Source organism: Vibrio sp. Vb1026 (genome assembly GCF_033338745.1).
GTDB classification, from domain to species: Bacteria; Pseudomonadota; Gammaproteobacteria; order Enterobacterales; family Vibrionaceae; genus Vibrio; species Vibrio alginolyticus.
The window spans coordinates 820,013-877,683 of record NZ_JAWOTH010000001.1 but is presented as its reverse complement, the minus strand read 5'-3'; the positions used below and the strand labels follow the sequence as shown (position 1 = coordinate 877,683).

The following is a 57,671-nucleotide window of genomic DNA, read 5'->3' as shown; positions in this document are numbered from 1 at the left end:
TTCGTCTTCCAAACATTGCCCACTCTTTAAACTGAAGTGTTGTTTGTATAGCGGTGATGCAACACACATCTCACCATCGATATCACCGACAATCCCTCGACTCATCACATAAGCCTTACCAATTGGGTCCCAATCCTGAACAGCGTAAACACCGTTATCAGGAATGTAGAATAACGCGACATGCTCGCCTTCAATCAACACTGTGGCACCGATGAACGGCATTAGATCATCAAGCTGACACAATTTCACTTTGGTTAAAGCTGCCATTTACACCTCCTGTTTCGCCGGAATACGCTGACCGCGTACACGCTGGTACGGTAAGACTTTACTGCCCGCCGTGCTGTTCAAGAAAGGACGGAAGCGTTGCAGTTTTTGAGGATTATCCAGCGTACTCTTCCACTCACATTGATAGGTATCTACGACTCGCGCCATTTGTTCGTCCAAAGAATCACATAGATTCAGAGAGTCATCCAAAATCACTTGTTTAAGGTAATCTAAGCCCCCTTCCATGTTCTCCATCCACACCGACGTACGCTGCAAGCGATCAGCTGTGCTGACGTAGAACATCAAAACTCGGTCAATCATGGTGATCAACTCTGATTTGGATAAGTCGGATGCAAACAAATCAGCGTGTCTTGGTCTCATGCCGCCATTACCGCAAACGTATAGATTCCAGCCGTTTTCAGTGGCGATCACCCCAATGTCTTTACTTTGCGCTTCTGCACACTCGCGAGTACAGCCCGATACGGCAAACTTAAGCTTATGGGGCGCTCGCAATCCTTTGTAACGGTTCTCTAACTCAATGGCTAATCCAACCGAATCATCAACACCATAGCGACACCAAGTAGAACCGACGCAAGATTTCACGGTGCGCACCGATTTGCCGTAGGCGTGCCCTGTTTCAAAACCAGCATCAATTAAGGTTTGCCAGATTTCAGGAAGTTGCTCTAACTGCGCACCAAATAAATCCACTCGCTGACCGCCAGTGATCTTGGTGTACAGATCATATTGCTGAGCAACTTCGCCGAGCACAATGAGTTTGTCTGGTGTAATTTCGCCGCCCGGAACACGAGGCACTATCGAGTAGGAGCCATCTTTTTGCAGGTTAGCCATAAAGGCATCGTTAGAATCTTGTAGAGACTGATGCTGCGGCTCCATGATGTGTTCATTCCACAAAGAAGCAAACACAGATGCCGCTGTCGGCTTACAAATATCACAACCATGCCCTTTGCCATGCAGTGTGATTAAAGTGTCGAAGTCTTTGATCTGTTCCACTTGGCAAATATGGAACATCTCTTGCCGACTGAGCTCAAAGTGTTCACAAAGGTGGTTGTTAACCTCTACCCCCATAGCTGCCAATTGAGTATCCAATACCGACTTGACCATATTGCTACAGCCACCACAGCCAGTACCGGCTTTGGTGTTGGCTTTAAGGTCCGTCAGGTTGGTAGTGCCAGCTTGAATCTCGGCAACTAAGTCGCCTTTTGTGACGTTGTGACAAGAACAGATGATGGCGCTGTCTGGCATCTCTCCATCAAGCATTCCAGTATCAAACAGCAGGTTCGCCGCGTGGTCTGGCAGGACCGTTTTGTTCAAATAACAGTGTAAGAGCGCATCGTAATCGCTGTTGTCACCAACGAGAATCGCACCAAGCAATTGAGTGCCACTCGCATCAACCACCAGCTTTTTGTAGATGCCTGCGACCGCATCTTGCAAGACCATTTCCTGTGCGCCTTCGGTTTGCATTTGTGCATCACCGATAGACGCCACATCCACCCCAAGTAGTTTGAGTTTGGTGCTCATGTCTGCACCTTTAAAACCTTCGCTCGGCATTCCAGTCAAGACATCGGCTGTAGTTCTCGCCATGGTGTAACCGGGTGCGACCAAACCAAAGATCTTCTGCTCCCAAAGGGCACATTCGCCAATCGCGTATATGTTCTCATCGCTGGTTTGGCATCGGTTATTAATCACAATGCCGCCTCGCTCGCCGACTTCTAGTTCAGCTAGCCTTGCCAACTCATCTTGAGGGCGAATGCCTGCGGAAAAGACAATCACATCCACTTCGAGAGGATCTTTGTCTTTAAACACCATACGATGCTTGGCCGTTTCACCATCGCAGATTCGTTCCGTACCTGTTGAGGTGTGAACGGTTAACCCTAGCGCTTCAATCTTCTCTTTTAGTACTAAGCCGGCACCATCATCTAACTGTACAGGCATCAGACGAGGAGCAAATTCAATAACGTGAGTTTCTAGCCCCAATAGTTTTAGTGCATTAGCCGCTTCTAAACCCAACAAGCCACCGCCAATCACGGCGCCCGTTCTTGCGCCTTCACATGCTTTTTTGATTTGTGAAAGGTCTTCAAGCGTGCGGTAGACAAACACATTGTCGCGGTCTTTACCTTCAATTGGCGGCACAAATGGGTACGAACCGGTCGCGAGCACGAGTTGGTCGTAACCCAGCACATCTTCACCATCAAGCAGAATGTGCTTTTGCTCTCTGTCGATGCCTGTTACTTGACTGCCAAGTACCAGTTGGACGCCATGCATGTCGTACCATTCTTGGTTACTCAGCATTAAATCATCATGAGACTTACCCGCGAACAAAGAGGACAACTGTACACGGTCATACGCGATAAAACGCTCTGCACCAATCACGGTAATTCGGTGCTCCAAATGCGCATTTTTCTGCACTAATTGCTCGACGAGGTGTTGCCCGACCATACCGTTGCCTACCACAACGATGTGGCTCAATGCGTTCTTTACTGGGATCGTTAAAGGACTGTTCATCGCTGCCTCCTTATGCCGTTTGCGCTGCGGTTTTGGGTTTGTCTTCTTTCGAAGCTGGAATCTCGGTTTTAGATTGCTTCTCGTAAAGGAACTTCAACACCGCTTGTCGACACTTCTGATACTGCGCATCATCTGCCAGTGCAACACGCTCACGAGGGCGAGGTAGATTCACTTCTAACACTTCACCAATAGTTGCAGCCGGTCCGTTGGTCATCATCACGATTTTGTCGGATAGCAGCACCGCTTCATCCACGTCATGGGTGATCATGATGACGGTGTTGTTTAGCTCGGCTTGAATCTTCATCAGTGCATCCTGTAAGTGCGCGCGTGTTAACGCATCCAGCGCGCCAAATGGTTCATCCATCAATAAAACCTTTGGTTGAAGTGCCAGTGCTCTCGCAATGCCGACTCGCTGCTTCATACCACCAGAGATTTCATCCGGCTTTTTGTGCGCGGCATGCTGCATTTGAATCAACTCCAAGTAGTGATTCACTTGTTCCTGAATCCACGCTTTACCCTCTTTGCCGGCAATTTGTTTTACTGCAAGCTCAACGTTTTGATACACGGTTAACCAAGGCAATAATGAATGGTTTTGGAATACCACTGCGCGGTCGGGTCCCGGCCCTGCCACCTCTCGTCCATCGACTATTACGCCGCCGTCTGTTGGCATGTGTAGCCCTGCGACTAAGTTTAATACCGTTGATTTACCGCAGCCAGAGTGACCAATTAGGGATACAAACTCACCTTTATTGATTTGTAAATCGACGTTCTTAAGCGCGATGAACTCGCCATCTGGCGTTGGGAATCGCATCCCTAAACGCGTTAGATCTAATAATGCTTTTTCCATGATCGTTTCCCTTATCTCAACGCTTGTTGTTTATTCCAAGACAGCCACTTTTGAAGTTGCAGCATGCCTCTATCGAGCATCAAACCGATAAAACCAATGGTGATGACTGCCACCATGATGCGCCCCAATGATGCCGAGCTGCCGTTCTGGAATTCATCCCAAACGAACTTGCCTAACCCCGGGTTCTGAGCGAGCATTTCTGCCGCAATCAACACCATCCAAGCGATACCTAAAGAGAGACGTAAACCTGTGAAGATCATTGGAATGGCAGAAGGTAAAACGATAGTGCGAATGTGCTGCCACCACGAAAGTTGGAGCACTTTGCTCACGTTGATTAAGTCTTTATCAACGCTCGTTACACCCACAGCGGTATTAATCAGCGTCGGCCATAAGCTACATAGCGCTACTGTGATCAGAGAGTTAATGAACGACTTAGCAAACATCGGGTCATCACTCACATAAGTGGCACTTACAACCATGGTAACGATGGGTAGCCAAGCTAAAGGTGATACGGGCTTGAGCAGTTGAATGATTGGGTTGAACGCTTGATACAGCCCTTGATTAAGACCAAGCACGATGCCAAGCGGAATCGCGATAATCGTCGCCAGCAGAAAGCCCGCGGTCACAGTCACTAAGCTAGTCACGATTTGGTCGAAGAACGTCGGTTTACCTGTGTAAGGACGAATCTTCACTTCCGCGTCTGGATTCTTCGCTAACTTCGCAGCATTGCGCTTTTCCTGACGCTCGATAAACGCTTGTTCCTTTTCTCGCTCTTGCCAATGGTCATCGACAAGGTTGCTGAACTGCTGAAAAGTTTGCACAGGTCCCGGTAGCGTACCTAATGAAGTTTGCACTTCTCTCGCCGCTAAGTGCCACATTGCCAAAAAGATCAGCAAGCCAATGACGGGCAAAAGCACCAGCCGACTTCGGTTCACTACCTGCTTAGCAGGAAACAGGGAAATGACATTACTAGACATACTCACTCCTAAGAAATTTACATCCTTGTTGCCACAAGCGAATCCCCCTCGCCTGTGGCGTTTATCGTTATGGTTAAACCTTGTCTTTTCCTTTAAGCCCGATAGAGAACTTCTCTAGATATTTATTTGGCTCGCGACCGTCATAAACGATGTTGTCGATAAAGTGTGTTTGTGGCGCACGAAAACCATCTTCAGCACTGAAATCTGGGAAGTCTTTTTTGCTCAACACACCATCTTCAATTAGCGCTTGAGCCGCTTGTTGGTAAATGTCCGGACGGTAAACCTCTTTTGCGACATCCATGTACCAATCATCGGATTTCTCGCTTGAGATCTGTCCCCAGCGACGCATTTGAGTCAGGTACCAAATCGCATCGCTGTAATACGGATAAGTGGCGTTATGACGGAAGAACACGTTGAAGTCTGGCACATCTCGTTTGTCGCCTTTCTCGTATTCAAACGTGCCCGTCATTGAATTGGCGATAACTTCGGCATCCGCTCCAACATACTCACTTTTTGATAACATCTTCACTGCTTCTTGGCGGTTGGCATTGTCGTTTTCATCCAACCAATGTGCCGCTCGAATCAAGGCTTTCACTACACGAATGTGCGTGTTTGGATACTTCTCAGCCCAAGCTTTGGAAACACCAAATACTTTCTCTGGGTTGTTCTTCCAGATCTCGTAATCGGTCACGACTGGCGTACCAATACCTTTGAATACGGCTTGTTGGTTCCATGGTTCGCCTACGCAGTACCCTTTGATCGTGCCCGCTTCCATTGTGGCTGGCATTTGTGGTGGCGGTGTAACACTCAAAAGAACGTCAGCATCCAATTGGCCACTGTTATCGCCTGAGTCTGGTGCGTAAAAGCCTGGATGAATCCCACCTGCCGCTAACCAGTATCGCAACTCATAGTTGTGCGTCGATACAGGGAACACCATCCCCATGTTGAACGGTTTGCCTTTATCCAGATAGCTGTCGACCACAGGCTTCAGTGCATCCGCTTTGATTGGGTGAACTGGCTTGCCATCTGGTTGCTTTGGAATGTATTGCTTCATCTGCTCCCAAGTATCATTGGAAACCGTGATTGCGTTGCCGTTCAAATCCATACTGAACGCAGTAATCACTTCTGCTTTTGTGCCAACACCTATCGTTGCGCCCAATGGCTGACCAGCAAGCATGTGCGCGCCAGCAAGCTCACCGTCGATGACTCGGTCTAATAGCACCTTCCAGTTTGCTTGTGCTTCTAAAGTGACGTACAAGCCTTCGTCTTCAAAAAAGCCTTTCTCATAAGCAACCGCCAGCGGTGCCATATCGGTTAACTTAATAAAACCAAACTTCAGGTCTTCAATTTCTGGCTCACCCAACTCTGCCTTTACGCTGACCGTGGTGAATACCGATAACGAAATTGCTGACACTTTCAGCATCGAACTCCATTTCATTGGTTTGCTCCCATAAAAAAAGCGCCACTACTCCGAAGAGCAGTAGCGCCGTTGCTAAGTCTACAATTACCGCCGTTGATAATTGAGATAAGCGATTCAACAATAAACCCAATTCTACTAATCCAATTACTGTGCCAACTTATTTTTTACAGTAAATACAATAACTTAGATTATTCCACCGTTTCTTATTCCCTGTTATTGCTTGCTGATAGTGCAACACGCACCACGTTAGAAAATACACCCTAACCCCAAAGTGGTAGAGCAACTAATCCAACACTTCCAAAGTAGTTATCAAATTCTTGGCAACTTGTGCGAGCGTTTGGCTCGATTGCATGGCCGAATTTCTAAGCGCTTTATAAGCCTGATCTTCATCAACGCTGTGCATCTTCATCAGCAGACCTTTGGCTTTTTCCACCAGCTTGCGCTCTTCAATCTTATTGGTCAGCGATTCAATTTCCAATTGCATACTTTCGAATTTCGCTCTCACTAATGTCGCATGTTCAATCCAAGGTTGAAGTGCAAACTCACTATCATGCGGCATGAGTACATAGTCCATTTTTTCTGATAACCGATTGATATCATTAGATGATAACTGCTTTAAGACGATAAGAAGTGGTGTTGATTTTCTGCGGCAGAAATCGACGATCAAACGCAGTTCTGCCGTTGGCTGCTGCCATCCAACCACAACGCTTGCCGACGGTTCTCGTTGCATTAACGTTTCTAGTTGTGCCAATTGGCAACCGATGATGTTGTCGTAATCTTTGCTCAATAAGCCGGACAATCGAGCCTGCTCTTGGAGGCTATCACAGCATACTATGATGGGTGTTTTTGACGTTGATTGAGTCATGCACATTCCTTGTTTATATCTCACTCACTAAGAGAGACATAACAAGGAATGTGCCAACTAAAGCTGAAGCGTTTTAACTAGAGGCAAGATGTTCTTTGAAGAAGCCGAGTGTGCGCTCCCAAGCGAGTGCTGCTTCTTCCGGTGCGTAGCGTGCTGTTGAGTCGTTATGGAAGCCGTGGTTGACGTTCTCATACATTAACGCTTGATACTGTGCGTCGGTTGCGATCAATTGCTGCTCATAAGCAGGCCATGTGTCGTTAACACGCTTATCGAGCCCTGCAAAGTGAATCATCAACGGCCCTTTGACTTGCTTTTGGAGCTCTTGCGCAGCTGGTGTTCCATAAAAAGGCACACCTGCATCGAGCTCTTCAGGCATTACCGCTGCAAGCATATTGACAATGTATCCACCGAAGCAGAATCCAACCGCGCCCAATTTACCGTTGCCACCCTCGTATTGTTTGAGGAAGTTAGCGGCTGCAATAAAGTCTTGTTCGATCTTGGCTCTGTCCATCTCTTTCTGCATAGCGCGACCCTCATCATCATTCCCCGGGTAGCCACCAAGTGGGTATAGCGCATCTGGAGCAAAAGCAATAAAACCGTCTTTGGCGAGTCGCCTAGCCACGTCTTTGATATAAGGGTTCAATCCGCGATTTTCATGAATAACTAACACGGTCGGCGATTTCAGGGTCTTCTTCTGTGGCATAACCAAATAACCGCGCCCTTCTCCATGCCCGTTTGGAGATGGAAAGGTTTCGTAAGTTGCTTTGATGTCAGGATCGTTAAACGAAACTTGTTCTGCGAGTGCGTAATTCGGGGTTAGCGCATCGACCAGTGCCGTCATGCTAAAACCCAGCACTGCGAGCCCACCGAGTCGATTGAGGAACTCGCGGCGTGAGATCTTTCCGTGTGCGTATTCATCGTACCAATCGAAGGCTTCTTGCGGGATAGGATGAGAAGCCTTTTTAGTGGGAGTGGTATGCTTTAGAACCATTATCCATGTCCTCTGTGTCTTACCATATGGGAATTTCTAATTCTCAAACGCGAAGTAAAGAATGAGCGCAATTGAGGTCAAAACTGCAGTTTCACCTCTCTGATACGGAGCAAGGTGGTGAAACACATCACTGGTGAGCTAGGATCTTTAACCTTCTTCAAACAATAGATAATGGATTCAGATTCAACAACTTTGCGTTGTTAGTTTTGAGTGGATTTGTCTAAAACCAATACTTTGGTTTAGCCAGTCAACTCAAAATTACTCGTAATGACAGTACGTCTGCCAATAACTAAAGGCACGTTCAAAGGCTTTTTCTCGATCATGCATTTGTGCAAACAAGACCACTGTCATCGTAGCAAGAACCGTATTTGCCATTTGGTTCATGTCATCTTCTGACGTCCCAAATGGGCAGTTCACAGGTATTGGCACCTCAGACAGCATTTGCTCCGTCCAGTAATGCGACGTCACACCGCTTGTTTGGCTTAACCATACTGTTTGGCTTACTTTTGGGTTGTATTCTGACTCACCAGATTGTCCTTTGAATGACACAACGGCATGAGCGGTTTTGCCAATCTCGAATTCGACTTCAGCATGAAGTTGTTGAAACCCGGGATGAAAGCTACCACGAATACCAACCGTCGCCTGCCCCGGATTCAATGCTCGAACCACGGTATTAATCGGCGTTCTAAGCCCATAACGATTCTTCCAACCGATCATGGTTTCTGCTTGGGGTGCAAACGAACTTAGCGGTAGATACACGATGTTTTGTGTTTCTAAGACACGTTTTGCGTCTTCGGCTGATTCCGCTTTCTTGATGGCAAACTTGTCGAGGTAATCTTCGGCATGCAAACGACCAGACTGACGGTCATGATAGCCGTGCATCAGCACTTTATGGCCATTATCGGCGAGGATCTTCGCTGCCAACAGGTGCCAAGGTTGACCTGCCGCTTCACGTTTACCTGCATAACAAGGCCAGTCGATGTCTGCACCAATAGCAGGCATGCGGGATTGGAATGCTTTCACAAAGCCAGCGATTTCTTGTTGAGTCTCGTTCTGTACACGGATCAGCATCAATAACATTGCCATCTGATCGTCGTCGCACTCACCGTTTAGGTATTCATCCATAACTCGAAACGCTTGGTCAAAGTTCAGTGGTTTTCTACCACGTTCGCCACGACCGACTGTTCTAATACATTCCAAAATGCTGCTCATATTCCCTCGTATTCCGTCACTGACTGTACGGTTTCTATTAGTTGTTCGCGCAGTTTGACAACTTCTCCCATCACAATCAATGCTGGGCTCACGCCTTTAAGTGTAATCGATAAATCATTGAGCTGATTGAGTTGTGTAACATGCACTTGTTGTTGAGGGCTGCAACCATGAGTGATGATCGCGACGGGAAAATCTTCTCTCAAACCGGAGTTGATTAAACCCGTTTGTATTTGCGATGATTTTTCTAACCCCATATAGAAGACTAACGTTTGTCCGCTTTGCATCAGATTGCTCCAAGCCTCAAATGCGCCTGTTACCACTTGCCCTGTCACAAAGGTAACGCTGCGAGCAACGCCACGATGAGTCAACGGAATCAAGCTGTTTGCTGAACATCCAATCGCAGCAGTAATACCGGGGATGACTTCGTAAGCGATAGAGTGTTTGACGAGCGCTAACGCCTCTTCGCCTCCACGGCCAAATACGAATGGATCTCCCCCTTTTAAGCGCACAACTCGCTTTCCTTGCTGAGCGAGCGATACCATCAAGTCACAAATTTCTTCCTGACCAATACTAGGTTGTCCGCATCGTTTGCCCACGTAAATCCAATCGGCTTGTGGCGAAGCCAACTCCAAAATATCTTTGTTAACCAAACGGTCGTACAGCAGAACCTCTGCCGACATAATCGCTTTCACAGCCTTTACCGTTAACAAGTCAGGATCGTGCGGCCCTGATCCAACAATCGAGACAAAACCTTTGTGGTTCGCGTCCAGGTCTACTGAATGGTCTTCTAAAAGCTTGTTTAGTTTGCTTGCTTGATCATGCTTAGAAAAGCGAGACGAGCGTTCTTGTTTCTGACTCACTTGTCCTTTCTTAAACCAAGACTTTTGATAAGGCGCTTCCATGTGCTTATCCTCTTTATGACTTACTTTATTTGAATAGCCAAACTTTGCTGGTTCGCTTGCTGTTTGCCCTTTTGATGCTGATGGCTGTTGACCATTTGTTTGATTTGAGAGACGCACGAGCCACAGTTAGTGCCGCATTTGAGTTTGTTTTGAAGTTGAGTCAGTGAAGTGCAGTCTTGTTTCTCCATCGCGTCATGTATTTGTTTATCGGTGACACGGAAACAACTACAAACCAGTTTGGCGCTGCTTTGCGATTGAGTGATGGTAAGCAGTTGCGATAGCGCCATCGGTTTGCCAATCAAGCCGGTAAAGTTGGTGTAGTCGGTTTGAATCGGGTCACTAGACACCACTAAAACAGAACGAATGATACGCACGTCTCCAACAAGGTCGTAATCCACTGCTAGCCAACCTTGGGCAATATCTATCGTAATTCTGCGGCTCTTTTCCGTTCGACAAAAACTCTGCTTCTTTGGTCGTTTGTCGTGTGCAAAGCGCCAGATGCCTAAATTACTTTCTGCTTGAAATGCGCTGTAGAGAAACTTGCCGGAATCAAACTGTGTACCAATGAACATACCGTAAGTTTTTACCGCCGCCTCTTGCACTTCAACATAAGATGACTTAAACGCAGGCTGCCCAGAAATAGGGTCTTTTGCGCTGTTTACTATTGCGTTGACACCGCTTTCACCGCCATATCGACCCGCCCAGTGCATTGACATAAATAGCTCTTGAAAACCCAAACCTTCATCAATGGCAACTTTGGCATAAATACTGGTGTTTGAAGTAGGCTGAAACAGCTTGGTGAGTTGTCCTGCTTTTAAGCGATTTTGAGTAGCAGAGAGTGTGTTCATGTACACGGTTGGTTCTAACTCTGAGGCGGCAAGGTGTGCGATATGACCTGTGCGCGTCATGGTATGCCATTGGTCGCGTTGTCTGCCCGTATTGAGCCACCAGCCTTTTGTTCTCTCTAAACGCGTTGGAGATTCACTGGTCACGACAAAACGCGCTTTACCATCTGGGTGCGAATAGATGCCATCAGCAAAAGGGCGCTCTCCTCCCCATTGTGTCGGTACCCACTCTTCGTATTCTTGCTCGGTTAAGTTGGCGTGTTGAGAAAGATCTAGCTTCAATGGCGAATCTGCATTCATGCCTGTCATCGCCGCATATTCCCTGAATACCGACCGCTCAGAAGTAAATGCAAAACCATTTTGTGTCTTTTCCAATGCACACAGAGCTTGTCCGACTTGGCTTATCGCCCACCAATCTGATTTTGCTTCACCCGGAGGCGTTTGAAACTGACGCTGCCTTGAAAGTCGACGCTCAGAGTTGGTCACCATGCCTTGTTTCTCCCCCCAGCCAGCAGCGGGCAGCAACAGGTCTGCGTAATGCGCTACATCCGAATCCGCTGTGATATCGGAAACAATCACAAACGGACAAATCTCTAGTGCACGTTTCACCAATTGGTTATCTGGTAAAGAGACAACGGGATTGGTTGCCATGATCCAGAGAACTTTAATCTCACCACGTTCTACCGCCTCAAACAGTTCAACGGCTTTTAAACCGGGCTGAGTGGCAATTTCTGGTGAATCCCAAAACGCTTGCACTTGCTTGATAGACTCTGCGTCAAAAGCACGATGAACCGCTAACTGGTTTGCTAAACCACCGACTTCTCGTCCGCCCATCGCATTCGGTTGACCTGTAATAGAAAACGGCCCGCAACCTGACTTGGCAATTTTGCCTGACGCCAAATGTGCATTAATAATGGCATTGCCTTTATCGACACCATTTTCGGCTTGGTTAACCCCTTGGCAAAACAACGTGATCGCGGTTGGGCTTTGCGCAAACCATTGGAAGAATGTCGTGAGTTTTTCTTCTGAAATGCCAATGGAAGACGTTAGATTAGTGACATCGTAACGCAAATCAGAGACTTCTTCTGCAAGCGCATCAAACCCGTCGGTATGGGAGTTTATGTATTCAAAATCAATGCATTGCTGCTCAATAAGAAACTTAAGCAGCCCATTAAAAAGTGATACATCCCCATCGTTTTTAATCGGTAGATGCAAATCAGCTTGCTGCGCGGTGACCGTTTCACGCGGGTCAATGACCACCAGCTTGAGATTAGGATTGTTTTCTCTCGCTTGTTGAATGCGTCGAAATAAAACAGGGTGCGTCCAAGCGGTATTAGCACCGCAAATTATCAATAGCTCAGTCTTATCAATATCGTCGTAATTGACGGGAACGACATCTTCACCAAATGCTCGTACATGAGCCGCAACCGCCGAAGACATGCACAAACGAGAGTTCGTATCGATGTTTGCGCTGCCAACATAGCCTTTCATGAGTTTGTTGGCGACGTAATAGTCTTCCGTCAACAACTGGCCTGACACGTACATCGCGACGGAATCCGGTCCAAACTCTGCTTTCGCTTGATGAATCTTTTCTGCAATCAGATCCGTGGCTTGTTGCCATTGTACTTCTTGCCCTTGAGGTCGCTGCTTGGTGACAAGCTTTGGATACAGCAAACGCGAAGGCATATTCAAACTCTCTGCCAACGCGACACCCTTTACGCACAGTGACCCCGCATTTGCAGGATGACACGCATCCCCAACGATTCCTTTCGCATTGACCTCGACACCACATCCAACACCACAATAGGGACAAGTGGTTTTTTTGCATCCTTGCGACATAACACCTCCAGTGCGATTCAGCCCAACTTACTAGCAAAAAAAAGCCTCTCCCGAATCGAGAGAGGCAGCAATGCCTTTAACGCTGTTAGTACATTTTCAAAAAGTAATACCCTATACCGCTCTCGCCTGCTATTAAGAGCGGCGCATCGAGTTATCGATGAACGTTTATGTAAAGCAAGTGAGGTGCCAATATTAAAAACCTTTACTATACAACGGGTTATATTAAAACCAATTATAGCAACATAATGCTACGCACTGATTGTGTGCAAATTTCGGTCATTATCGTGCAGTATTACTTTACTAATTCCATAACTAACCTGGATTCTTCGTCACCAAAATAATGCGCTTCTTCTTCTAACGTTTTAAAGCCAAGGGAGAGGTATAAAGACAATGCAGGTTGGTTCTTAGGATCGACAGTCAATTTCACGCTTGAGCCTAACGTCAACGACGCAATAACGTTTTCTAGGAGGGAACGCGCAATACCTTTACCTCTATGTTGAATATCGACGGCCAATGACATGATCCAATATTGATGTGCATTTGTGCTAGTCGTTAGCAATATATACCCTGCGACCTGCTCTCCCTCTTTTGCTACCAGTAAACTCTCTCCCCAACAATCAAAAGCTTGCCGAAAGAAAAATTGAGGATAGGCGTGTTCTCCAAATAAAGTATTTTCGAGCTTATATATGGCAAATAAGTCCTCTTTTTGCGCAGACAAAATGTCCATTCAATGACTCCTTCTTTAACATGAATGGCAGCAGTATACCTAAATCTCATCTAAATGACGGGACACAAACATCTCAATTAAGTGCTTAAGAAATGTAATATTCTTCCTGAAAATTAGGCCTAACTCACTTAGAACATACATCCGTGATTAAGTTTTAACCGCAAAATCAAAAACCACACAATATTAAAATTTCAACACATACAACCATTAAATACATTAAAATTAAGAACTTTATTCTGGTTTATTGAAAAATTCATAGTTGGATAATTTACAACCACCCCAAATCCACAGCATTATTCACCAAGCTTCGCATGTGATAATAAACACTAAAACCTTTACCATTTTCAGCATTATTATTTTTATAAAAGCGAGTTTTAAAGTGAAAGAATCTCGAAATGCCTTAAATCCTAGTGAAATAAACACAACCACAGCTTGGTCAAAACATGATACACATTGGGTTCTTAGCCTATTTGGAACAGCCGTTGGCGCAGGCATCCTGTTTCTGCCAATTAACCTTGGGATTGGTGGTTTTTGGCCTTTAGTCGCGATGGCAGTACTTGCTTTTCCAATGACCTATCTTGCGCACCGTGGCTTAGCTCGTTTTGTACTATCTTCTAAGATCAAAAACGCAGACTTCACTGATGTAGTGGAAGAGCACTTCGGCGCAAAAGCAGGCCGTTCTATTTCACTGCTGTATTTTCTTTCGATCTTCCCGATCCTGTTGATATATGGTGTTGGAATAACAAACACAGTAGATAGCTTCATGGTAAATCAGGCTGATATGGCTTCTTTACCTAGACCTTTGCTTTCTGGCGTACTAGTGTTTGCACTAATTGCTATTATGATGGCGGGTGAAAAAGTAATGCTACGGGCCTTTGCCATTATGGTGTTCCCACTTGTTGCCATTCTTGCCTTTCTATCATTTTACTTAATACCGAACTGGACCATGCCTGTCATGGATGTGCCAGAAGCGTCAGCTTTTGCTAGCACTATGTGGTTAGCAGTTCCTGTAGTGATTTTCTCGTTTAGTCACGCAGCTGCAATTTCAAGCTTTGCAAATGTACAACGTCGCCATTACGGTAAGCAGGCAGATGCCAAATCCGAAGTTATTCTTCGCCGCACTAGCATCATGCTGATTGCCTTTGTTCTTATTTTTGTATTTTCCTGTGTGCTAACACTGTCACCTGAACAATTGGCTCAAGCAAAAGAACAAAACGTATCCGTATTGTCTTACCTAGCGAACGCAACCGATAATCCATTTATTGCAACACTTGGTCCTTTAGTAGCGTTTGTTGCTATCACTTCATCTTTCCTTGGGCATTTTTTAGGTGCGCGTGAAAGCTTAAATGGTTTAATTACCAAGCATTTTAACCTATCTGAGAAGCGTGTTGATCGTATCAGCGTGGCAGCACTGTTCTTCTCAATCTGGGCGGCGGCGATCATGAACCCAAGTATTCTTGGTATGATGGAAGCATTGTCAGGGCCTGTTATTGCAATGATCTTATTTATTATGCCAATGTTAGCGGTGTATAAAATCGAGGCGATGAAACAATATCGAGGAAATGTCTCTACTTACTTTGTTCTAGCAGCAGGCATTGTGGCGGTAAGTGCATTGATTTTTAGCTTCTTCAGCTAATAACTAAAGACTAGCTTGGATTTTCAGGGGAATACCTTACACAAGGTTAAGGTGATTCCCTGAATTTTCTTACTCTTTAAAAGGTAATCATCGTTACCCTTGACTCTTAAATAAGAGCGAAAACACCCGCAATCATAAGTACTGAAGCGATGCAGGTACGGCCGATAATGCCGAAGTGCGAAGGTTGAATCATTTCATTATGCATAGTTAATCTCCTATTTATTATAAAAGCCATTTTTTATTGGCTTAATAACACTATGTCTAATATCCAGTTTTTTAACAACCCATACAAACATTAAATATTTATGACAGAAACGTAATTTTTTACACTTCGCCCTGATTTTGAGCGATGAATCCGCGGCTTAAATCATTAGATTGAGTCCGCCGAATATGCTCGCCTACCCGTCATCGTTACCTTGTCTATACCATCGCCTAATCATTGCATAAGTTTTCAATAGATTTTGTTTTATAAATCATAATATTATAGAGATCCTTCTCGTATCTCACTCCTAAAACACTTTGCCACTGGGAATCCATCCGCACTTAACCAACAAGAAATGGTAGACTTAACTGGTATTCGGTTAAGAGATCACATTTTATTAATACGCTCATGCACTTCTCAATTAAAACACTGGCTTGCGCACTTTGTACTGCACTTGGACTTTTCTTGCATCCCACCAACGTACTGGCGAGTACCGAAAAGCAAACTTATCTGGAAGAACACATTTCAGCAGAAAGCAAGCCCATGTTAAAACTCTACTTTCGCTCGATGGGTAAGCCGCGATCAATTCAAAAAGATGAGTTAAATGCGCCACAGAATGCATCAGCGGAGTCTCTTGCTCTGTATTACTTTGCACGAAAGTACCTTAAGCGTTACGAAGGCGTTCCATTACCGAAAGATATGCCCGATTTAATCGAATTCGGTAAAAAGCACCATTTGGAATGGGTCGTCGCTGAAGCACAGCTCAATAAGGCTGTAACAATGATTGAGCAAGACGATAACTGGAACGCAGAATTGTTACTCCATGACGTTGTTTCTACAGCCCGTGATCTTGGTTATCTAGCATTAGAAGGCCGTGCTTACCGCTGGTTAGGCAATCTAGAAGTATCTCGAAATCAACTACGCAGTGGCCTAAAATATTATCGCAATGCCTATGAGTTATTAGAAAAAACAGTATTTGAAATACAAGTCGCGATGACACTGAACAACATTGGGACGGTCTACATCGATGCATCAGATTGGGCTCGGGCCAACAGTTACCTAACGCAAGCTCTCGACACTTACCTAGAGAGCGAATATCAATACGATAATAGCTTTTTTATGGGGGTTATCTACGCAAACCTTAGCATCGTTCACTCGAGCCTCGGAGATAACAAAAAAGCGGAATATTATTTCAATGAAGCCATTCGACTTTCAATGCAAACGGGGTCGGACACAGTCAAGCACCACTCTTTATCCAGCTTTTCACAAATGTTGAGCTCGGTAGGAAAAATTGATGATGCATTAATGGTCGCACAGCGTTGCGTAGACCTGCCCATTCCAAAAAATCTAGAAATGCTAAAAACGTCTTGTTACGAGGCATTTGCAGAGGCTTACCTCGCAAACAAACAATACGATAAAGCTATTACAACAGCACTTAACGTTCTAGAACAAACCAAATCAACCAGTGAATTAGAGCTGCGTCAGCGTATTGATATGCTTTCGGTACTGGTAAACGCTCATCAAATTCTTAATGACTATGAAGCGGCTTTTCATTATTTAACCCAATTAAGAGAGCTAGAGGCTGAGTTTTCTCATCATATTCATGGTGAAGAGATGATTAACATTAAGTTTGACCTCGAAGCTAAGTTAGCCCAGAAAGAACTCAAATTGCTAGAAACAAAAAATGCGCTACAAGCCTCTGAACTGCGTTCACAGCGCTATCGAGAAATGTTCTACTTTATCGCTATTGCGGCAATTGGAGTCGTTGGTTTTCGTTACGTACTGCGCGTTAGACGTATTAATAAAGCACTCACTCAAGAAAATACTACCGATCCATTAACTCAATTGCATAACCGTCGCTATCTTCACATTTGGTTGGACAAAATGGCTCGTAGAAGCCCAGATAGAACATTTGCCTTAGCCGTTTTAGATGTCGATCATTTCAAAACCTTTAATGATCAATATGGACACGATATTGGCGATAAAATGCTGACTCATATTGCCACGCTATTTAACGAATCCACCCGCTCTGGTGACCTACTCATTCGTTGGGGTGGAGAAGAGTTTGTCCTATTATTCGAAGTACAGCGAGCCGAAGATTGCACTAAGTTTTTGGAGCGATTGAGATATACTGTTGAAAACACGCCATTGGTGGTTGACTCTAAACCATTAAGCGCGACAATTTCCCTTGGAGCAGTGGACAAACTGTCGGCACAAACAATTAAACAAGAATGGGATCAGTGGTTTTTCTTGGCAGACCAAGCTTTGTATGATGCGAAGCAAGCTGGTAGAAACCAGTTCATCATTCATCCTACATCATAAAAAAGCACACATGAAAAAAAATCTAATCATTATTACTTTTGCGCCTCTATTTCTTATGGCGTGTAGTAATCAGCAAGCATCTCAACTGGGAATGCGCAGCAGCAGTGTCAATGTATATGCCCAGCAAATGAGTAACACTCAACTATGTGAAACTCTCTACTACAACCGTGCAACTAACCAAACCAAAGTGGCGATTGGTGCTGAGTTCAATCGACGTGGATTAAACAAAAAGTGGTGTGATAAAGAATTCGATAAGTTGTACATTAAAAAGTGGATTGATAACGTGCTGCCTAAGGAAAAAGCCGAACCCAAGAAACCAATCGCAACTATTCAACCCGCTTCAACTAAATAACCCACCATCTTGAAGCAGACGGTACACTCGTATTTTCTGCTTTTCATTTTTCATGCATGTTCGATGCGACATATAAAAACCTCATGGTTTCAGTAAATTAACAAAGACTTATGTTGTCCATCGAACTTTTAATGTAAACAAGTTGTAAATGGTTTTCGTCCTTATTCTTTGTCGTTAGCTTTGTTTGTTCCTGTTAGCGGAATATGAAACAGGAACTAAAAAATTCCAAACAAAGACATGAGGTCAAAAATGGAAATACGCATTAATCGCCTATTTGCTGCTATGTTGGCAGTAGGCATTGCACCTGCCGTCTCGGCGTTTGATCCACTCTATTCTGAACAATGGCACTTAGACAACACGGGGCAAACTGCGTTTGCGGCTAATCCTGCTGTTGCTGGGAACGACTTAAACACTAGGCTCACTCAGGCAATGGGGATTGCAGGTGTTGGTGTGAAAGTTGCCGTCATTGATTCTGGAGTGCAGATCGATCACCCCGACCTTGCAGGTAATATAGTTACAGGTAGCAGAAACTTCGTCGAAGACTCTTCATTCCCACCAAGTTATCCGGTTGATACTAATGGTCATGGCACTGCTGTAGCCGGTTTGATTAGCGCCGTCGGCAACAACGGTGAAGGCGGACGCGGTGTCGCTTCTCACTCTTCCCTCATCGGTTTTAACTGGTTAGCCAACCAGACATTAGAAGGCTGGTTAATCTCCCATGGCATGGACCCAGCAACACGCGATGTTCGCGTATTTAACCAAAGTTACGGTTTCAGCCCTATAAACCCGATTACTTTTGATGAAAGCGACCCTCAACTAAAACTTGAAATGGACGTGATGAAAAACGTCAGCGAGAGTAACGCCTGGGGTCGAGGTGCTGTATTTGTAAAGTCAGCAGGTAATGGTTACCGCTATTTCAATGCAGGGCGATTCTTCGTATTGCCAAGTAACTTCTTTGCCGGTGGAGACAATCAAGGCTTACCGATGCACAACTCTGCTCAGTCTTATGATAACGCCAATTACTTCAATTTAGTCACTAGTGCACTGCGAGCGGATGGTACGAGAGCGAGTTACTCATCGGTGGGTTCGAACGTGTGGGTTGCAGCACCAGCAGGTGAATATGGGCAAGATTTCCCTGCTATGGTCACCACTGATTTAATGGGTTGTGAAGAAGGGCAAAATACCAGTGAAGGCCTTGGCATTAATGGGTTACACGGCGGAACGGAGCTCGATCCGAACTGTAACTATACCAGTACGATGAACGGAACCTCATCGGCTGCGCCAAACACATCGGGTGCCATCGCGGCAATAATGTCAACCAACCACGCACTTTCTGCTCGTGATGTACGTGCTTTATTAGCGGAGACAGCAAAAGTAACGGATAAAGCGCATCCAGGCGTACAGCTTGAATTTACTAACCATAAAGGCGAACAGGTTAGCTACGAGGCCATTGCCCCTTGGCAGAAAAACGCAGCAGGCGTAGATTTCCATACTTTTTATGGCTTCGGCGCTGTAGATTTAGATGAAGCGATGCAACGTGCTCGTATGACGAATCGTGTTTTACCAGCTCAAGTCATTACACCATGGGTTAATAGCGCTACAGAAGTAAGTGTACCCGATGCAAGTCTAGTTGGTGGTTCTTCAAATATCGCCATTGCCGATGAGCTGACAGTAGAATCGGTTCAAGTGACATTGACATTGGACCACGCTCGTCTGCCCGACTTAGCTATCGAGCTCATTTCGCCATCAGGGACTCGTTCCGTTTTGCAAACACCGCGCAATGGTCTTGTTGGTCAATCTCTTGATCCAACGATTACAGGCTACAAAGATCAATTAATGTTGTCTAACCAATTTTATGGCGAAGATGCAAAAGGCGAATGGACGTTGCGAGCAATAGATACGAACGGCGATGAAGTCTATTCTTACATTGCATATTTCAACTCTTCCACCATCTATGACATTCCGATGGCAAACAACGCTCAGCCCGGTGTTATTAAGAACTGGTCGATGCGCATATTTGGACACTAAAGGAGTCAATAACATGAAATACAAATCATTTTCTATGCTGGCTCTCGTTATCATGACGTCGAGTGTATACGCTGAGCAACAGCTCTCTCAACAACCTGCACCAGAACTGTTTGTGCCATCAGAAGCGGTTGAGATTAATGGCCAAGATTATCGAAAAGTGCAAACTGGCACTGTTAGAACCCTATCTGAAGACGTAAAACTTCAAGCGGGTGATGAGGTGTTTAAGAATGCGTTTAGTAACGTATCCAAAGCCACTGGACTGGTTTATATCACCGTAAACAATCCTAACGAAGCGAAAGCAGTCGCCAAAGAGTTAAAATTAGAAGTTATCTTCGCAGAGGGGGAATCAGCGGTGTTAAAAGCATCTCAAGATCAAGATCTACTAAGTATTAGCGACTACCTAAACGCAGACAGCCGGGTAAAAGCGTCTAAAATTGAACTAAACAGCGGTAAATACCGTGCACAATAATTCTCTAACAAGAGAAGTTGGCCTGTAAAACCATGCCTCAGCGATTGCTGAGGCATTTTTATGGGTAGGAACAGATAGGCTATTATTCTTTAATAACATTTCGCATAACCAGTATGATACCTAAACACCCTACTCGCCTGCGCCTGTCATTTCTTAAACAAAATAATTTCCGTTCTTAGCTCTTCTTCCGTGGTTTCCTTCGGGCTATTCAGATAGCGTTCGATTCCTAAAGGACTGGTTTTGACTTTCATACCACTCTGACGAACCAAGTTCATCGCTAAAGCCCATGCATTTCCCAAAAACTGATATTCACCTCGGTGTTCAACGACAAATGTTTCACTCTCAGGAATGGTACCGGTAACCGCCCCTTGAGGCGCTGGTACTGAGTTATGAAGAGGAAAGCAAGTGATAAACTCGAATGTACCTTTCTGCATATCCATCGACTGGTAATAACAAAACAATTCACCATTCACGGATAGGGTTTCGTCACTAATTAACTGTTCTAGTTGCTGAACATGCTTCTCAATTACCGAACCTAATTCCTGCAAGCTAGCCACACCCTTGATCCCAATGTAATGAATTTGAGGCAACGTTCGGTTACCTATTTCGACTAAGTCTGAATGCACTCTTCCGGTTTCAAGCTTACTTTTGAGCATGCGTAACCCACGTTGATAATCCATCTCTATCATCGACTTAAACATACTTTTCAGAAAGAACAGATACCAAGGGACGCGAGATTGCATTTGCCATTCGACTAAACAGCCATTTTGTGACGGCGTCACGATTAGAGTCACCTTTCCATGGCTCTTGATTGGGCGAAAGAAATGTAGCTCCATATCTAATCGATGCTCTTGAGTACTTTCCAGTACAATCGCGCCAGTCCCAATACGCTGACCATTCCATTGATAACCAGCTCCAACGTGGCCCTGATTATCACTGAATGTCAGCTCGCAGCTTGGTTCAAGAATGATCCATGGTGACCAGCTGGGCCAGTTATTGAAGTTCTTGAGATAGCCAATAATTTCACTTTGATTCTTATTAATTTCAATACTTCGGCTGACCTGATAAGAGAGCATAACGGTTCCTCGAGTTTCCGCTTCACTAACTTCAGTCTAATTCAAATTCCAGTTTTTTCTTGTTTGACTACGGGTTAGATGCGTACGACAAGAAAAATCCAGAGCGTTAATTCTCACTTGAATCAATACGCGCAAAGCTAAGAGCAGAACTCCACTTTTGCACTAAATCGAACACCATCATCGTCCAGTACTAACGCCCACCCCATCCGTTCACATATTCGTTGTACGATAACAAGCCCACAACCATAACCAGCGTTGTACGTCTCGTTGCCATCGTGACGGTTTAGGATCTTAAGCGCATGACCTTTCAACTCAATTTCAATATCTCCCACACTATAGCTAAAGGCGTTTTTAATCAGATTGTTGATAACAATGGTCACAAAACTCTCTGGTGCCTTCACTACACCACTATGTTGTTCGTGCAAAGCGTAGTTCGAATCTTGCTTGGCAAATAAAGGAGCCAGCTCTTCCAGTTGTTTTTGTAAACAAGTAAGAAGCTGATGCTCTCCGTAATGTTGAGGCTCTATTTTCTCTTTACCAAGTAAGAGAAACGCTTCTGTCAGTACACGCATCTCGTCACAAGCTGACTGCATCCTCGTGATGGCTTTTTGCGCAACTCGAGGTTGATCAGGAAGACGCGTCAGAATGTCTGTTGAGCCTTTAATCACCATGATTGGCGTTCTCAACTCATGCGATGCAAAACGGCTAAATTCTTGTTCTCGTTTGAAATAGCCCGCGATATCGTTCTTATTATCCAGCAAAGTCTGCTCTATCTGGCGTGTTTCGCTGAACTTAGTTTCAACTTGGAAAGCGGGTTGATCCGGTGACATTTGGCTAATTTTGTCTTCAATTTGCGCTAATGGCCGAGACAATATTCGCACCATGTAAATGCCATACCCAACCATGACAAATGAAAACAAACCACCGAGCAGCAGCGTAAACTGATGCAGCGAGCTTTCGTATTCGTCCAAGTAATCATCTGAGTCATCTTGAAATACAATGTACATAAGCCCCTTCCCTGAGGGGTGGTTCAATACAACAAAGTGTTTGTCTTCTTCACCAAGCAGGTATTCGTAAAAACCAGGTGAAGTAAAAGAGAGCAACCAATCGGGTGTCGGTGCTTCACTCCAATATGAGTTGAATTCCAATACGTTTGGCAATGGCGCATCCCAGCCCTGTTTCTCGAAATTCTCACTATAAAGCGCAGCTTCAGTATCTAGCCAGTGATGTAAACTCAGCACTTCCAGTTTGTTTTCTGCCACATAAATCAGCGACCAAAAAAGAGTAAACATCACAAACGTCATGACCCCAAAACCCCAACGGATCTTGCGATAAATGCTTGGATATTCGTTATGCTTTAAGTCGGTAACCTTGTCCATGAATAGTCTCTAATCGTGATTCTTCAAAACCTTTGTCTAGCGCGGTTCTTAAACCGTAAATATGGCTACGAAGTGCATCACTTCCGGGTGGTTCGTCTCCCCACACACTATCGATCACTTCTGTGCGCGTGACCGCTGCTGGAGCACGTTGGAGGAGCAATTTTAAAATTTTAGTTTGAATTCGACTCAGCTTAATTTCTTTGTCTTTTCTCGTTACTTTTCCTGTCCGCGCATCTAAACAAATATCTGCAAATTTGAGCGTTCCGATATCTTGTCTTGGACCACGATTAGCCAAAGCATGAACACGCAAACTGAGCTCTTCCATCGCAAATGGCTTCATTAAATAATCATCTCCCCCCGCTTTAAAAGCCGCGATTTTGTCCTCTAGCGTATCTTTTGCCGTTAGGAAGAGAATTGGCGTTCCACATAACTTATCTTGTCGAAGCTTCTGTACCGTACTGATGCCATCGAGCTTCGGCATCATGATATCCATGATGATTACATCGTAATGATTTTCCTCGATTAACTTAATCGCAGCCTCTCCATGAAACGCACAATCGATAATCATGCCTTCTAGCTCAAGATAGTCTGCAATCGTCTCCGAGACGTTATGGTTGTCATCTACAATTAAAATTTTCATAAAATCACATTTCTTCACGATCTCTTCACGATATGCCCAATAAGATACAGGCAATTTCCTAAACTCGCTCGTAAATTGAGGTTAATACAATGAAAAAACTCGCTCTTATTTCTGTAGTAGGTTTGGCATTGTCTGGTTGTGGTGGTTCAGGTGGTGGCAGCAATAGCGATAGCACATCAACTCAACCAGCAGTGAAACCAAGTGTAGCGATTGGCTCTGTTGAAGCGGTCAACGCTGAAGAAAGCACGTTAACCGTCAATGGACATACGTATCGTGTGTCTGAGGTGGTTTATGACGACACACAAGTGCAACTGGCCGATGTAAAACCAAAAATGGTGGTTCGCGTGGGGTCAGATATTCGGCAAGCTTCGAATAATGGCGTCCGAGTCACACTTGAACCAACCATTACAGGACGTGTCACAGCGATTGATCATGTGAAGAAAACATTTACGGTAAACGGCGTAGATCTGCAGTTTGACGGTTTAAGTGATGATATAGAGGTCAACGACTGGGTGATGGTGTCATCATTGCCAACTGCTGATGCGGGTTATCGAGTGTTGTCTGTGGTCGAAATCGACGTAGATAACGATTACCCAGCCCTTGGAAGCTACTACGAACTGGAAGGTCGCATTACTAGTACCGATGAAAATGCTGGCACGTTTGAGCTTGGTACAAATATAACCGTATCTTACGACAACATTAGCCAACTTAGCATCGGCCAATGGGTGGAAGTAGAAGGTGAAATGCAAAACGGTATCTTCATGGCACATGAGGTACAAGTTGAAGACTACGACGATCTAAAAAATGACAGCGATGTGGAAGGTATCGTGACTTGGGTTGCCAAGGATTATAGTGAGTTCTCTCTAAACTACCGAGGAGCATTCTTCATCGATAACGCAACACGATTTGAAGACGGCAGCAAAGCGAACCTAAAACAAGGCCAAGAAGTGGAAGTAACGTCTGTCATGAAAAATGGCAAACGCATCGCTACCGTTATTGAGTTTGAGCAACCAGACTTTGACGATAACAACCAATGGCAAGGTAAAGAATTTGAATGTGAAGGATACGTATCAAACTACGATGCTGAAGCAAGAACATTTGAAATCGAGCGTTGCGAAAACGACGCAGATCAATTGCTAAACAACACGACCGTTGTGATTGATGCACAAACACGCTTCCAAGGCATCGAAGAACTTAACCTAAATGGTGCTCGTGTCGAAGTCGAAGGTGTGATCATTAACGACCAAAATATTGCCCGTGAAGTGGAGTTAGACGTTTACGACAACTAATCCCTTCTACGCTTAAGAAAAAGTGTCACTTCGATGGCACTTTTTCTTTTTACCTTACTTTGCTTCCCAAGCTCAAACCAACAAATTCTCAGCCAAAACCTTTTCTCTCCGTTACACTTTACCTATGTTTCACAACATTGGTGACAACTATGAAAAAACGCAACCTCATTTTGTTAATCTTGTTTTTTGGTTCAGCCACGAGCTTAGCTAGCGTGATGGATCCTGACTGCGATGCAGAAAAGGCAGCTAAAGCCGCTGCGACAAAAGCCGTGGTTGGTGTTGGGGGGCGCTGTACGCCTAAAGAGGCACTGAAAGATACCGCAGTTGATGCAGGAAAAGACAAATTGCCAGATGAAGGGATGGCGGGTAAAGCTGTTGATGCAATGACACCGGAAAAAGAGAAGAAAACGGTGAAAGACGTAACCAAAAAGCTCAATAAAGATTGATACGCTTTCTTGTAGTTAACTTTAATAGCGAAACTCCCCCCTCCCAAAAAAAAGAGCGCCGATTGACGCTCTTTCCGAACTTTAATAGATAACCAATTATGCGGTCTCTGCTTCACCTATCCAATGATAATGGTGGTTGGCTTTTTTCCCCACTAAACCGAGCTCTGCCAATTCTTCAAATACCTTGTCTACCTCTTCCGCAGACAGCCTAAACTGTTTAGCAACGGCTTTTTTGGTGCACGTAATTTGATGCGTTTTAAGTGCATCGCTAACTTGCTCTAACAAGGTTTTCGGTTCCTTTGGTTCTTCTGGCTCCGGCGCAGCTGGTATTTCTTGCTCTTCTTCCTCTTTTATATGAGGAAGATAACCCGCAGGCGCTGGGTCTATATCGCGAACTGTTTTCAATATCATGCCCTCATTTCTGCGATAGAAATATCGGAACCGTTGCTCTTCACCAATCAAGCCAACAAAAAATGCAGCAAAGAAGTCCAAAAGAATCGAAAGAAATACAACCAAGCCAAGCTGAGCTTGCTGAGAGGTAGTACCAAATGCGTTGGCTAGGCTATCAATCAAACCAATCACTGAGCCTTGCGTAACCGGCGGTAAACTATCACGCTCCATAGCCAAGCGTTGCTGCTCTTCACGTAAGGTTTTGTTTTGATCCTGAATGCGAGTTACACCAGTCGCGATACGCTCCATCTCGATGTATTTCTGCGCTGCCATATTGTTGAGCTCAATCTGCTTATCGATTGCCGCAATCTGACGATTAAACGCTTCCACTTTCGCCTGCTCTACCGAAATATGACTTTGTGCACTATTGGTTGCACTATTAATCCCGCCAATACTACCGCCAATGGAAATCGCAGCTAAAACTAAATAAAACACGAGAGCGGTTGCTGCTCCTGTGTAGTTGCGATGGGCTCGGCGCTCACCGTATTCATACCAAGCGTAAAATTTACCCGCTTCAAAAATGATCGCTAAACCACCAAATAAGGTTTGCATCATCGGGTTTTCGTCGATAGACAAAAATAGCAATAGAGAAAAAATAGTCGATGCTAAAATCGCAGCACCGGTGAATGCATATACACTCACCATGGCAAATCGACCTTTAGGGTATCGATATCCAATCTGTTGTTCGTATTTCATTTGAGAAATTTCTTAAGATTAATCGCCCCTCCGACTAAGTAGGACGGACGTTTCTGGCATGTACAAAGGAGCGCAGAATACCGTATCCTTTATTAAATTACTGTCATAATTCCGTTAATGGAAAACAAGTGAAGATTCGGTGTGCATTTTGAATCGATATCAGCCAAATCTAGCACGTAAAAACACCACCACGACACCCACTAACCGAAGCTTCAGTGACATATAAGAGAGATTAATTCGGTATCTTCAGAAGCGACTAAGCAAGACTGACAAGTTGAATTGGAGGTTGTGAATGTCAGCCGAATCAAGAAATTAAAGCGTTAAAAATAGGCAACAAAACAAATAATGCACACTTGCATCACCTTTTAGTAAACTGATAATTACATTGTTTGGTTAATTTGTTAGTATCCCGCGCCGAAGAAGATAAGCACTCAATTGTATGGAAAACACTCTAATACAGCACAAACACCATCGCTTGCACGCTATTGCGGTTATTATCGCGGTGTTGTTTCAGTTGTATTTAGCGTCCACAGCCGCTCTTAATCCTACACAAGTTCACAGCACAACTTGGCTCAACAAAGTCCAAAGTGAAAAGGTTTTACTGTGTACCGCAGATGGTTTCAAATGGGTGGATATCAATACGTTGATTGAGGCTAACGCTCAATCTTCTTCTAAGCTCATCCAAGATCTTAACTTACACGACGGCTTTCAGTTTGAATGTCCGCTTCTTCAAGCTGTTCAATTCTTTCTTCTGGTTGCGATTGGGCTTTACCTGACAACCATCCATTGGCTGCGCCGAGTAAAGTATGCACTGACGACTTATCATTTTTCAAAATGCGATAAGTTCGTTTACAAACACATCGCGCCTAAGCAATCTCCGCCGAGTGTTTTTCCTGCCTAACAGGCATCTAATCATTGACAACTTTATTCAAAAATAACGATGACTCTGTTTGTTGTCCATTCAGAGAAGCTATTCATTCAAAAGGAAAAACACATGCTTAAATCATTTAAAACCGCCGCTATCGCGCTTATTGCTGTCATCGCTAGCCCACTGAGTTTAGCGCACGATTATGAAGCAGGAAAAATTCATATCGACCATCCATGGAGCCGCGAAGCGCCACCAAACGCACCTGTTATCGGTGGTTTTTTTCAATTAACCAACCACGGTGACAGTGAAGATGCATTGATCGCAGCAGAAAGCCCAATCGCAGGGCATGTCGAAATTCACACGCACAAGAAAGAAGATGGTGTGATGAAAATGATTAAGATTGACGAAGTGCGCGTTCCAGCCAATGACTCAGTGTTGTTTAAGCCAGGCAGCTTCCATTTAATGATTTTCAATCCAACACAAACTCTTAAAGAGGGTGACCGCTTCCCTATGACATTAACCTTTAAAAACGCAGGTAAGGTTGAAGTGGAAATGGCGGTTGAGAAACAAGGCCAGATGGAAAAACACATGCATCATTAATGACGCAAACAAAAGTGCCCGCTGATTTAGCGGGCATTTTTATCTCAGCTTAGTCAAAATCATTATCCAACAGGTCCTAACTCGACTCTTCAGAACAATGGTGATGAATAACGCTTGGCGAAACGGCGTCATATATCATAACAGCGTGCTCGGGCAAGAGATTCTAAATCACGCTCGTTCCTCGCTATTCAGAATGACCTTGAAAGACTTAAGATCCTAAAAAGGTTCCCTACCCGCTTAAAACTCAACCTCTCGACAAAGTTATCCAACCATCACTTGGCAAGCCTAAATGAAATCATAAGTTTGGCAACAAAGACCCACGGTTAATCGGCTTTCTTTCTACTTGAAACAAACCTCAGCCCAACGAGCTAAGCCGGCAGTTACTGAGCCAAAATAGTTTCCACTGACAACCGGAATACTTGGCAGTACGGTTTGCACCGCATCGCGCAAGATTGGCGAGCGTGCCGAACCTCCAGTCATAAAGATAGCATCGGGTTTAACTCCAGCTTGCTCTACCGCTTCTGTCACCAACGCCGTCATTTTATTCTTTGGCGACTGGATCGCTTCGATCATTTCGTCACGTTGTACATCAACTTCAATCGTTTCTGATAGTAAGTTGATGCCAGTTCGGTAAGAAGCTTGTTCTGAAAGTGCCACTTTTGCCTCTTCGGCACGGCGAACAATGTTGTAGCCTAAAGACTCATGATACACCTCTAGCAAACGAGCAAGTTTTTCTGGCTCTTGAGCCTGCTTTTGAAGCAACTTTAACGCTGATAGGTTCTCTCGCGAATAGAAGTCACTCTGCGCTTCTACATTATTGATTGCTATCGGGTTCCAGAATTGGGTAGTCGGCATCACAATGCCTGACTCCATTTTACTTCCCATGCCAAAAGGGAACATGAGCTGCTTAAATGCTAGCGCGATATCAAGATCATTCCCGCCGACACGCTGGCCACTGTGAGCTAACAAGCTTGCGGTCCTATCTGCTTTGCCGCGCCAAGACGGTCCCATTTGGATCAACGAACAGTCCGTTGTACCACCGCCAATATCGACTACTAGAATGATTTTATCTTCGCTGAGTGTCGCTTCATACTCTAGGCCCGCCGCGACAGGCTCAAACTGAAACTCCACATTTTGGAAGCCCGCACGTTTCGCTGCCCGCAACAAAATGCGTTCAGCCTGAATGTTAGCCGTTTCACCGCCACGCCCGTGAAAGTTAATTGGTCTGCCGATCACAGCATCGGTAATACTTTGCTGCGCATCGTTTTCGGCTTGAGACTTAATATTGTCCATCATCGCGCAGACAAGGTCTTCGAAGAAAGCCAATTGCACATCACGCAAGCCAGATGCACCAAGAAAAGACTTCGGCGATTTCACATAATAGATATCGCGAGGATCTTCCAAATAGAGATTAAGTGCAGCCTGACCAAACGCGATGTCGTCGGATTCTAAGTCAATACTTTCTTCTCGGTTTAAATTGATTGCCCGGCGTAAAACCTGCTCACCAACTTGATCTAATGGTTTAATATCTCGATGGCGAAATAAATGCTCGGATACCGATTCACGAGTCGGTGCAGCAAGGGTGGAAGGAATAAAAGGGCTGTTTCCTTCTAGATTAAGCAGTACTGGATCACCCGATTCCATTTTAGCCACTGAACAGTTTGCAGTACCATAGTCAAAGCCGATAAACATTGTTTCTCCCACTGTCCCACTGATTAGTGGCCTTTTGACCGTTAAAAAGCTGGCAATGCTAACTTAATGGCATAAGAATTACTATCCCAAAATCAAGTGTAATTTAACGTGGAAAACCTATCTAAGGTACACTACTTTCTCTTTTTGCAGATGGCACAACAACCGCTACCAGTAAAGCTAACAACAGGAACACGGGGCTAAGCATTAATCCATGCCAGATTGAATACCCATCATGGAACAGCCAGAATATACCAAGCGTCAGTAGGTACGAAAAGTAGCTGCAAAACACCAAGCTAATCGCGACAAAGCGCTTTTGATTAATAATAAGAATCCGCACTAGATACTGGCTAAGAATACCAGAGCAGCGCATGGCAAGTTGCCAATTAATGATAAAGAAAGCAAGCGCAATAAACCCAGCTACGACCAGTGCATCATGCGTACTTAAAATGAAGTAGCTACCAAATCGGCTTATGATGACCGGATAATCGCCTTCGTATATCGTTGACCAAGATATTGCGTTCGCTGCTGCTACGTAATTGGCAAAATAAGCAATGGCGTAGAAAGTTGTTTGAGAACTGAACGGCTGAAATACATCCGTACAAAATCCTCGCCACTCTTCTTTGTTGGCGGTAGGCCCAACCCAGTCACGCTTTTTTTGGGCGGTACGCCCGGCAAACTCAGGCCCGTTGCGAAACAACAGCCAAAATATATAGAGTGCAAGTATAACCAAGAGTATTGAAAACATACCCTTCCCCCTCAGAAATTATCGGCGCCACTGCCAATGGCGTTGGGGTCGTAAACTGCACTTCCCTGCTATACCTATTTGATTTATCAAAGACTTATTATTTTATTACCACCAAAATTCATTCAACGGCATACTATACAGCGACATTTTCACGCTTTGTGTGAAGTTCGAAAGCCTACTTTTAGGTTTAGCACAAAAATAGCTACAGCAAAGCGTAAGAGAGGGATTCCGCACCCATCAATGAAGATGAGGCGTTAAGCAGAAGCTGTGACCGCAATGAGAAGAGAAGGATTCAAAGCGGCCATGCATGGGCAAGAGGAGCAACTATTTCTCTAACTTTTCTTCAAATACACCAATCTCTCTGCCCAACCAAATCGCGTGTTCTGTGTGATCGAGCAACTCTTCTTCGCTTACTGGGTGAATAAGCACAGAAAAATCGCCTCGAATCGTATCAAGCCACGCCAAGAACTCTTCACTCAATGATTCTAGGTGAATTTCAAACATCGGCATCTTGTGTGGGCCAACTAACCTTCCAACTAATGGAAACACACGCAGCACATCTTGACGCTCTTGACGGATGATCTCGTTCAAGGCTTGCGCTTTATCTTGTTCTCTTAGGGGAAAATAAACATGAGCGTGGTACATAACTTCTCCATAATCACTTCCACTTGAGCACCACCTACTTTGGATAAGCTCAAGGACTGCCGAGGGTATACATTTGTAATGCCGTCACCCTACCTTGATTCCACTCAGTTGGGAAGAAGTTATGCATTCTCATAAGGTCGAGGCTTCGAGCACAACAAAAATTTGCAATTCATCATATAGCAACTGTTTGAGTTGATTCATTAATAATGACTCACTTTGTCAAATTTTACAGCCAAATTTTGTTGCAAATATGTTTCATTAACCAGTAATTAAATTCGAGTTTAAAAATACCACCAACAAAATAGCAGCATATTACTCTGCAAAATCAGGGTGTAAGCAAAACTTTACTACTGAGCGAAAGTCAAAATGAAGCATAATTTAACAATTTGTTTACACTTATTGTATCTGGCTATACCACGATTTAGTTAGAGGGTTAGATACAGAAAAGCCTTTCTCTGTATCTTGCGGTGAAATATTCGCAGCGATGTTATCGACAAATAGTTTAAGGGACGAACAGATGCCTACCGCTATCGAAAGCACACGCAACCTTAGGTATGGCCTTTGCGCTGATATCAGAGTTTGAGTACCCATACAAACTCTGGTTTTGTATGAACAGCTGCAGTCCAAAAGACCCGCAGCGTCAAAAGGAGCTTGAGATGAACGTTCAGGCATTACCCATGCATCGGTTTATCGACCATCGTGGGGACCTAGTCGGCCAACTACCCAACTGGGCTGACACTGAAACATTGGTCGGGTTTTACCGAGATATGGTATTAACTCGCACTTACGACAACAAAGCAGTTGCCTTGCAACGCACCGGTAAGCTAGGGACCTATCCCTCACACTTAGGCGCGGAAGCCATAGGCATTGCGGTCGGCAGAGCACTTAAAGCCGATGATGTGTTTGTCCCTTACTACCGCGATATGCCTGCGATGTGGTGTCGTGGCATTGGCATGGAAAAGAACCTTCAATACTGGGGTGGCGATGAGCGCGGGAGTGATTTTGCTCCTGAAGGCAGTCCGGTTCCTAGCCGAGACCTTCCCTACTGTGTACCCATAGCGACGCAATGTACGCATGCTGTCGGGGTGGCTTCCGCGCTAAAAATTCAAGGTAACCATGAAGCTGCGCTAGTCATGTGCGGCGATGGTGGTACATCCAAAGGGGACTTTCTTGAGTCAATAAACTGCGCAGGTACTTGGAATATTCCACTTGTTTTCGTCGTAAACAATAACCAGTGGGCAATTTCAGTGCCGCGTAGTCTCCAATGTGCCGCCGATTTCTTATCAGAAAAAGCGCAAGGTGCAGGTATACCGGGTATTACTGTCGATGGTAACGATGTCGTCGCCGTTTATGATGCAACTAAAACCGCCCTTGAGAGAGCAAGAAAAGGGAAAGGCGCAACACTCATCGAAGCGGTGAGTTACCGACTGAGTGACCACACTACGGCCGATGATGCGACTCGTTATCGTAAAGAAGATGATGTTCAAACCGCATGGCAATACGAACCTATCGCACGTCTTAAAACGTATCTCCTTAATCAAGGCGCTTGGAGCGACGAACAAGAACAGCAATGGCTAGATTACTGTAAAGAGCAAGTAGAGTTAGCTGTTGAACGCTATCTGAGCTTACCGCCACAAGCACCAGAAACCGGTTTCGATTATTTGTATGAATCGCTACCTCAAGAGCTTCATGCACAAAGAGATGAACTCATCAACAAGGCAATGAGAATGCAGGGAGGCAGACATGGCTGAGCTAACGTTGGTTGAAGCAGTAAACCTTGCCCTGCACCACGAAATGCAACAAGACCCCAATGTTGTCGTATTAGGTGAAGACGTGGGCGATAATGGTGGTGTATTTCGTGCCACTGTTGGACTCAAGCAAGAGTTTGGTCTTAAACGAGTCATCGATACGCCACTCGCTGAAGCCTTAATCGGCGGGGTTGCGGTCGGTATGGCAACGCAAGGATTACGACCTGTCGCCGAATTTCAGTTTCAAGGTTTCGTTTTTCCTGCGATGGAGCACTTAATGTGCCACGCGGCTCGAATGCGTAACAGAACTCGCGGTCGGCTCACTTGTCCCGCGGTTTTTCGTGCGCCATTTGGCGGCGGTATCCACGCTCCGGAACACCACTCAGAAAGCGTGGAAGCGCTATTTGCTCACACTGCTGGATTTAAAGTGGTGATTCCTTCTTCTCCACAACGCGCATACGGCTTACTTCTCGCTGCAATTAGAAGCAATGATCCCGTCATGTTCTTCGAACCGAAGCGCATATATCGCACCGTTAAATCTGAAGTCGTTGATAACGGCGAAGCACTCCCACTCGACACCTGCTTCACCTTGCGTAAGGGGCGAGATATCACGCTCGTTACTTGGGGCGCATGCGTCGTAGAGTCACTTCAGGCCGCGCAAACCTTGTCTAGTCAGGGGATTGAAGTCGAGGTGATTGATTTGGCGAGTATTAAGCCAATTGATACCGCGACGATTTTCAGCTCACTAGAAAAAACTGGACGTTTACTCGTTGTTCATGAAGCGAGTAAAACTTGTGGTGTGGGCTCTGAGCTATTAGCTCGAACCGCTGAACATGCCATGTGCTTACTTAAAGCCCCACCTAAACGAGTAACTGGAATGGACACCATTATGCCTTATTACCGTAACGAAGATTATTTCATGGTTCAGAAAGAAGACATTGTGACCGCAGCGCGCGAACTCGTGGAGGATTGGAAATGAAGACGTTTAACTTACCCGATCTCGGCGAAGGCCTCGCTGAATCAGAAATTGTAAAATGGCACGTTAATGTCGGTGACATGGTTAAATTAGATCAAGTGATCTTAACCGTAGAGACAGCAAAAGCGACGGTCGACGTCCCTGCCCCCTATTCGGGCCGTGTGGTCAGCCGTCATGGTGAGGAAGGTGAAATCGTCAATATTGGTGCATTACTGCTAGAGATTGATGAAACAGGTGCCGGGAGAGAAGTAACGGCAGAGAAAAAAGCCACTGCTGACGCCGCAACCGTCGTCGGTAGCGTTTCTCACCAAGCGCATCATGTTAACGTTGATGATTTCTGGATTGGTGGCAACCACAACACGACAGAAAGTAACCTCGTTACCGCCCTGCCTTCGGCTCGCTTGTTGGCACAAAAACTTGGGGTAGATCTTAACCTCGTGTCAGGTAGTGGCCCGAACGGACTTATCGTTGATACCGATATTTACGACGAAGCCGGAAAACAGCGTCCAGGCACCGAAGTTTTGAAAGGTGCTCGACGTACCATGGTATCGTCTATGACCGAATCGCACGAACATGTTGCTGCCGTAACCATTACGGAAGAAGCGTTGTTGGAAGATTGGCTGCCAAACGAAGATATCAGTATCCGCCTTGTTCAAGCGATTGTTCATGCGTGTCAAGAAGAGCCTGCTTTAAACGCTTGGTTTGATGCCGAAACCATGACACGCTGTGTACACACAACGGTCAATGTAGGAATTGCAGTAGATAGCCGTCATGGATTGTACGTACCAGTCTTGCGCCACGCAGATGAATACGAGCCACAAGATGTTCGTCGTTGGCTCGATCAAACCGTTGAAGGGATCAGAGAGAGAAAAATCGGTCGTGAGCAATTGCAGCACGCGACGATTACGCTTTCCAACTTCGGCGCGATTGCCGGTATTTACGCAACACCTGTCGTCACACCGCCACAAGTCGCTATTGTCGGCGCGGGCCGAATACTCGACCGAGTAGTGATAAGAAACGGTCAAGCAATTTCGGTGAAAGCAATGCCGCTATCCGTAACGTTTGATCATCGCGCTTGTACTGGTGGTGAAGCTGCAAGGTTTACGAAAGTACTTGCAGAGCACCTGCAACGTCCGAGCGAAAAGTAACTTATAAAAATCAAATGATAAAGGCTTCCAATTTGGAAGCCTTTTGTTTTAGGGAACAAGACTATATCTACAGCTTCTCTAACAGCTCAGGCATTACCACAAACAAATCGCCGACCAATCCATAATCTGCAATGTCAAAAATAGGCGCATCAGGATCGCTATTAATTGCAACAATCACCTTGGAATCTTTCATTCCCGCCAAATGCTGGATCGCGCCAGAAATTCCGACGGCAATGTATAACTCCGGTGCAACAATTTTGCCGGTTTGCCCAACTTGATGGTCATTAGACACATAGCCCGCATCGACCGCCGCTCGTGACGCCCCTACCGCTCCACCTAGCTTGTCAGCCAATTGTTCTACTAAAACAAACTTCTCTTTACTCCCGAATGCACGCCCCCCCGACACCACTACTCTAGCCGCTGGCAATTCTGGTCGCTCACTTTCTGGCGTTTGTTGCGAAACAAACTCACTAAGTTTATTGATAATCACCGTGTCGACTTGAGTAAGCTTAGGGACAACTGGCGTGTCAGATAGCTCTGCGGCATCAAAAGCCGTACTTCTTATGGTCATCACTTTATAGGGATCATTCGACGTGACTCTCGCCAATGCATTTCCAGCATAAATTGGACGAATCACCGTATCGATAGACTCGATTGTCATCACGTCAGAAAGTTGACCAACATTAAGCAACGCCGCCACACGAGGCATCACATTCTTACCAAATGTACTGGCAGGAGAAAGAATGTGTGAGTAGTTTTTGGCTACTTGTGAGATCAAAGGTGCGATATTTTCCGCTAATCCATGTTCATATCCCTTCGCATCAACCCAGATAATTTCTGCAACACCTTGAACACAATTCAACTCATCCAAAACTGATTGGCACTGATAACCAATAAGCAACACAGAAACAGGAAGCGATTTATCATCATCCTTAATCTCAAATGCCGCTTTAATTGCACACAGCGTCCCTACAGCCAACGATTGGTTGTCATGCTCTGCGAGCACAAGTGTTGCTAATGGTCGGTCTTCCATGGTCATGCCTCATATAACACGTCAGATCCATTACTTGAGCTTAGCCCACTTCACGTTAACGTCAACTGAGCTATAGTTTTCTGTATAGAAACCAAAACCTGTCACGCAGATGACGATAATAGAAAGGAAGCATAAAGATGGAACGAGAATGCATGGAGTTTGATGTCGTGATCGTGGGGGCCGGACCCGCAGGCTTAAGCGCCGCTTGTCGGCTAGCTCAACTCAACCAAGACAGTGAAGGTGACGCACTTTCAATTTGCGTTGTAGAAAAAGGCTCAGAAGTGGGCGCACATATTTTATCTGGCGCTGTTTTTGAAACTAGTGCCTTAGATGAGCTTTTCCCCGACTGGAAAGAAATGGAGGCCCCGCTAGCAGCCTCGGTTCAACGAGATAATTTCCTTTATCTTACTACTGAACAAAACCATATTCGAGTTCCTCACATCCTTACACCGCGTCCAATGATAAATGGCGAGAATAATTACGTAATTAGCCTTGCCAACCTTTGCCGTTGGCTCGCTAACCAAGCAGAAAATCTTGGGGTGGAAGTTTTTCCGGGCTTTGCCGCTGCAAGCATCAATTATGATCAGACTGGCGCCGTGACAGGCATTAACACGAGCGATATGGGACTAGATAAGAACGGCCAGGCCAAACCTAACTTTGAACCAGGTATCGAGCTAAGGGCAAAATACACCCTTTTTGCTGAAGGTTGTCGCGGACATCTGGGTAAAGAACTTATTCAAAGGTTCGACCTAGACGCAGGAAAGCAACCACAGCACTACGCGCTTGGCCTAAAAGAGATATGGGAGTTACCCACTGACAGTAAGGATGTATCTGGCAGTGTTATCCACTCCGCTGGCTGGCCCTTGAGTGAAACAAATACCACAGGCGGCGGTTTTCTCTATCACATGGAGAACAACCAAATCGCCGTCGGGCTTATTGTCGACTTGAATTACAGCAATCCTTACTTGAGTCCGTTTGACGAATTTCAACGCTTTAAGCACCATCCTGCTATTGAACCACATTTGAAAGGTGCTCAGCGCATCGCTTACGGCGCAAGAGCCATTGCGAAAGGTGGACTTTCCTCTCTGCCGAGACAGCAATTCCCTGGCGGTTTATTGATTGGTTGTGATGCGGGGACTTTGAACGTTGCTAAAATTAAAGGCAGCCACACAGCAATGAAATCCGGAATCATTGCAGCAGAAGCGGTACATACGGCCCGACAAACTGGAGCTTCTGAGCCAGACTACCAGTCGTTGTTTGAACCATCATGGTTGTATGACGAACTCGCTGAAACGCGTAACTTTGGTGCGAACATTCATAAGTTTGGCAGCATACTGGGCGGTGCTCTTTCGACTTTTGAACACAACCTGTGGCAACCACTGGTTAAGAAGCCGTTACCTTGGTCTATCAAGGACTATTCGCACGATCATGAGCAGTTAAAACCTAAACAAGAGTGCCACCCAATTGCATACCCAAAACCAGATGGTGAAATCAGTTTTGATAAGCCTTCGTCGGTATTTTTGTCGGGAACACAGCACGAAGAGAATCAACCTTGTCACCTTGTTCTGACTTACCCTCACATTCCAATTGATGTGAATTTAGGTATGTATGACGAACCGAGTCAGCGCTATTGCCCCGCTGGGGTTTACGAAGTGGTGGAAGTGGACAATAAGTTGAAGTTTCAGATAAATGCCGCCAACTGCGTTCATTGCAAAACCTGTGACATCAAAGATCCTTCGCAAAACATCACGTGGAAAGCACCAGAAGGTGGCGGCGGACCAAGCTATCAAAACATGTAGATACGTTAGTATGTTGACGATCTAACAAATGGATAAACAAACCGATTGGCAGAGCCTCATTACTCCTGCCAATCGACAAAATGATCAAGCAAGAAGTCGATAGCCAATCGCGCTCGTAGTGGTAGAAAGTGACGATTCTGATAAACAATCCAGCTGCTGTTGCCGCTTCCCCAATACGGCTCTAGTATTGGCACCAAACGACCAGACGAAATAGCATCGTTGAAACTACTCTTCGGTAAGTACGCCACACCTAATCCTTCTGCACAGGCTTGCAAGACCGTGTGTGCGTTATTGCTCTTCCATCTGCCCTGCACTTTTACGCCATCTAAAGGCTTGCCGTCTTTTTCAAACAACCAAACGTCCTTATTGGCAATAATGCAGCTATGACGCTTGAGTTGCTCTGGGTGCGTTGGCAAACCATGTTCATCGAGATAACGCTGACTGGCTGCCGCTGCCATGGGACGATCCACCAGCTTTCTCGCAACCAAGCCTGAATCACTCAACCTGCCGTAACGAATGGCAAAATCGAAACCATCTTCAATAAAGTTGACCATGCTGGTGTTGAAGTTAATTTCAACCGTGAGATTAGGATGTTGCTTGGCAAACGCCATCAAGGCAGGCGCTACATGGTTCTCAGAAAACGCACCAGCGGCACTCACACGTAACGTACCACTCAATTGAGTTTGCTGCGTGGTGAGTTGCTCATTGGCTTGCTGAAGCCCAATCACCAACTCTTTACACTGTTGATAATACGCTTGCCCCGCTTCCGTTAGACTCACCATTCTTGTCGAACGTGCTAACAAAGCGACACCTAATCGCTCTTCTAGTCTTGTGACTTGGCGACTGACGTGACTGGTACTGCAACCTAACTGTTTTGCCGCTGCAGAAAACCCTAAGCTCTCAGCAACCGTAACAAACTCATTGATGCCTTCAAAACTGTCCATACTTACCTTTGCTATATAGCAATAATGTTTTGCCAATTAATCGTATTATCACTTATTTGTTTAGCAATTAGTATGAAGGTGTTCAACAAATACACGTAAGCCAAAAAGGAAACCATCATGAAGAAAGTACTCATCATTGTGACGAACCATGCGACCCTTGGTGAAACTGACCAAGCAAACGGAACTTACGCGCCAGAGCTCACTCATGCCCTTAGCGAACTACTGGGTGCAGGCTTCGATTACGACATTGCCTCTATCAAAGGCGGGCAAGCACCACTGTACGGAACCGACATCGAAGGTGACGCAATAAACGAGAAAATCTTGGCGGATGATGATTTCCAGAACCGCATCAATAACACGATTCCAGTGTCACAAATCAACGGTGACAACTATGATGCGATCTTCTATCCGGGTGGTTTTGGTCTTCTTTCAGACCTAGCGAGCAACGAAGATTTTGCCAAGATTTCTGCAAAACACTATGAAGATGGCGGTATTGTTGCAGCAGTTTGTCATGGTCCGGGCGCTCTTCTTCCTATCACGCTTAGCAATGGCGAAAAGCTGCTTGCGTCTAAATCAGTAACAGGTTTCACTCGCGAAGAAGAGATCGACTTCGGCACCATCAACGATATCCCATTCCTATTGGAAGAATCTCTTGCACGCAGCGCAGCGCGCTACTCTAAAGTGCAACCATGGCAAGAGTTTGTAATTGTGGATGATCGTGTCATCACAGGTCAAAACCCAACGAGCGCACACGGCGTAGGCAGAGCGATTGTTGAACACCTAGCTTAAACGCGCCGGAAACTACAACCATCCTAGAAGAGGAAAGCGTGCTTTGTCATGCTTTCCCTTGCTACAGGCGATCGCAAGATGCGCTTATACTTCTACCCCTGCTTCATCTTCTTCTACGATATCCGTTTCTTGGTTCGCCTCTTCCAACCATTGCTGTAAAGATTCACTTGCTAGCACCTTTTGTTGGTAAGCTTTGGCACCTTCCGATAACTCGATACCGTAAGTTTGGAAACGCAATGCCACAGGTGCATACATAGCATCAGCTATCGACCATTCTCCAAATAGCCAACCGTTGGGATACAGTTTGGCTTGCTCAGCCCAAATGGCATCAATACGCGCAATATCCTTACGCGCACCTTCCGTTAAATCGACTTTTCTGCGTGCGCGGATGTTCATTGGGAGTTCGCTTCTTAAGTTAAAGAAACCCGAATGCATTTCTGATGCGATGGCGCGTGCTTTAGCCCGTTCTGCAGACTTACTTGGCCATGCTTTGCCTTGTAAGTATTGCTCGTTAACGTATTCCAAAATCGCTAATGAATCCCACACTGTTGCGTCACCATCCACTAAGGTAGGGACTTTCGCGGTTGGTGTAATATCTTCCAAGGTCTTATAAAAATCTTCTGTGAATAATTTGAGCTTGGTGACTTTCACATCCAGTTTGAATTGAGAAAAGATCAGCCATGCGCGAAGTGACCAGCTTGAGTAGTTTTGATTAGCAATAAACAGTTTCATGACGCCTCCATACGGTTCGTGTTTTGAGTACCCATTCACAATATCTGATTGTATTTAAGGGGACTAACGGATAGTTTTGATGGAACACTTCAACAAAAACGATGAATGAGTTTTAGATATGGATATCGATGCGTTACGCAGCTTTCTGGCTTTTGTCGAAACGGGAAGTTTCACTCGTGCAGCCAAGCAGATCAATCGCACCCAATCCGCGTTCAGTGCTCAAATGCGTAAGCTAGAAGACGAACTCAGCGTCAGTTTGTTTGAAAAAGAAGGTCGCAACCTAGTATTGAGTGAAGCGGGACTGGCACTGCGCTCTCACGCAGAGCAATTGGTTAGCTTGCACAATCAAGCGCTGAAACAAGTGAAACGTTATGAAAACAAGCGCCCTCTTCGCTTAGGTTGCCCCGAGGATTACAACGACAATATCCTGCCTAGAGTCATTCGCGTATTACAACAATCTGAGCCCACATGTTCGATTCAAGTCTTTAGTGAGCCAAGCATCACTTTGAGAGAAAAACTCGATGAAGGAAAGCTAGACGCCGCTATTGTGACAAGAGCACCGGACAGTGAGGAAGGTTACTGGCTAGCAAGCGACAAAGGCGTATGGATTGCTCATCCTGATTTTGACATTGAGAACGCCCAACCTCTCCCTCTCGCCCTATTCCAAACCGACTGTAAATACCATGCGGCAGCAGTAGACGGATTAACCAAACGTGGCACTCCTTATCAACTACTGGCATGTTGCAATACGGCTTCTGCACAACGAGCAATTGTACGTTCAGGCATGGCTATCGGTGCGATGGGCAGTATTAGCGTTAGCGAGGATCTTAAGATCTTAGACGATATGCCATCGCTACCTTCCGTGGATATCGTTTTGGTCACGGGCGTCGAGCCTCATCCGATACTGGATAAAGAATGCTTGGCGCAATTGGTTGAGTTAATGGCTTAACCGGATTAGCTAGCCAATCACAAAGTTAAATTGGCCAGTTAATCGCCCGTCGGTTCGTATGGTTTCAAACTGTAGATAATCTCGGGCTTTGCCACCCCACCATTCATCACCAGTATTGCCTTTTAAGTACAACTGAGTGGTCAGAAGCTCTTGGTTATCCCGCCACAACTTAACGTGAATGTGCGGTGGACGAGAGGCATAAGGCACGGGGTACAAAGTCTGGAACAAGTAGCGACCATCCGATTGAGTTTCTACCGCGCCAAAACCTGCAAAGTGAGTATCAAACTTATCATTATTTGGCTGCTTAGGGTGATCGTAAATCCCCTGCCCATCGCATTGCCAGATTTCTACTTTGATGCCTGAAACTGGGTTTCCCGATGTATCTACGACTTTACCTTGCAACACGATAGCTTCACCGACCAAACCTTCTGATTGCAGAATCAAGTTTTGACGAAGAGGAATGTTCACTACTGGATAAAATGGCCCTTCAGTTTGTGCTGGCGTTGGCCGGATTGGTGCTTTCGCTTTTAAAGAGGGTACGAACAACAATGTCCACAGCACTAAAAAGTGTCTTCTTTCCATGGTGCCACCAATACAATTGCGTTGAATTAAGTTTGGGGGAACTTGAGGAATTTGCCATGACGAATATAAAAAATGCCTCTACAAGAGAGTCATTCGCAGAGGCACTGTGGAGCTAAATGATAAATGTTTGATGGAGGGTTTATGCGGCTTCGAACGCCAATGCTTTCTTCTCTACCTGACGGAAAATGAGAGTTAGCACACCATTTACCGTTAAATAAAATGCACCTGCAATACCAAATACCGTCAACGTATCGTAGGTTTGTGCGTTAATACGCTGCGCGTAACCCATCAGATCCATGATCGTAATCGTGCTTGCTAGTGACGTGCCTTTGAAGACCAAAATCACTTCGTTCGAGTAAGCAGGAACAGCACGACGAATAGCGTATGGTAGCAGCACTTTCAGTGTTGCAGTTCTGTTCATACCTAATGCACGACACGCTTGCCATTGACCGGAAGGAATCGCGTTAAACGCTCCTTTGAACAGCTGAGTACTGTACGCCGCGGTATTCAACGCTAACGCCAACATCGCACAGAACCAAGGTTGGCTTAACCATGTCCAGAATACACTTTCTCTTACGGCATCAAACTGACCCGGACCGTAGTACACCAAGAAGATCTGCACCAACAAAGGTGTACCAGTAAACAAGGTGATGATGCCACGACTTACCCGATGCAAACCCGGAGTACGTAGGATCAGAGTCAGCGTCATCATCAAAGCTAAGAGACAGCCCACTACCAAAGAAGCGGCGGTCAATTGAAGGCTAGTGCCTAAGCCATCCAGCATTTGCCAAACGTGTTGTTCGTTCATGCGGTTGCCTCCTGTCCCATGCTCATGCCTTGAATTGAGAACTTCTTATCAATCAGTTTGACGGCACGTTGTGTAATCAAAGTAATGCCTAAGTAAATCGCCGCAGCAGTTGCGTACCATGTAAACGCTTCATGTGTCGCTGCAGATGTTAGCTGTGCTTGTTTCAACAAATCCGTTACTCCGATCAGTGATACAAGCGCGGTATCTTTCAGCAAAACCAACCATTGGTTAGTTAAACCTGGTAGTGCGTGTCTTACTGCTTGTGGCAAAACAATGCGAACAAAAGCATGTGCCTGACTGATGCCGAGTGCACTTGCTGCTTCTCTCTGCCCTCTTCCAACGGCTTTTAATGCGCCACGTAGAGTTTGAGAAGCGTAAGAAGCGAAGATCAATGACAACGCCACCACGCCCGACAAGAACGGGCTAACTTCAATAAAGTCGCCGGTGATTAAAAACAGAACCTGCGTCGAACCAAAATAGATGAACAACACGACAAGGATTTCTGGCAAGCCACGTACAATCGTCACAAACGCCGTCATTGGCCATTTAACGAAAACGCGGCGAGACATTTCACCACTGGCGAATACCACTGCCAGAATCAAACCGACTAAGAGGCTTGTGAAGGCTAGCTGGACAGTCATCCAACTAGCTTGAACAAGCGATAAAGAGTAACCCGTTAGTGCCATATTACTTACCGAAGTATTTGTTGTAGATTACGTCGTATTCGCCGTTTGCTTTCACTGTTTTCAGTGCTGTGTTCAGCTTGTTCACTAGCTCGTCGTTACCTTTATTTACTGCGATACCGAAACCGTTACCGAAGTATTTAGGGTTAGTGACGTGCTCACCCACGTAAGCTAGGTTGTCTTCTTTCTTGAACCATTCTGCTACGACTGCTGTGTCACCGAATACAGAATCAATACGGCCATTTTTCATATCGATGAACGCGTCTTGGTAGCTTGAGTAAGGAACCGCGGTTACGCCCGGCATTTGCTCAATCAGGTAGCTTTGGTGTGTTGAACCGTTTTGAACACCAACACGCTTACCTTCTAGTGCTTTTTGATCAGCCACTTTTTCTTTGATAGAAACAAACGCTGCTGAGTTGTCATAGTATGCATTCGTGAAATTCACTTGCTCCAAACGCGCCTCAGTAATGTCCATTGCAGAGATTGCCGCATCGTAGCGCTTGAATTTTAATGCTGGGATCAGGCTGTCAAAAGATTGGTTGTGGAAGGTGCATTTTGCTTCGATTTCTTTACATAGTGCATTCGCCAGATCCACATCAAAACCTTGGATTTGGTTGTTTTCATCCATGTATTCGAACGGTGCGTACGTCGCTTCCATCGCGAATTTGATCTCTTCTTGTGCTGCTGCGTTTGCTGCCATAGTTGCAGAAGAAAGGCCGATTAGTGAAGCTAGTAGAATCTTTTTCATTGCAATACTCCGTGTGTACTTAGTGGGCTGACACTCGCAATGACAGCCGAGCTTATCTGTTAAATAGACTGAACTTTAAAAACGTAATTTAGTGATTTAAGTAGTCAGCAAACTGGGCGGTTTGCGGGTTAGAAAACGAATCATTTGTGCCGTGCTCAACGATGTGTCCTTTTTCTAAATACAGTACGTGACTAGCGATTTTCTTGGCGAAATCCACTTCGTGCGTCACAACTACTTGTGTAATTCCGGTTTCGCTTAAATTTTTAATAATCTTAACGACTTGGTTAGTAATTTCCGGATCAAGCGCAGCGGTCGGTTCATCAAAAAGCAAGACTTCCGGTTTCATCATCAATGCACGAGCAATCGCCACACGTTGTTGCTGACCACCAGAAAGTTGCATCGGCCATGCATCCGCTTTGTCTGCCAAATGCAGCGTCGCAAGAATTTGCATTGCCTGCTTCTTCGCTTCTTCTTTATCCATGCCAGCGACTTTTACCGGAGCCTCAATCAGGTTCTCCATCACTGTCATGTGTGGCCATAGGTTGTACTGCTGGAACACCATGCCTACTTTACGACGAAGCGCTAAACCTTGTTTCTCTTTGATTTCAGTAGAGAAATCAAAAACATCATTTGCGATGTTTAGCTTGCCGTTATCCGCACCTTCAAGAAGGTTAAGAACACGTAGTAGAGAGCTCTTCCCTGCACCACTTGGACCAAGTAACACCAGTGTTTCGCCGCTTTCACACTTAAAGCTGACATCGTGAAGCACTTGTGTCTCACCGTAGGATTTATTGATTCCGCTTACCTGAATAGTCATGCTGACATACCGCATTAATTGTCACTTAGCATTTATATTACTCAAAAGGATTTTTTATGCAATAAAAATGTATAAAAATTAATTTTGTTAAATTTTTGTATGATAAGCAATCAATACAACAGAGAATATGACTGGTTTAATCAGTTGGTTTTAACTGAAATTGTTGATGAAAATCCAACAATATGATGGCAATCGAAACAAGGTTAAAATTCTGGTTACTTTTGTGCTTGTGTAGACGGAATTTTGAGTCTTTGAGCGTACTACACCCGACGCAGACCTTCTCATTTTTGCCGGGCTCCCCTCGATTTCCGGTAAAGCCTTCTATCGGCGGGTTCCTGATTAGGACTTTGTGAATGGACTATAATTTCTCTTTGTATTCTGGCCCTTAATTCGAGTCATCTAAGTATGAGTGAGATAACCCCATGTTGAAGTCGCATTGTTTTTCTCTCATTGCACTTGCTTCTCTGAGCTTACTTTCTGTACCCAACGTTTGGAGTAGAACAGCAATCGTATTACCTGGGTTGCATGAACAGGGTATTGATCTTCAAGATAAGCCTATCTCTGCTGCCGCTGCACTTGAATGGGAGTTGGATAATGCCGATATCGTGTTTGGAGCTTACGAAAATAAGAGTGATAACGAGCGTGTAAAAGCGCTTGGTTACATGTACAACCAAAAGCTGGAACTTAACTCAGGTTGGCTGGAAAACGATATACGTAACCAAGCAAAACTGAATGGAGTTGACTACGAAGATTTCTTTCTCCACTTTTCTGAAGACACTATCCTAGCTGAAGTCGACTCAAGCCATGGTGAGAATACTCTACTCAATCGAAAACCGATGATCGTTGGCTATACCGCCAGCGCTAACCACGCCGGTTTTTGGCTATATCAACCACCGCCATGGGATGCTGATGTATTTGGTCAGGCGAATAATGGTGGAGCCCTCTATGTCTATCACTCAGAGAAGTTCGACCGCTTAGCCTTTACGTTCTCTCAGTTTGCTCAAGGCGGCAGCTTCACGATTGAATACCCTTCTGCCATCGACTCGTTTGGTCAGGTAACTGAATGGAAACGCTTCGCGATTAAAAAAGACAAAACTGAGAACATGACTAAAAACCAAACGGTCAACTGGTCTGTCCCTTCGGATTGGGTTCGCGCTACAACGCATGATGGTAGCGGAAAAACTTATGGTGGCGGTCAGAACTTTGGCTCCACCTTTTTACGCGACGGCGGCCGCCTTTACGTTGCGAAAATTACTTGGCATGACGACAACATAGAAAACCGCCCACGTCTCGAAAACATTCAACTCAAAGATAGCTTCCCTGCCGTCAATATCTCAGGAGCACCAACGGAGACACCTGAAGGTCAAACCATTCAACGCTGGCGTAAAATTCGTGGCTTCGACAAATCTGCAGATCGAAACCAAGACAATTATCTTTCTTGGCATGAATACAAAAACCGTTCGAATAAGAATGCAACCGCACGATTTCGTTGGGAGTCACGCGTTATTCCATTTGGTCGTATGTGGAATCAAACCTCTTCTTGGGCATTGACCAATCTCGGCAATCCCTTTTTTGCCAATACAATGCGCCACTCTTACCAAGCTGAATGGGCGAAACAAGGTTTAAATGGTGCGTACAACGACGATACGAATAAGTTACTCGGTGCAAATCAGTTCTACATATATTCCGGAGGCACAGTGGATGAACTTGGTTTGGTGGCGGGTAGCCAAGCTGCTGACGATGCTTACAAAGCGCAATTCTCGGCGTTCTTGAATAAACTGGCAACGCTGGATGAAGATGCGTTAATTGGCCTCAACATAGGTACGGCAAACTTATTCGGTCGTAATGGGCAAAACCACTTGGTTAACGCTGGCTCCTTGTACTTGCGCGAGCACTACCTTTTCCCTGCTACCGGCTTTAGTGGCTATGCTGGCTTGGCTAAGTTTTGGGATAACTCTGCACTCGCCAAAGCGGGTCAGAAAGTGATTTATCAAGCGACCACGCGTTATGGTCGAGTTCAATACTTTGGTAACACAGAAAACAATTGGAAACAGGACCAATACTCTGCACTAGCGGTGTTCTACTTAAACTATCACCCTGAGCGCATTTACTTTAATCAGTGGAACAATGGCTACTTATATGGAAGTAATAACACAACAAGTGACAACTTCTGGAAGGCAGGCGTACCAAAGAATATTGCTTATCAACCTAGCGCCTTGCTTGCCATCGATTTAGGTATGCCAACCAATCAAATCCCAGATGGGTATCAGGCGACTCCGCTAATGATGTCCACCAGCACGCCCTATTCCGCCGATTACACGGTGATTGGAGATGCTTCTATGAGCAAAGTGGCTCATCCTGACTTGCCTAATGGCGCTATCGATTTGTTACCAACCCATACGTACTTTGCGTATCACTCAGACGATACGGTAGTGATGCATGGCCCTACAGAGATGGTGTTAGCCCGCGAATTCACCAAAGGCCAAGTTCTGTATCGAACTGATTTCTTTGGCAAGAATATCGATTATTTCTCCTCACCGAAGATAACTATCGCACTTCCAGAACCTATGCGACCTGTAGATCAAGACGGTAACATCGGCGACTATGTTTCTCACATTGAGATCGGCGGCTACGAAGGGGTGTTCTTGCTGTATTAACTCCCTTTCAACCACTCTGACTAAACGCTTCATAAATCGCCGTTTTTATGCTTAACGTCACTGAAAAAACCTTGTTCACTGAATCTTTATAAACCGATGTATATACTGAAGTAAATGACAACGACAAGGAAATTCAGTCACATGAAGACGACACCTTCAATGCTCTCTGTTATGCTGCTCTCAGCATTATCAACTCATGCAAATGCGGATGAATGTGGAAAAATAACCATCGCGGATATGAATTGGAATTCGGCCAGCTTAATGGCGCACATCGACCAATTTGTCTTAAATGAAGGCTACCAGTGCGATGCGGAATTGATCCCTGGTGATAGCGTTCCTACGGGCACCTCTATGATTGAAAAGGGGCAGCCTGACGTTGCGCCAGAGTTATGGACAAACGGCATTAAAGAAGCACTTGATAAAGGAATTGCGGATAAACGCTTGCGCATCGCTAGTGAATCGCTTGTCAATGGTGGTGAAGAAGGGTTTTGGGTTCCCGCCTATCTGGTAAAACAGTATCCAGAACTCGCGACGATAGAAGGCGTCATCAAGCACGCCAAACTATTTGAACACCCAGAAGATGATGACAAGTTCGCGTTTTATAGCTGCCCTGCTGGTTGGACATGCCAAATCACCTCCGGTCACTTGTTTAATGCATTAGGGTTAAGTGAGCACGGCTTTGAGATGGTTGACCCAGGCTCTGGCGCTGCACTAGCTGGTACCATCGCCAAAGCCTATGATCGCAAAATGCCTTGGTTTGGTTACTACTGGTCACCAACACCCGTATTGGGCAAGTATGATATGGTCAAAGTGGATTTTGGTAGCGGAACGGATCTGGAAGAGTATCGCAACTGTACCACCCAGCCTGATTGTACTTCTCCCAAAGTAACAATGTACCCACCTTCTCCAGTTCGCACAGTAACAACTGAGGCATTTGCGAACAAAGAACCCCAAGCATTCGCGTACTTGCAGAAACGCGGATTTACCAACGAGCAAATGAGTGAAATGCTGGCCTGGATGGAAGATAACTACGCGGACGGTGAAGAAGCGATGTTTTACTTCTTTAATACCTACCCTGACTTGTGGAAAGGCTGGGTATCTGAAGACGTCGCGGTGAGAATCGAAAAAGCGCTTTGATGATTAATACTTCGAGTGCCACAAATCATTTAACCTCCCATACCGTTTGAATAAACGGCATGGGAGGCTAATCAACGACTCGTTAATACATGGTGTGACCATTCAATGTTTCTTTGGGTATCTCTTGCAGAGCGTCCCAATGTTCAACGATCTTCCCATTGTGATCAAAACGAAAGAAATCCATCGTCACGTATTCAATATCATTAGGCCATGTTTGGTGAGTGTGTAGTGCCACCAAATTCCCTTCAGCAATGGCTCGCACAAACGTAATATCTTTATCGGGATACTCATTTTGCATCCGCTCAAAATACTCGATAAAAGCCTCGGGGCCATTTCCAACTAATGGATTGTGCTGGATGTACTCATCACCTACGTAGTCTTCAACTGCCTTTCTTGGGTTACCTCTATAGGCGGTTTCGTAAAACGCAATGGCATTTCTTTTATTCTCTTGCAGATCCATTTTTCTTACCTGTGTTGCTCCATCTTGCGGATAACGGTAATCATAGTCTTTGAACTTCAGAAGTGACTGAACATCGCGCACAAAAAAGGCCGCTAAACAGCAGCCTTCATCACTTCTACTTGGAATCATCGCCTTTCATAGCTTAAACCACACCACCAGCACCGAGCATAGAACGCTCACTGTTCTCCACCAGCAACGCGGTTGCGGTTTGTTTCAGTGTTTCCCATTCTTGGTCTTCGACAAAGATACCATTTTGCCAAGAAGCTTGTTGCGTACGGCTTAACTCATCGCCTTCAATGTGGGTGGTATATCCTTGTGCACTTTTCTCGATATCGAAATCGTTCACGGAGAGCTCGATAACCATACTATGCAAATCCGTATCATGCCCATCAAACTGATCCGAGAAAAAGACTTCTGGTGCGATTCGTCCGCGGTTTAACACATAAAGCGTTCGCTTGGGACTAGAGCCATTGACCCATTGTGCGCGACACGCGATGCCTTTTGCAGAGAGCTTCAACAACTCACTAAAACCTAGCCAACGGTTATGGCACTGCGTCAACGTGATAGTAATCGACTTACGGTTAATCATTTTCTCAAGTGCGAAATCCAACACAGCGGGTAAATGACACGCTACACTCCCGTTGTGCAGTTCTACCTCTATGTTTGACGGCGTACTGTTGGTCACCGATACGGCGCAGTCTGAATCTAACCCAAGAAACAGACTGGCGTTATTAAAATGACGAACTCCATGTAAGCCAACCATTTGCAAGTCCGCCACCATGTTCGCAATGACATCCGCCTCACCACAGTGACGGCGCATGCCAAGAAATGCCTTATTAACCGCGGCCACCAATTCGTTGTGAGAGACGATCATAATGCAAATCCTCCACTGATTTTTTGATTATCACTTTGCGCAATTTCGTCACGTGGCGGCATGCTAGGGAAAATCCATGTGTCTGCCAGTTTAGGGTCGTGAATTTCATCTAACAACGGCGCACCTTGGAAGAAAGTTACTCGAACCCAACGATCCGAGCGCGGATCAAACTTAGTCGCACCAAAGATCGCCAATTTACAGCGCAGTAAGTGCATTGGTAACGCATCTTTACGCAGCACGTTCATTTGAATATCCCCCATCGCACGGTTGCCTAGCGTCCATACGCGACGTGTGATCGAACGATAAGTCGGATTTTGCAACAGAAACTCTGCTACGGACATTTCTTCATCACAACCAAGCAAAGCGTGGTACAAGCGATTCACTTGTCTGCCGATATCAAGCGGCAGCTCTTTTTCTTCTCCTGCTTCCTCGCCACGAACACCAAGCCTTGGCTCTTCTTTGTCTTGTGAACGATACCAGAACCAATAATTGTTCTCGGCCAGTGAGTAATCCGCATCAATCGCCCAGCGGTATTTGTTTTGCAACACTTCCAGTAAGTCTTGGATCTTTTTCCCGCCCGGAATAGATAACGTTTCATCCGTATTCATTTGGCTAGCAAATTCATCCACTAAAGATGGGTAGAGTTCGATCAAGCAAGAGGTGAGGATTTCTTGGGCTTCCACACTCATTGTTTTCTTATGCTCGACCAAACTCGCCCAGTTCGGATGTAATGCCATTAACGTTGTTAGCTCCGATAGCAGTTGTTTGATGTCTGATATCGCTTGATGATTGAGCCTGTATTGATGTTCATTGATGGTGATGACTTGCTCTAAATGACGCTGTGCTTTTTGTAGTAATCCTTGCAAAGGAGCATGGAATGAAGCTTCACATGGCATCGCAAAGACTCGCGCTACCGCACGTTCGCGAGAGGTCATCCATTGGTCAACGATGCACGGGTGATTAATCAAGTATGGAGCCATGCCTAAGCCAGTCGCATTGCCGACACCAAGGTAGCGCTGCAAGCCACGATGCAAAGCCACCGCGTTGTCGCCACCTTGTTGAAGTGCCAGATAGTGCACCCAATCTAGGCTGAATTCGCGCAACATATATACGGCACACATTTGCGCACTAAAAGACTGGCTGAAATCTGAGTTGTTCTCTAACAGTTTGAAATCGGCGATACCAAACTTTCCGTTACCATAAACAGCTGTGGTACGCAGGATATAACCCACTTCCGCTAACTCTTTCGGCTCAGGCTGCTCGCCTTGAGAAAGCGCGCTAACAATGTGCTCAAACACGCGCACACTTTTGTTTGCGCGAGCAAGAACAAGTACGTTGTTTGGATTACGTCCCGCTTCTTGCAGCGGTACATTTTCTCGCAATCTTTCCAACAAAGTAACATCAACATCGCCTTGAACCAGTGCAAATGTGACGTCCCACTTTTCAGCAATTACGCGATCATTACGCTCGTCGTCGGCAATTTCATCACAGAATACCACCAAATGATAAACGTGCTCTGGCGTGGTCAATTTGTAAATCACATGACCATAACCACGAGGACAAAGCTGCCACTCATGCTTGGTTACTTGCCAGTTTTGGCTTGCCATATTACGAATCAGACTGCGAACAAAGCTGATTCGGTTTTGGTGCATTGCGCCAAGCCTTTCGGCTGCCATGACAATCGCTGCATCGCGCATAGTTGCTTCCGTATAAGTAGAACGATGTGCATCCATTTTGCTCACCACCTATTTGTTATTGTAAGAATACTAGGGTTTGTGCGGATGCAGGAGGAAAACACCCGCACAAGCTCCACGTTGTTTGAATTGGATAATTGTTATAGCCCTTGCTCTTTCGCCATTTTGATTGCAATTTGTGGCGCATTCCAAAGTGACGGTAACAGAATCAACGAAACCGGAACCGCGGTAATAACAATGAAAGATTGCAGAGCAGAGATGCCGCCAGAGCCAAGGGAAATTAGGATCAATGCCGTCACACCCATCATTACTCCCCAGAAGGTACGGATGATCGCATTCGGCTCCGTTTCACCACTGATCACGACACTGATTGTGTAGGTCATTGAGTCGCCCGTCGTGACGATGAAGATCGTGGTTAAAATCAGAAATAGAATTGAAGTCAGCATTGGCATTGGTAGTTGCTGAGTCACTGCAAGCAAAGCACCTGGCAAGTTAAAGCCCTCAAACGCCGCACTCACGCTACCCGGTTCAGCAATTTCAAACGCAAGGCCTGAGCCGCCCACAATCGTGAACCAAAAACAGGTGGTTAACGGAGCCACAATACTGATGGTGGAAATAACTTGGCGAATAGTTCGACCACGGGAAATACGCGCAATAAAGATTGCCATCATCGGACCATAACCCAGGAACCAGCCCCAGAAAAATACTGTCCACCAACTTAGCCAACCTTCGTCACCGCGATAAGTCGCCATTGGGATAAAGTTATCCAACATGCTTCCTACACCTTGAATGTATCCGTTAAAGATAAAATTCGTCGGACCAAAAAACAGGATGTAAACCATCAATGCCATTGCCAGAATCACGTTGTAACGACTAAGCAGTTGCATGCCTCGGCTTAATCCACTGAGTGCTGACAAGGTGTAAAGCGCAATCGCAAACAAGATGATGATAAGCTGAGTGGTAAAGCCATCAGGGATATCAAACAACGCATTTAACGCGTAGCTAACCTGCAAGCCTAGAAACCCAATTGGCCCGATGGTGCCTGCGGCTACCGCGATAATGCAGCACGCGTCAATCAATGCACCGAGTTGGCCTTTAAGTGCTCGTTCGCCCAAGACTGGGTAAAGCAAAATACGGGGTTTTAGCGGTAAACCTTTGTCGTAATGTAGGTGCATCACCACGATGGAAGTTAAGCTACCTACAATCGCCCAAGCTAGAAAGCCCCAGTGCATAAAGGATTGCGACAACGCATTCACCGCACCTTGCTGCGGGTTATCTTGCGCGCCGTACAAAGGAGGTGGGCTAACATAATGCGCGATAGGCTCAGCCGCGGCCCAGAAAACGCCACCACCAGCCAATAAGGTACAGAAAATAATCGCCATCCAGCGGAAAGAATCCATTTCTGGTTTTGCAATCCCGCCCAACATCACCTTGCCTGTTCGCCCTGCAGCCAAGCCAAGACCAATAAGAAAAGTGAGAAGCAGCAGTAACTGCCAGTATGGACCAAACACCTGAACTGCCCAGCCAAAGCCAGCGTTAACGATCGTAGATAACAGCTCGCCGTCATAAAGTGCAATAGCAACGAACAACGCGATGAAACCACCGCTATACCAAAAGGCCGGGTTATTCAGTCCTAATTTGTTCGTCGTGTTTTCTGTTGTTGATGTGTTGTGTTTTGCTTTCGACTTGCCCGATGACACGCTCATCGTGGAAGCTTTCATGCTATTGGTTAAATCAGACATACTCTGGCTCCAGAGGTTCTTTGCAGCAGCCAAAGACTGGCTACAAATGTGAGTTTTACGCCTGCCGTATTGTTATTATGTGGGCAGGCGGTTCCTACTTTGGGGAATGCTATGAAATAGGCTCTAATCCTTCTTTAAGGAAGTTGAACCAGTTTTCACCCAATATTTTTCCTGCCTCAGATTCACTGAATCCGTGACCCATTAATCCGTTGTAGATGTTCTCCATCCCTGCGCTGCCGCAGAACCATGGCAGCGCATCTGGCCATCCTGAGTTACTTGCTGAACCTTCACCGTAATCCATCGCTTTTGACCAACGCCCGTTGCGCATCCATTCCAATACTTGTTGCGGTTGGTTTAAGCACAGATCACTACCGATGCCTAAATGGTCGACGCCAAACATGTCTGCGGTTTTCGCTACCATCTGGCAGAAATCATCCAGCGTGCACTGGCTGCCATTTGGCAAATGGAATGGATATAAACTGAATCCAATCAAACCACCGCGCTCCGTCAGTGCTTTGATCACGGTGTTGGACTTGTTGCGCAGTGCGTCATGCGCAAACGTCGGGTTAGCATGGCTGATACAAATTGGACGCGAAGAGAGCTCGATAGCTTCCAACGTCGAACGCTCCGCGCTGTGGGACATATCAATGATCATCCCGACTCGGTTCATCTCTTCAATCGCTTGTTTACCAAAGCGAGTTACGCCGGAATCGTTTTGTTCGTAACAACCTGTCGCCAGTAAGCTTTGGTTGTTGTAGGTCAGTTGCATGATCAGCAGACCTTGACGGCGCATCACTTCAATCAGGCCAATTTCATCATCGATAGGTGAGCAATTTTGCGCGCCGAAGAAGATGCCGACTTTGCCTTCTGCTTTGGCTTTTTCTACATCTGCCATTGAATAAATAGGCATGATGAGGTCCGCATTTTGCTCGAAGCGCAAGTTCCATTCAGCAAAACGCGTTAAGGTTTCGCGCGCAGTTTCGTGGTAGACGATGGTGGCATGAACGGCGGTAATGCCACTCGCCTTAAGCGTTTGGAAATACTCTCGATCCCAATTGCAGTACTGCAATCCGTCAATCACAATCCGTTGTTGGTACATAACCACTCCTTAAACAATTTCTTAGCCTTTTCGTGCGGGCAACTGACACCATCAGTTACCCTGCCGATCTTAGTAAGGACGCTGATAAGCGGTTTTCACTACGGTGTAGAACTCTTTGGCGTACTGACCTTGCTCACGAGGACCAAAGCTAGATTCTTTACGACCACCAAATGGAACGTGATAATCTGTACCCGCAGTTGGCAAGTTAACCATGACGCAGCCCGTTTGGACTTGCTGTTTGAAGATCGCGCTATTGCGCAAGCTTTGCGTGATAATGCCGCCTGTCAGGCCAAAGCGCGTATCGTTCGCGACTGCAATTGCCTCATCCAGATCAGAAACGCGAATCACGCTCGCCATTGGCGCAAAGACTTCTTCTTGGTTCACTTCCCAGCCATTCTGTGTATTTAAAAACAGAGTTGGTGACATGTAGTAACCGTCATGCTCTAGGCTCAGACGCTCACCACCGAAAGCCAGCTCCGCGCCTGCTTGGCGTGCGTTTTCGATCCACTCAAAGTTCGCATTCAGCTGGTTACCATCAACAACAGGGCCCATGAATACGCCCTCTTCTAGAGCGTGACCCACTTTAAGTTCGCTCATGCGTTTGATTAGCGCCTCAACATACGCGTCGTGAATTCCGTCCATAACCACAAGACGAGAAGACGCGGTGCACTTTTGACCTGCACCCGAGAATGAGCCTGCGATTGTCGCTTCGACAGCAATCTGAATGTCTGCATCATCTGCCACTACGAGCGCATTTTTGCTACCCATCTCTAGCTGACAACGCACAAAATTTGGTGCCGTTGCCGCTGCAACTTTACGGCCAGTGCCCACAGAACCAGTGAAGCTCACGCCGTTCACTTCCTTCGAATTAATAAGGGTATTACCGACTTGCGAACCGCTACCCAAAACGAGGTTAAACGTGCCGGCAGGTAAACCTTGGCGATGGATAATCTCTGTCAGCGCAACGGCACTTGCTGGGGTTAGGTTGGCAGGCTTCCAGACGACGCTGTTGCCAAACGCAAGTGCTGGCGCGATTTTCCAAGCCGCTGTTGCTGTTGGGAAGTTCCAAGGAGAGATAATGGCGATAACGCCGACGGCTTCGCGAGTAACTTCAACGGAGACACCTGGACGGACGGAAGCAGCGCTATCGCCAATTTGACGCAGAACCTCAGCAGCAAAGTATTGGAAGAATTGGCCAGCACGGTAAATCTCACCTCGACCTTCAGCAAATGGCTTACCTTCTTCACGCGAAAGCAAGGTGCCCAATTCGTCACATCGTGCAATGAGCTCATCACCAATCGCTTGTAGCACTGCTTGCTTGCGCTCGATTGGTGTTTTTTCCCACTCTGGCTGCGCTGATTTAGCCGCTTGAATCGCTTGCTCTACTTGCGACACACTCGCTTGTGCGAAATCGCCAATGTTTTCGCTGATATCAGAAGGGTTAATATTGGCGATGGTGTCCATGCCCGATTGCCATTCACCTGCTATATAGAGGGATTTTTCTGCTTGAACATTGTTAATAAAAGTCATGGTTCTTTCCTTGTTATTCCGATTTGTGATGGCAAGCCACTCACTCACTGATCTCTAATTATTCTCGTTGGATTTATTCTGGTTGGCTTGCCGACGCGTAGACAACAAACTCCACCAACATCTCTTCTCGCGCTAACCCTGCAACCACCATGGCGGCGCGATTTGGGTACGGCGCTTCAAAATATTCCGCGTACACTTGGTTAACGGTCTTTAAGTATTCTCTGTCAGTCACATAAATCAGGACCTGCAACACCGAGTCCAAAGACTCCCCTGCACACTCCAGGGTGTGAATGAGATTGTTAAAGGTTTGACGTGTTTGTGCTTCGATACCGCCTTCCACAACCGCGCCTGTGTCATCAATAGGAATTTGAGCCGTATACAGGGTTCCGTTGTTGACTATCGCCCATTCAAGCGGCGCTTTAGAAGCAAATAGACTGGTTTTAACTGGGTGTTTTTTAGTAGGAGTATTCACGTGCCTTTCAACCTTTGTAACAGCTTTGTTTCAATATGGTTAAATGATGCACATTGACAGGCGATAAATCTAACGGTAAATTTTTGACATTTGATAAATTAAACTTATCACTCTGTTTAAAATAACGTAAATAAAGGGATTAAGAGGCATTAGGGATGAGTATTAAGCTTCAACAATTAATGCATTTTGTGATGGTAGTCGAGGAAGGAGGCTTTCGAGCCGCTTCACATCGTGCAAATCGTTCTCAGGCGGCACTGTCAACATCGATAAAAGAGCTTGAAAAAATTCTAGGGCAAACGCTGTTTGAACCCGGAAACAAAACCAAATTGACCCCGTTTGGTGAAATTTGTCTGCCCAAGGTGGTTCAGTTTCTCAATATCTACAGTGCGCTGGACAACGATCTCAAAGCTGCCGCGGCCGGACAGCAAGGGAGAGTGCGAATTGCGAGCGTTCCTTCTGTTGCAGCGAAACTCATCCCTAGCGTGTTGGGTGCCTTTTGCGAGCAGTATCCAAATGTAGAAGTAAGCTTGATCGATGATAACGCGGCGGGCGTCGAGGCTCGCTTACTCTCCGGTGAAGTCGACTTGGCGCTCGGTAACCCCTCTCACCTCGATGAGGGCGGCATTGACTTTACGCCGCTGTTAGCCGATCCAATAGGCGTGGTGTGTTTAAAGGACAACCCTATTGCAAGTCATCCAGAAGGAATCGAGTGGCAAACTTTGTTGGAACAACCCTTTATCCGTAACGGCACTTGTACACTTCTCGATCCAACCCCAGCAAGAGCTCTGAGTCAGCAAGCGCTCTATTCGGTCGAAAATATTACTTCACTGTTTTCTGTCTTAGAACTTGGGATTGGTGTCACGACCCTACCGAAGCTTGCTTTCCCAACCAATGAAACACGCTTGGTTTGGATTCCGCTTATCGATCCACCACTTGAAAGGCAAATTGGTATATTTACGTTAACCGATCGCACGATCTCGCCTCAAGCTAAAGCATTTCACGATCTTTGTGTGCATTATTTAAACTATCAAAAAGAAGATAAATAATGGTTCGATTAACATGCGGATAATTAAAAGCCTCCATATTCAGAGTGGAGGCTAATTTGTATTTGTGTATTCGCTTCGTTCTATTTTTTGCGACGATTTCGGTTCTTATACACCACGCAAAAGTTACCACGCTTGGTACGACACTTTGAGCAACGTTCACAATCTACTGGTGCGCGATTGCCTTCTTTCCAACGTTTGATCAACTGTGGCTCAGCCAATAAAGGGCGTGACACAGCAAAAAATTGGATACCTGTGTT

At 45.6% G+C, this 57,671-nt stretch carries 53 protein-coding genes (2 of these 53 running past the window's edge); 18 read left to right on the top strand and 35 right to left on the bottom strand.

The window, feature by feature from the left end; all coding sequences use genetic code 11:
• The 11 genes from nirD to R7E47_RS03915 all read right to left on the bottom strand — a co-directional run.
• Positions 1 to 267 carry the 5' portion of a nitrite reductase small subunit NirD gene (nirD, locus tag R7E47_RS03965; RefSeq protein ID WP_005499059.1) on the bottom strand. 69 nt of this gene lie to the left of the window's left edge, so 267 of the gene's 336 nt are visible here — the first part of the coding sequence; the start codon lies at positions 265 to 267; the stop codon falls past the left edge of the window.
• Positions 268 to 2,787, bottom strand: coding sequence for a nitrite reductase large subunit NirB (gene nirB / locus R7E47_RS03960; protein WP_274060480.1), 2,520 nt, complete (start codon positions 2,785 to 2,787; stop codon positions 268 to 270).
• A 10-nt stretch (positions 2,788 to 2,797) separates the two neighbouring features.
• Complete coding sequence (locus R7E47_RS03955) at positions 2,798 to 3,634, bottom strand: ABC transporter ATP-binding protein (protein WP_318083790.1); 837 nt, start codon at positions 3,632 to 3,634, stop codon at positions 2,798 to 2,800.
• A gap of 11 nt (positions 3,635 to 3,645) precedes the next feature.
• Entirely contained in the window at positions 3,646 to 4,611 is a 966-nt protein-coding gene (locus R7E47_RS03950) for an ABC transporter permease (protein WP_053303689.1), read from the bottom strand.
• 73 nt (positions 4,612 to 4,684) lie between these two features.
• On the bottom strand, positions 4,685 to 6,049 hold the full coding sequence (locus R7E47_RS03945; protein WP_005375887.1) for a CmpA/NrtA family ABC transporter substrate-binding protein: 1,365 nt from the start codon (positions 6,047 to 6,049) through the stop codon (positions 4,685 to 4,687).
• Positions 6,050 to 6,314: 265 nt separating this feature from the next.
• Complete coding sequence (locus tag R7E47_RS03940) at positions 6,315 to 6,896, bottom strand: ANTAR domain-containing response regulator (RefSeq protein WP_171342572.1); 582 nt, start codon at positions 6,894 to 6,896, stop codon at positions 6,315 to 6,317.
• A gap of 73 nt (positions 6,897 to 6,969) precedes the next feature.
• Entirely contained in the window at positions 6,970 to 7,887 is a 918-nt protein-coding gene (locus R7E47_RS03935) for a dienelactone hydrolase family protein (protein ID WP_318083788.1), read from the bottom strand.
• 258 nt (positions 7,888 to 8,145) lie between these two features.
• Positions 8,146 to 9,099 carry a glycosyl transferase family protein gene (locus tag R7E47_RS03930; protein ID WP_318083785.1) on the bottom strand — a complete coding sequence of 318 codons (954 nt, stop codon included), beginning with the start codon at positions 9,097 to 9,099 and terminating at the stop codon, positions 8,146 to 8,148.
• Positions 9,096 to 10,001 carry a uroporphyrinogen-III C-methyltransferase gene (cobA, locus tag R7E47_RS03925; protein ID WP_318083784.1) on the bottom strand — a complete coding sequence of 302 codons (906 nt, stop codon included), beginning with the start codon at positions 9,999 to 10,001 and terminating at the stop codon, positions 9,096 to 9,098. Before cobA ends, R7E47_RS03930 begins: the two co-directional genes overlap by 4 nt.
• 20 nt (positions 10,002 to 10,021) lie before the next feature.
• Positions 10,022 to 12,685 (bottom strand): nitrate reductase, encoded by a 2,664-nt coding sequence (locus tag R7E47_RS03920; RefSeq protein WP_318083783.1) that lies wholly within the window; start codon positions 12,683 to 12,685, stop codon positions 10,022 to 10,024.
• A 292-nt stretch (positions 12,686 to 12,977) separates the two neighbouring features.
• A complete protein-coding gene (locus R7E47_RS03915) occupies positions 12,978 to 13,412 on the bottom strand; it encodes a GNAT family N-acetyltransferase (protein ID WP_017634213.1) in 435 nt (144 codons plus the stop codon).
• A 379-nt stretch (positions 13,413 to 13,791) separates the two neighbouring features.
• On the opposite strand from R7E47_RS03915, the gene R7E47_RS03910 reads away from it, so the two are divergent.
• The 5 genes from R7E47_RS03910 (at position 13,792) to R7E47_RS03890 (ending at position 20,421) form a co-directional block, all read left to right on the top strand.
• Positions 13,792 to 15,048: an aromatic amino acid transport family protein gene (locus tag R7E47_RS03910; RefSeq protein WP_005375868.1), complete on the top strand. Its 1,257-nt coding sequence runs from the start codon at positions 13,792 to 13,794 to the stop codon at positions 15,046 to 15,048.
• A gap of 610 nt (positions 15,049 to 15,658) precedes the next feature.
• Complete coding sequence (locus R7E47_RS03905) at positions 15,659 to 17,572, top strand: tetratricopeptide repeat-containing diguanylate cyclase (RefSeq protein WP_318083781.1); 1,914 nt, start codon at positions 15,659 to 15,661, stop codon at positions 17,570 to 17,572.
• A 10-nt stretch (positions 17,573 to 17,582) separates the two neighbouring features.
• A complete protein-coding gene (locus R7E47_RS03900) occupies positions 17,583 to 17,924 on the top strand; it encodes a hypothetical protein (protein WP_025767691.1) in 342 nt (113 codons plus the stop codon).
• A 249-nt stretch (positions 17,925 to 18,173) separates the two neighbouring features.
• On the top strand, positions 18,174 to 19,952 hold the full coding sequence (locus R7E47_RS03895) for a S8 family peptidase (RefSeq protein ID WP_318083779.1): 1,779 nt from the start codon (positions 18,174 to 18,176) through the stop codon (positions 19,950 to 19,952).
• A gap of 13 nt (positions 19,953 to 19,965) precedes the next feature.
• Entirely contained in the window at positions 19,966 to 20,421 is a 456-nt protein-coding gene (locus tag R7E47_RS03890; protein WP_025767689.1) for a hypothetical protein, read from the top strand.
• 146 nt (positions 20,422 to 20,567) lie between these two features.
• On the opposite strand, the gene R7E47_RS03885 is transcribed toward R7E47_RS03890, so the two are convergent.
• From R7E47_RS03885 to R7E47_RS03875, 3 genes are all read right to left on the bottom strand, one after another.
• Complete coding sequence (locus R7E47_RS03885) at positions 20,568 to 21,497, bottom strand: SRPBCC family protein (protein ID WP_017820241.1); 930 nt, start codon at positions 21,495 to 21,497, stop codon at positions 20,568 to 20,570.
• Positions 21,498 to 21,634: 137 nt separating this feature from the next.
• On the bottom strand, positions 21,635 to 22,876 hold the full coding sequence (locus R7E47_RS03880; RefSeq protein ID WP_017634216.1) for a sensor histidine kinase: 1,242 nt from the start codon (positions 22,874 to 22,876) through the stop codon (positions 21,635 to 21,637).
• The gene (locus R7E47_RS03875; protein WP_025998582.1) at positions 22,848 to 23,516 is read right to left on the bottom strand and encodes a response regulator transcription factor; all 669 of its coding nucleotides are present in this window, start codon (positions 23,514 to 23,516) and stop codon (positions 22,848 to 22,850) included. The genes R7E47_RS03880 and R7E47_RS03875 overlap by 29 nt, the downstream gene beginning before the upstream one ends.
• Before the next feature lie 89 nt (positions 23,517 to 23,605).
• On the opposite strand from R7E47_RS03875, the gene R7E47_RS03870 reads away from it, so the two are divergent.
• Together R7E47_RS03870 and R7E47_RS03865 are read left to right on the top strand one after the other, a co-directional pair.
• On the top strand, positions 23,606 to 24,805 hold the full coding sequence (locus R7E47_RS03870; RefSeq protein ID WP_104976574.1) for a DUF5666 domain-containing protein: 1,200 nt from the start codon (positions 23,606 to 23,608) through the stop codon (positions 24,803 to 24,805).
• Between the two features lie 149 nt (positions 24,806 to 24,954).
• Positions 24,955 to 25,251, top strand: coding sequence for a hypothetical protein (locus R7E47_RS03865; RefSeq protein WP_017634219.1), 297 nt, complete (start codon positions 24,955 to 24,957; stop codon positions 25,249 to 25,251).
• A gap of 96 nt (positions 25,252 to 25,347) precedes the next feature.
• Here the strand turns inward: R7E47_RS03865 and R7E47_RS03860 are convergent, their stop codons facing one another.
• The gene (locus R7E47_RS03860) at positions 25,348 to 26,397 is read right to left on the bottom strand and encodes a hypothetical protein (protein WP_017634220.1); all 1,050 of its coding nucleotides are present in this window, start codon (positions 26,395 to 26,397) and stop codon (positions 25,348 to 25,350) included.
• Positions 26,398 to 26,836: 439 nt separating this feature from the next.
• Between R7E47_RS03860 and R7E47_RS03855 the strand changes: the two genes are divergently transcribed.
• Together R7E47_RS03855 and R7E47_RS03850 are read left to right on the top strand one after the other, a co-directional pair.
• A complete protein-coding gene (locus R7E47_RS03855) occupies positions 26,837 to 27,298 on the top strand; it encodes a hypothetical protein (RefSeq protein WP_318083777.1) in 462 nt (153 codons plus the stop codon).
• A 93-nt stretch (positions 27,299 to 27,391) separates the two neighbouring features.
• Positions 27,392 to 27,865, top strand: coding sequence for a copper chaperone PCu(A)C (locus R7E47_RS03850; protein ID WP_318083775.1), 474 nt, complete (start codon positions 27,392 to 27,394; stop codon positions 27,863 to 27,865).
• 339 nt (positions 27,866 to 28,204) lie between these two features.
• Here the strand turns inward: R7E47_RS03850 and yegD are convergent, their stop codons facing one another.
• The 4 genes from yegD to R7E47_RS03830 all read right to left on the bottom strand — a co-directional run bounded on the left by yegD (position 28,205) and on the right by R7E47_RS03830 (position 31,538).
• Positions 28,205 to 29,557 (bottom strand): molecular chaperone, encoded by a 1,353-nt coding sequence (gene yegD, locus R7E47_RS03845; RefSeq protein WP_005375838.1) that lies wholly within the window; start codon positions 29,555 to 29,557, stop codon positions 28,205 to 28,207.
• 121 nt (positions 29,558 to 29,678) lie between these two features.
• Entirely contained in the window at positions 29,679 to 30,302 is a 624-nt protein-coding gene (locus R7E47_RS03840) for a hypothetical protein (protein WP_005375837.1), read from the bottom strand.
• Between the two features lie 324 nt (positions 30,303 to 30,626).
• Positions 30,627 to 30,947 carry a DOPA 4,5-dioxygenase family protein gene (locus R7E47_RS03835; protein ID WP_115386690.1) on the bottom strand — a complete coding sequence of 107 codons (321 nt, stop codon included), beginning with the start codon at positions 30,945 to 30,947 and terminating at the stop codon, positions 30,627 to 30,629.
• A gap of 396 nt (positions 30,948 to 31,343) precedes the next feature.
• Positions 31,344 to 31,538: a hypothetical protein gene (locus tag R7E47_RS03830; RefSeq protein WP_147289583.1), complete on the bottom strand. Its 195-nt coding sequence runs from the start codon at positions 31,536 to 31,538 to the stop codon at positions 31,344 to 31,346.
• A 65-nt stretch (positions 31,539 to 31,603) separates the two neighbouring features.
• Here R7E47_RS03830 and pdhA point away from each other — a divergent pair, with 65 nt between their 5' ends.
• Genes pdhA through R7E47_RS03815 form a run of 3 tightly spaced genes read left to right on the top strand, consistent with a single transcriptional unit; the run spans position 31,604 to position 34,819 of the window.
• Positions 31,604 to 32,698, top strand: a complete 1,095-nt coding sequence (gene pdhA / locus R7E47_RS03825; RefSeq protein WP_025998586.1) for a pyruvate dehydrogenase (acetyl-transferring) E1 component subunit alpha — start codon at positions 31,604 to 31,606, stop codon at positions 32,696 to 32,698.
• Entirely contained in the window at positions 32,691 to 33,674 is a 984-nt protein-coding gene (locus R7E47_RS03820; protein WP_042521051.1) for an alpha-ketoacid dehydrogenase subunit beta, read from the top strand. Before pdhA ends, R7E47_RS03820 begins: the two co-directional genes overlap by 8 nt.
• Positions 33,671 to 34,819, top strand: a complete 1,149-nt coding sequence (locus R7E47_RS03815; RefSeq protein WP_285386096.1) for a dihydrolipoamide acetyltransferase family protein — start codon at positions 33,671 to 33,673, stop codon at positions 34,817 to 34,819. Before R7E47_RS03820 ends, R7E47_RS03815 begins: the two co-directional genes overlap by 4 nt.
• A 67-nt stretch (positions 34,820 to 34,886) precedes the next feature.
• Here R7E47_RS03815 and R7E47_RS03810 read toward each other — a convergent pair whose 3' ends face one another.
• A complete protein-coding gene (locus R7E47_RS03810) occupies positions 34,887 to 35,852 on the bottom strand; it encodes an electron transfer flavoprotein subunit alpha/FixB family protein (RefSeq protein WP_005375829.1) in 966 nt (321 codons plus the stop codon).
• A 137-nt stretch (positions 35,853 to 35,989) separates the two neighbouring features.
• Between R7E47_RS03810 and R7E47_RS03805 the strand changes: the two genes are divergently transcribed.
• Positions 35,990 to 37,651, top strand: coding sequence for an electron transfer flavoprotein-ubiquinone oxidoreductase (locus R7E47_RS03805; protein ID WP_054701352.1), 1,662 nt, complete (start codon positions 35,990 to 35,992; stop codon positions 37,649 to 37,651).
• A gap of 59 nt (positions 37,652 to 37,710) precedes the next feature.
• Here the strand turns inward: R7E47_RS03805 and R7E47_RS03800 are convergent, their stop codons facing one another.
• Positions 37,711 to 38,595, bottom strand: coding sequence for a LysR family transcriptional regulator (locus R7E47_RS03800; RefSeq protein WP_042521059.1), 885 nt, complete (start codon positions 38,593 to 38,595; stop codon positions 37,711 to 37,713).
• A gap of 117 nt (positions 38,596 to 38,712) precedes the next feature.
• On the opposite strand from R7E47_RS03800, the gene R7E47_RS03795 reads away from it, so the two are divergent.
• The gene (locus R7E47_RS03795; protein ID WP_170893282.1) at positions 38,713 to 39,384 is read left to right on the top strand and encodes a type 1 glutamine amidotransferase domain-containing protein; all 672 of its coding nucleotides are present in this window, start codon (positions 38,713 to 38,715) and stop codon (positions 39,382 to 39,384) included.
• A gap of 84 nt (positions 39,385 to 39,468) precedes the next feature.
• Here R7E47_RS03795 and R7E47_RS03790 read toward each other — a convergent pair whose 3' ends face one another.
• Entirely contained in the window at positions 39,469 to 40,116 is a 648-nt protein-coding gene (locus R7E47_RS03790; RefSeq protein WP_193837727.1) for a glutathione S-transferase family protein, read from the bottom strand.
• A gap of 118 nt (positions 40,117 to 40,234) precedes the next feature.
• On the opposite strand from R7E47_RS03790, the gene R7E47_RS03785 reads away from it, so the two are divergent.
• Positions 40,235 to 41,065 (top strand): LysR family transcriptional regulator, encoded by an 831-nt coding sequence (locus tag R7E47_RS03785; RefSeq protein WP_193837728.1) that lies wholly within the window; start codon positions 40,235 to 40,237, stop codon positions 41,063 to 41,065.
• A 9-nt stretch (positions 41,066 to 41,074) separates the two neighbouring features.
• On the opposite strand, the gene R7E47_RS03780 is transcribed toward R7E47_RS03785, so the two are convergent.
• From R7E47_RS03780 to artP, 5 genes are all read right to left on the bottom strand, one after another.
• Positions 41,075 to 41,647, bottom strand: coding sequence for a protocatechuate 3,4-dioxygenase (locus tag R7E47_RS03780; RefSeq protein ID WP_193837729.1), 573 nt, complete (start codon positions 41,645 to 41,647; stop codon positions 41,075 to 41,077).
• A 139-nt stretch (positions 41,648 to 41,786) separates the two neighbouring features.
• Positions 41,787 to 42,455 (bottom strand): arginine ABC transporter permease ArtM, encoded by a 669-nt coding sequence (gene artM, locus R7E47_RS03775; protein ID WP_176311589.1) that lies wholly within the window; start codon positions 42,453 to 42,455, stop codon positions 41,787 to 41,789.
• Positions 42,452 to 43,141 carry an arginine ABC transporter permease ArtQ gene (artQ, locus tag R7E47_RS03770; protein WP_005388570.1) on the bottom strand — a complete coding sequence of 230 codons (690 nt, stop codon included), beginning with the start codon at positions 43,139 to 43,141 and terminating at the stop codon, positions 42,452 to 42,454. The genes artM and artQ overlap by 4 nt, the downstream gene beginning before the upstream one ends.
• 1 nt (position 43,142) lies before the next feature.
• On the bottom strand, positions 43,143 to 43,886 hold the full coding sequence (locus tag R7E47_RS03765) for an arginine ABC transporter substrate-binding protein (protein WP_005388572.1): 744 nt from the start codon (positions 43,884 to 43,886) through the stop codon (positions 43,143 to 43,145).
• Between the two features lie 88 nt (positions 43,887 to 43,974).
• Positions 43,975 to 44,703, bottom strand: a complete 729-nt coding sequence (gene artP, locus R7E47_RS03760) for an arginine ABC transporter ATP-binding protein ArtP (RefSeq protein ID WP_086013014.1) — start codon at positions 44,701 to 44,703, stop codon at positions 43,975 to 43,977.
• A gap of 422 nt (positions 44,704 to 45,125) precedes the next feature.
• Between artP and R7E47_RS03755 the strand changes: the two genes are divergently transcribed.
• Together R7E47_RS03755 and R7E47_RS03750 are read left to right on the top strand one after the other, a co-directional pair.
• Positions 45,126 to 47,360, top strand: a complete 2,235-nt coding sequence (locus tag R7E47_RS03755; RefSeq protein WP_269665031.1) for a hypothetical protein — start codon at positions 45,126 to 45,128, stop codon at positions 47,358 to 47,360.
• A gap of 141 nt (positions 47,361 to 47,501) precedes the next feature.
• Entirely contained in the window at positions 47,502 to 48,497 is a 996-nt protein-coding gene (locus tag R7E47_RS03750) for an ABC transporter substrate-binding protein (RefSeq protein WP_017821206.1), read from the top strand.
• A gap of 82 nt (positions 48,498 to 48,579) precedes the next feature.
• Here R7E47_RS03750 and R7E47_RS03745 read toward each other — a convergent pair whose 3' ends face one another.
• From R7E47_RS03745 to R7E47_RS03715, 7 genes are all read right to left on the bottom strand, one after another.
• On the bottom strand, positions 48,580 to 48,957 hold the full coding sequence (locus R7E47_RS03745; protein ID WP_031777276.1) for a nuclear transport factor 2 family protein: 378 nt from the start codon (positions 48,955 to 48,957) through the stop codon (positions 48,580 to 48,582).
• A 142-nt stretch (positions 48,958 to 49,099) separates the two neighbouring features.
• A complete protein-coding gene (locus tag R7E47_RS03740; RefSeq protein WP_053307776.1) occupies positions 49,100 to 49,831 on the bottom strand; it encodes a DUF3726 domain-containing protein in 732 nt (243 codons plus the stop codon).
• Positions 49,828 to 51,564 carry a hypothetical protein gene (locus R7E47_RS03735; RefSeq protein WP_054574347.1) on the bottom strand — a complete coding sequence of 579 codons (1,737 nt, stop codon included), beginning with the start codon at positions 51,562 to 51,564 and terminating at the stop codon, positions 49,828 to 49,830. Before R7E47_RS03735 ends, R7E47_RS03740 begins: the two co-directional genes overlap by 4 nt.
• A 101-nt stretch (positions 51,565 to 51,665) precedes the next feature.
• Positions 51,666 to 53,267, bottom strand: coding sequence for a BCCT family transporter (locus R7E47_RS03730; protein WP_104976558.1), 1,602 nt, complete (start codon positions 53,265 to 53,267; stop codon positions 51,666 to 51,668).
• A 109-nt stretch (positions 53,268 to 53,376) separates the two neighbouring features.
• Positions 53,377 to 54,366, bottom strand: a complete 990-nt coding sequence (locus tag R7E47_RS03725) for a membrane dipeptidase (RefSeq protein ID WP_053303711.1) — start codon at positions 54,364 to 54,366, stop codon at positions 53,377 to 53,379.
• 69 nt (positions 54,367 to 54,435) lie between these two features.
• On the bottom strand, positions 54,436 to 55,896 hold the full coding sequence (locus R7E47_RS03720) for an aldehyde dehydrogenase family protein (protein WP_318083765.1): 1,461 nt from the start codon (positions 55,894 to 55,896) through the stop codon (positions 54,436 to 54,438).
• Positions 55,897 to 55,969: 73 nt separating this feature from the next.
• A complete protein-coding gene (locus R7E47_RS03715; RefSeq protein ID WP_005375789.1) occupies positions 55,970 to 56,368 on the bottom strand; it encodes a RidA family protein in 399 nt (132 codons plus the stop codon).
• 155 nt (positions 56,369 to 56,523) lie between these two features.
• Here R7E47_RS03715 and R7E47_RS03710 point away from each other — a divergent pair, with 155 nt between their 5' ends.
• Positions 56,524 to 57,414: a LysR family transcriptional regulator gene (locus R7E47_RS03710; RefSeq protein WP_005375788.1), complete on the top strand. Its 891-nt coding sequence runs from the start codon at positions 56,524 to 56,526 to the stop codon at positions 57,412 to 57,414.
• Positions 57,415 to 57,494: 80 nt separating this feature from the next.
• Here R7E47_RS03710 and R7E47_RS03705 read toward each other — a convergent pair whose 3' ends face one another.
• Positions 57,495 to 57,671: the final stretch of an NADH:flavin oxidoreductase gene (locus tag R7E47_RS03705; protein WP_062730958.1), read on the bottom strand. 930 nt of this gene lie beyond the right edge of the window; 177 of the gene's 1,107 nt are visible here — the last part of the coding sequence; its start codon lies off the right edge, out of view; its stop codon occupies positions 57,495 to 57,497.

What these genes read in the sequence shown, in the direction of transcription:
- nirB (WP_274060480.1), bottom strand. Translation starts at nt 2,787, where the DNA reads ATGAACAGTCCTTTAACGATCCCAGTAAAGAACGCATTGAGCCACATC.
- R7E47_RS03955 (WP_318083790.1), bottom strand. Translation starts at nt 3,634, where the DNA reads ATGGAAAAAGCATTATTAGATCTAACGCGTTTAGGGATGCGATTCCCA.
- R7E47_RS03950 (WP_053303689.1), bottom strand. Translation starts at nt 4,611, where the DNA reads ATGTCTAGTAATGTCATTTCCCTGTTTCCTGCTAAGCAGGTAGTGAAC.
- R7E47_RS03945 (WP_005375887.1), bottom strand. Translation starts at nt 6,049, where the DNA reads ATGAAATGGAGTTCGATGCTGAAAGTGTCAGCAATTTCGTTATCGGTA.
- R7E47_RS03940 (WP_171342572.1), bottom strand. Translation starts at nt 6,896, where the DNA reads ATGACTCAATCAACGTCAAAAACACCCATCATAGTATGCTGTGATAGC.
- R7E47_RS03935 (WP_318083788.1), bottom strand. Translation starts at nt 7,887, where the DNA reads ATGGTTCTAAAGCATACCACTCCCACTAAAAAGGCTTCTCATCCTATC.
- R7E47_RS03930 (WP_318083785.1), bottom strand. Translation starts at nt 9,099, where the DNA reads ATGAGCAGCATTTTGGAATGTATTAGAACAGTCGGTCGTGGCGAACGT.
- cobA (WP_318083784.1), bottom strand. Translation starts at nt 10,001, where the DNA reads ATGGAAGCGCCTTATCAAAAGTCTTGGTTTAAGAAAGGACAAGTGAGT.
- R7E47_RS03920 (WP_318083783.1), bottom strand. Translation starts at nt 12,685, where the DNA reads ATGTCGCAAGGATGCAAAAAAACCACTTGTCCCTATTGTGGTGTTGGA.
- R7E47_RS03915 (WP_017634213.1), bottom strand. Translation starts at nt 13,412, where the DNA reads ATGGACATTTTGTCTGCGCAAAAAGAGGACTTATTTGCCATATATAAG.
- R7E47_RS03905 (WP_318083781.1), top strand. Translation starts at nt 15,659, where the DNA reads ATGCACTTCTCAATTAAAACACTGGCTTGCGCACTTTGTACTGCACTT.
- R7E47_RS03900 (WP_025767691.1), top strand. Translation starts at nt 17,583, where the DNA reads ATGAAAAAAAATCTAATCATTATTACTTTTGCGCCTCTATTTCTTATG.
- R7E47_RS03895 (WP_318083779.1), top strand. Translation starts at nt 18,174, where the DNA reads ATGGAAATACGCATTAATCGCCTATTTGCTGCTATGTTGGCAGTAGGC.
- R7E47_RS03890 (WP_025767689.1), top strand. Translation starts at nt 19,966, where the DNA reads ATGAAATACAAATCATTTTCTATGCTGGCTCTCGTTATCATGACGTCG.
- R7E47_RS03885 (WP_017820241.1), bottom strand. Translation starts at nt 21,497, where the DNA reads ATGCTCTCTTATCAGGTCAGCCGAAGTATTGAAATTAATAAGAATCAA.
- R7E47_RS03880 (WP_017634216.1), bottom strand. Translation starts at nt 22,876, where the DNA reads ATGGACAAGGTTACCGACTTAAAGCATAACGAATATCCAAGCATTTAT.
- R7E47_RS03875 (WP_025998582.1), bottom strand. Translation starts at nt 23,516, where the DNA reads ATGAAAATTTTAATTGTAGATGACAACCATAACGTCTCGGAGACGATT.
- R7E47_RS03870 (WP_104976574.1), top strand. Translation starts at nt 23,606, where the DNA reads ATGAAAAAACTCGCTCTTATTTCTGTAGTAGGTTTGGCATTGTCTGGT.
- R7E47_RS03865 (WP_017634219.1), top strand. Translation starts at nt 24,955, where the DNA reads ATGAAAAAACGCAACCTCATTTTGTTAATCTTGTTTTTTGGTTCAGCC.
- R7E47_RS03860 (WP_017634220.1), bottom strand. Translation starts at nt 26,397, where the DNA reads ATGAAATACGAACAACAGATTGGATATCGATACCCTAAAGGTCGATTT.
- R7E47_RS03855 (WP_318083777.1), top strand. Translation starts at nt 26,837, where the DNA reads ATGGAAAACACTCTAATACAGCACAAACACCATCGCTTGCACGCTATT.
- R7E47_RS03850 (WP_318083775.1), top strand. Translation starts at nt 27,392, where the DNA reads ATGCTTAAATCATTTAAAACCGCCGCTATCGCGCTTATTGCTGTCATC.
- yegD (WP_005375838.1), bottom strand. Translation starts at nt 29,557, where the DNA reads ATGTTTATCGGCTTTGACTATGGTACTGCAAACTGTTCAGTGGCTAAA.
- R7E47_RS03840 (WP_005375837.1), bottom strand. Translation starts at nt 30,302, where the DNA reads ATGTTTTCAATACTCTTGGTTATACTTGCACTCTATATATTTTGGCTG.
- R7E47_RS03835 (WP_115386690.1), bottom strand. Translation starts at nt 30,947, where the DNA reads ATGTACCACGCTCATGTTTATTTTCCCCTAAGAGAACAAGATAAAGCG.
- R7E47_RS03830 (WP_147289583.1), bottom strand. Translation starts at nt 31,538, where the DNA reads ATGGGTACTCAAACTCTGATATCAGCGCAAAGGCCATACCTAAGGTTG.
- pdhA (WP_025998586.1), top strand. Translation starts at nt 31,604, where the DNA reads ATGAACGTTCAGGCATTACCCATGCATCGGTTTATCGACCATCGTGGG.
- R7E47_RS03820 (WP_042521051.1), top strand. Translation starts at nt 32,691, where the DNA reads ATGGCTGAGCTAACGTTGGTTGAAGCAGTAAACCTTGCCCTGCACCAC.
- R7E47_RS03815 (WP_285386096.1), top strand. Translation starts at nt 33,671, where the DNA reads ATGAAGACGTTTAACTTACCCGATCTCGGCGAAGGCCTCGCTGAATCA.
- R7E47_RS03810 (WP_005375829.1), bottom strand. Translation starts at nt 35,852, where the DNA reads ATGGAAGACCGACCATTAGCAACACTTGTGCTCGCAGAGCATGACAAC.
- R7E47_RS03805 (WP_054701352.1), top strand. Translation starts at nt 35,990, where the DNA reads ATGGAACGAGAATGCATGGAGTTTGATGTCGTGATCGTGGGGGCCGGA.
- R7E47_RS03800 (WP_042521059.1), bottom strand. Translation starts at nt 38,595, where the DNA reads ATGGACAGTTTTGAAGGCATCAATGAGTTTGTTACGGTTGCTGAGAGC.
- R7E47_RS03795 (WP_170893282.1), top strand. Translation starts at nt 38,713, where the DNA reads ATGAAGAAAGTACTCATCATTGTGACGAACCATGCGACCCTTGGTGAA.
- R7E47_RS03790 (WP_193837727.1), bottom strand. Translation starts at nt 40,116, where the DNA reads ATGAAACTGTTTATTGCTAATCAAAACTACTCAAGCTGGTCACTTCGC.
- R7E47_RS03785 (WP_193837728.1), top strand. Translation starts at nt 40,235, where the DNA reads ATGGATATCGATGCGTTACGCAGCTTTCTGGCTTTTGTCGAAACGGGA.
- R7E47_RS03780 (WP_193837729.1), bottom strand. Translation starts at nt 41,647, where the DNA reads ATGGAAAGAAGACACTTTTTAGTGCTGTGGACATTGTTGTTCGTACCC.
- artM (WP_176311589.1), bottom strand. Translation starts at nt 42,455, where the DNA reads ATGAACGAACAACACGTTTGGCAAATGCTGGATGGCTTAGGCACTAGC.
- artQ (WP_005388570.1), bottom strand. Translation starts at nt 43,141, where the DNA reads ATGGCACTAACGGGTTACTCTTTATCGCTTGTTCAAGCTAGTTGGATG.
- R7E47_RS03765 (WP_005388572.1), bottom strand. Translation starts at nt 43,886, where the DNA reads ATGAAAAAGATTCTACTAGCTTCACTAATCGGCCTTTCTTCTGCAACT.
- artP (WP_086013014.1), bottom strand. Translation starts at nt 44,703, where the DNA reads ATGACTATTCAGGTAAGCGGAATCAATAAATCCTACGGTGAGACACAA.
- R7E47_RS03755 (WP_269665031.1), top strand. Translation starts at nt 45,126, where the DNA reads ATGTTGAAGTCGCATTGTTTTTCTCTCATTGCACTTGCTTCTCTGAGC.
- R7E47_RS03750 (WP_017821206.1), top strand. Translation starts at nt 47,502, where the DNA reads ATGAAGACGACACCTTCAATGCTCTCTGTTATGCTGCTCTCAGCATTA.
- R7E47_RS03745 (WP_031777276.1), bottom strand. Translation starts at nt 48,957, where the DNA reads ATGGATCTGCAAGAGAATAAAAGAAATGCCATTGCGTTTTACGAAACC.
- R7E47_RS03740 (WP_053307776.1), bottom strand. Translation starts at nt 49,831, where the DNA reads ATGATCGTCTCTCACAACGAATTGGTGGCCGCGGTTAATAAGGCATTT.
- R7E47_RS03735 (WP_054574347.1), bottom strand. Translation starts at nt 51,564, where the DNA reads ATGGATGCACATCGTTCTACTTATACGGAAGCAACTATGCGCGATGCA.
- R7E47_RS03730 (WP_104976558.1), bottom strand. Translation starts at nt 53,267, where the DNA reads ATGTCTGATTTAACCAATAGCATGAAAGCTTCCACGATGAGCGTGTCA.
- R7E47_RS03725 (WP_053303711.1), bottom strand. Translation starts at nt 54,366, where the DNA reads ATGTACCAACAACGGATTGTGATTGACGGATTGCAGTACTGCAATTGG.
- R7E47_RS03720 (WP_318083765.1), bottom strand. Translation starts at nt 55,896, where the DNA reads ATGACTTTTATTAACAATGTTCAAGCAGAAAAATCCCTCTATATAGCA.
- R7E47_RS03710 (WP_005375788.1), top strand. Translation starts at nt 56,524, where the DNA reads ATGAGTATTAAGCTTCAACAATTAATGCATTTTGTGATGGTAGTCGAG.